Origin of the sequence: Kitasatospora sp. RG8 (assembly GCF_017813315.1) — a bacterium.
Taxonomy (GTDB): Bacteria; Actinomycetota; Actinomycetes; order Streptomycetales; family Streptomycetaceae; genus Kitasatospora.
Genome location: NZ_JAGIYX010000010.1, coordinates 112,184 through 158,955 on the forward strand (window position 1 = coordinate 112,184; position 46,772 = coordinate 158,955).

The 46,772-nt window shown below is 71.3% G+C and carries 46 protein-coding genes and 1 pseudogene (1 of these 47 cut by a window edge); 35 read left to right on the forward strand and 12 right to left on the reverse strand.

The annotated features are described in order from the left end of the window. On the forward strand, positions 1-72 hold the 3' portion of the coding sequence (locus tag J5Y04_RS17550) for a hypothetical protein (protein ID WP_209412972.1). It extends 315 nt beyond the left edge of the window; 72 of the gene's 387 nt are visible here — the last part of the coding sequence; its start codon lies beyond the left edge, outside the window; its stop codon occupies positions 70-72. A gap of 72 nt (positions 73-144) precedes the next feature. Here J5Y04_RS17550 and J5Y04_RS17555 read toward each other — a convergent pair whose 3' ends face one another. Both J5Y04_RS17555 and J5Y04_RS17560 read right to left on the reverse strand, forming a co-directional pair. Then, positions 145-579 (reverse strand): hypothetical protein, encoded by a 435-nt coding sequence (locus tag J5Y04_RS17555; protein WP_209412973.1) that lies wholly within the window; start codon positions 577-579, stop codon positions 145-147. Positions 580-1,078: 499 nt separating this feature from the next. Then, the gene (locus J5Y04_RS17560) at positions 1,079-1,282 is read right to left on the reverse strand and encodes a cold-shock protein (protein ID WP_057227626.1); all 204 of its coding nucleotides are present in this window, start codon (positions 1,280-1,282) and stop codon (positions 1,079-1,081) included. Positions 1,283-1,604: 322 nt separating this feature from the next. On the opposite strand from J5Y04_RS17560, the gene J5Y04_RS17565 reads away from it, so the two are divergent. The 7 genes from J5Y04_RS17565 to J5Y04_RS17595 all read left to right on the forward strand — a co-directional run bounded on the left by J5Y04_RS17565 (position 1,605) and on the right by J5Y04_RS17595 (position 10,618). Then, positions 1,605-2,519 carry a menaquinone biosynthetic enzyme MqnA/MqnD family protein gene (locus J5Y04_RS17565; protein WP_148643284.1) on the forward strand — a complete coding sequence of 305 codons (915 nt, stop codon included), beginning with the start codon at positions 1,605-1,607 and terminating at the stop codon, positions 2,517-2,519. 292 nt (positions 2,520-2,811) lie between these two features. After that, a complete protein-coding gene (locus tag J5Y04_RS17570) occupies positions 2,812-4,647 on the forward strand; it encodes a serine/threonine-protein kinase (protein WP_209412974.1) in 1,836 nt (611 codons plus the stop codon). Positions 4,648-4,910: 263 nt separating this feature from the next. Continuing rightward, complete coding sequence (gene mqnC / locus J5Y04_RS17575) at positions 4,911-6,134, forward strand: cyclic dehypoxanthinyl futalosine synthase (RefSeq protein WP_209412975.1); 1,224 nt, start codon at positions 4,911-4,913, stop codon at positions 6,132-6,134. A gap of 49 nt (positions 6,135-6,183) precedes the next feature. Next, entirely contained in the window at positions 6,184-6,846 is a 663-nt protein-coding gene (locus J5Y04_RS17580; protein WP_209412976.1) for a hypothetical protein, read from the forward strand. A gap of 376 nt (positions 6,847-7,222) precedes the next feature. Further along, a complete protein-coding gene (locus J5Y04_RS17585) occupies positions 7,223-7,810 on the forward strand; it encodes a hypothetical protein (RefSeq protein WP_209412977.1) in 588 nt (195 codons plus the stop codon). A 228-nt stretch (positions 7,811-8,038) separates the two neighbouring features. Further along, positions 8,039-8,737, forward strand: a complete 699-nt coding sequence (locus J5Y04_RS17590) for a demethylmenaquinone methyltransferase (protein ID WP_209412978.1) — start codon at positions 8,039-8,041, stop codon at positions 8,735-8,737. Positions 8,738-9,328: 591 nt separating this feature from the next. Further along, positions 9,329-10,618, forward strand: coding sequence for a geranylgeranyl reductase family protein (locus J5Y04_RS17595; RefSeq protein WP_148644817.1), 1,290 nt, complete (start codon positions 9,329-9,331; stop codon positions 10,616-10,618). A 162-nt stretch (positions 10,619-10,780) separates the two neighbouring features. On the opposite strand, the gene J5Y04_RS17600 is transcribed toward J5Y04_RS17595, so the two are convergent. The 4 genes from J5Y04_RS17600 to J5Y04_RS17615 form a co-directional block, all read right to left on the reverse strand. Then, positions 10,781-11,320 (reverse strand): hypothetical protein, encoded by a 540-nt coding sequence (locus tag J5Y04_RS17600; RefSeq protein ID WP_209412979.1) that lies wholly within the window; start codon positions 11,318-11,320, stop codon positions 10,781-10,783. Positions 11,321-11,576: 256 nt separating this feature from the next. Next, positions 11,577-11,906, reverse strand: a complete 330-nt coding sequence (locus J5Y04_RS17605; protein ID WP_209412980.1) for a MazG-like family protein — start codon at positions 11,904-11,906, stop codon at positions 11,577-11,579. A 72-nt stretch (positions 11,907-11,978) separates the two neighbouring features. Beyond that, a complete protein-coding gene (locus J5Y04_RS17610) occupies positions 11,979-12,698 on the reverse strand; it encodes a peptidylprolyl isomerase (protein ID WP_209412981.1) in 720 nt (239 codons plus the stop codon). Positions 12,699-12,936: 238 nt separating this feature from the next. Further along, positions 12,937-13,554: a TetR/AcrR family transcriptional regulator gene (locus J5Y04_RS17615; protein WP_245204956.1), complete on the reverse strand. Its 618-nt coding sequence runs from the start codon at positions 13,552-13,554 to the stop codon at positions 12,937-12,939. A 112-nt stretch (positions 13,555-13,666) separates the two neighbouring features. On the opposite strand from J5Y04_RS17615, the gene J5Y04_RS17620 reads away from it, so the two are divergent. Together J5Y04_RS17620 and J5Y04_RS17625 are read left to right on the forward strand one after the other, a co-directional pair. Beyond that, positions 13,667-14,329, forward strand: a complete 663-nt coding sequence (locus J5Y04_RS17620) for a CatB-related O-acetyltransferase (protein ID WP_209412983.1) — start codon at positions 13,667-13,669, stop codon at positions 14,327-14,329. Positions 14,330-14,607: 278 nt separating this feature from the next. Then, positions 14,608-15,585 carry a DMT family transporter gene (locus J5Y04_RS17625; RefSeq protein ID WP_209412984.1) on the forward strand — a complete coding sequence of 326 codons (978 nt, stop codon included), beginning with the start codon at positions 14,608-14,610 and terminating at the stop codon, positions 15,583-15,585. A 13-nt stretch (positions 15,586-15,598) separates the two neighbouring features. Here the strand turns inward: J5Y04_RS17625 and J5Y04_RS17630 are convergent, their stop codons facing one another. After that, positions 15,599-16,207 (reverse strand): hypothetical protein, encoded by a 609-nt coding sequence (locus J5Y04_RS17630; RefSeq protein WP_245204957.1) that lies wholly within the window; start codon positions 16,205-16,207, stop codon positions 15,599-15,601. 189 nt (positions 16,208-16,396) lie between these two features. Between J5Y04_RS17630 and J5Y04_RS17635 the strand changes: the two genes are divergently transcribed. The 20 genes and pseudogenes from J5Y04_RS17635 (at position 16,397) to J5Y04_RS17730 (ending at position 41,056) form a co-directional block, all read left to right on the forward strand. Further along, positions 16,397-17,479: a sensor histidine kinase gene (locus J5Y04_RS17635; RefSeq protein WP_209412985.1), complete on the forward strand. Its 1,083-nt coding sequence runs from the start codon at positions 16,397-16,399 to the stop codon at positions 17,477-17,479. Next, the gene (locus J5Y04_RS17640) at positions 17,476-18,189 is read left to right on the forward strand and encodes a response regulator transcription factor (RefSeq protein ID WP_209412986.1); all 714 of its coding nucleotides are present in this window, start codon (positions 17,476-17,478) and stop codon (positions 18,187-18,189) included. The genes J5Y04_RS17635 and J5Y04_RS17640 overlap by 4 nt, the downstream gene beginning before the upstream one ends. A gap of 764 nt (positions 18,190-18,953) precedes the next feature. Beyond that, positions 18,954-19,313: an NADH-quinone oxidoreductase subunit A gene (locus J5Y04_RS17645; RefSeq protein ID WP_014137597.1), complete on the forward strand. Its 360-nt coding sequence runs from the start codon at positions 18,954-18,956 to the stop codon at positions 19,311-19,313. Between the two features lie 116 nt (positions 19,314-19,429). Beyond that, complete coding sequence (locus J5Y04_RS17650) at positions 19,430-19,984, forward strand: NADH-quinone oxidoreductase subunit B family protein (protein WP_148643269.1); 555 nt, start codon at positions 19,430-19,432, stop codon at positions 19,982-19,984. After that, a complete protein-coding gene (locus J5Y04_RS17655) occupies positions 19,981-20,694 on the forward strand; it encodes an NADH-quinone oxidoreductase subunit C (RefSeq protein WP_209412987.1) in 714 nt (237 codons plus the stop codon). The genes J5Y04_RS17650 and J5Y04_RS17655 overlap by 4 nt, the downstream gene beginning before the upstream one ends. After that, positions 20,694-22,076 (forward strand): NADH-quinone oxidoreductase subunit D, encoded by a 1,383-nt coding sequence (locus J5Y04_RS17660; protein ID WP_209412988.1) that lies wholly within the window; start codon positions 20,694-20,696, stop codon positions 22,074-22,076. The genes J5Y04_RS17655 and J5Y04_RS17660 overlap by 1 nt, the downstream gene beginning before the upstream one ends. Then, positions 22,073-22,888 carry an NADH-quinone oxidoreductase subunit NuoE gene (nuoE, locus tag J5Y04_RS17665; RefSeq protein WP_209412989.1) on the forward strand — a complete coding sequence of 272 codons (816 nt, stop codon included), beginning with the start codon at positions 22,073-22,075 and terminating at the stop codon, positions 22,886-22,888. Before J5Y04_RS17660 ends, nuoE begins: the two co-directional genes overlap by 4 nt. Further along, positions 22,888-24,249 (forward strand): NADH-quinone oxidoreductase subunit NuoF, encoded by a 1,362-nt coding sequence (nuoF, locus tag J5Y04_RS17670; RefSeq protein ID WP_209412990.1) that lies wholly within the window; start codon positions 22,888-22,890, stop codon positions 24,247-24,249. Before nuoE ends, nuoF begins: the two co-directional genes overlap by 1 nt. Next, entirely contained in the window at positions 24,246-26,882 is a 2,637-nt protein-coding gene (locus tag J5Y04_RS17675) for an NADH-quinone oxidoreductase subunit G (protein WP_209412991.1), read from the forward strand. The genes nuoF and J5Y04_RS17675 overlap by 4 nt, the downstream gene beginning before the upstream one ends. Beyond that, the gene (gene nuoH, locus J5Y04_RS17680; RefSeq protein ID WP_209412992.1) at positions 26,879-28,210 is read left to right on the forward strand and encodes an NADH-quinone oxidoreductase subunit NuoH; all 1,332 of its coding nucleotides are present in this window, start codon (positions 26,879-26,881) and stop codon (positions 28,208-28,210) included. The genes J5Y04_RS17675 and nuoH overlap by 4 nt, the downstream gene beginning before the upstream one ends. Before the next feature lie 105 nt (positions 28,211-28,315). Further along, positions 28,316-28,828, forward strand: a complete 513-nt coding sequence (nuoI, locus tag J5Y04_RS17685; protein ID WP_245204993.1) for an NADH-quinone oxidoreductase subunit NuoI — start codon at positions 28,316-28,318, stop codon at positions 28,826-28,828. Next, positions 28,825-29,850: an NADH-quinone oxidoreductase subunit J gene (locus tag J5Y04_RS17690; protein ID WP_307853163.1), complete on the forward strand. Its 1,026-nt coding sequence runs from the start codon at positions 28,825-28,827 to the stop codon at positions 29,848-29,850. The genes nuoI and J5Y04_RS17690 overlap by 4 nt, the downstream gene beginning before the upstream one ends. After that, positions 29,847-30,146, forward strand: a complete 300-nt coding sequence (nuoK, locus tag J5Y04_RS17695; RefSeq protein ID WP_209412994.1) for an NADH-quinone oxidoreductase subunit NuoK — start codon at positions 29,847-29,849, stop codon at positions 30,144-30,146. Before J5Y04_RS17690 ends, nuoK begins: the two co-directional genes overlap by 4 nt. 14 nt (positions 30,147-30,160) lie before the next feature. Continuing rightward, positions 30,161-32,056, forward strand: coding sequence for an NADH-quinone oxidoreductase subunit L (gene nuoL, locus J5Y04_RS17700; RefSeq protein ID WP_209412995.1), 1,896 nt, complete (start codon positions 30,161-30,163; stop codon positions 32,054-32,056). A 166-nt stretch (positions 32,057-32,222) separates the two neighbouring features. Next, positions 32,223-33,854, forward strand: coding sequence for an NADH-quinone oxidoreductase subunit M (locus J5Y04_RS17705; protein WP_209412996.1), 1,632 nt, complete (start codon positions 32,223-32,225; stop codon positions 33,852-33,854). Positions 33,855-33,922: 68 nt separating this feature from the next. Next, positions 33,923-35,512 carry an NADH-quinone oxidoreductase subunit NuoN gene (nuoN, locus tag J5Y04_RS17710; protein WP_307853173.1) on the forward strand — a complete coding sequence of 530 codons (1,590 nt, stop codon included), beginning with the start codon at positions 33,923-33,925 and terminating at the stop codon, positions 35,510-35,512. 231 nt (positions 35,513-35,743) lie between these two features. Next, a complete protein-coding gene (locus J5Y04_RS17715) occupies positions 35,744-36,754 on the forward strand; it encodes a polyprenyl synthetase family protein (protein WP_209412998.1) in 1,011 nt (336 codons plus the stop codon). Between the two features lie 118 nt (positions 36,755-36,872). Continuing rightward, the gene (locus J5Y04_RS17720; protein ID WP_209412999.1) at positions 36,873-37,535 is read left to right on the forward strand and encodes a response regulator transcription factor; all 663 of its coding nucleotides are present in this window, start codon (positions 36,873-36,875) and stop codon (positions 37,533-37,535) included. 432 nt (positions 37,536-37,967) lie between these two features. Continuing rightward, a pseudogene (locus J5Y04_RS17725) lies at positions 37,968-39,917 on the forward strand (2-oxoacid:acceptor oxidoreductase subunit alpha); the annotation flags it as partial. A gap of 86 nt (positions 39,918-40,003) precedes the next feature. Then, positions 40,004-41,056 (forward strand): 2-oxoacid:ferredoxin oxidoreductase subunit beta, encoded by a 1,053-nt coding sequence (locus J5Y04_RS17730; RefSeq protein ID WP_209413001.1) that lies wholly within the window; start codon positions 40,004-40,006, stop codon positions 41,054-41,056. A 103-nt stretch (positions 41,057-41,159) separates the two neighbouring features. Here J5Y04_RS17730 and J5Y04_RS17735 read toward each other — a convergent pair whose 3' ends face one another. Further along, positions 41,160-41,540, reverse strand: a complete 381-nt coding sequence (locus J5Y04_RS17735; RefSeq protein WP_209413002.1) for a VOC family protein — start codon at positions 41,538-41,540, stop codon at positions 41,160-41,162. A 312-nt stretch (positions 41,541-41,852) separates the two neighbouring features. On the opposite strand from J5Y04_RS17735, the gene J5Y04_RS17740 reads away from it, so the two are divergent. Next, entirely contained in the window at positions 41,853-42,230 is a 378-nt protein-coding gene (locus J5Y04_RS17740; RefSeq protein ID WP_209413077.1) for a carboxymuconolactone decarboxylase family protein, read from the forward strand. A 111-nt stretch (positions 42,231-42,341) separates the two neighbouring features. Here the strand turns inward: J5Y04_RS17740 and J5Y04_RS17745 are convergent, their stop codons facing one another. After that, complete coding sequence (locus J5Y04_RS17745; RefSeq protein WP_209413003.1) at positions 42,342-43,082, reverse strand: hypothetical protein; 741 nt, start codon at positions 43,080-43,082, stop codon at positions 42,342-42,344. A gap of 324 nt (positions 43,083-43,406) precedes the next feature. On the opposite strand from J5Y04_RS17745, the gene J5Y04_RS17750 reads away from it, so the two are divergent. Further along, positions 43,407-44,225 carry a hypothetical protein gene (locus J5Y04_RS17750; protein WP_209413004.1) on the forward strand — a complete coding sequence of 273 codons (819 nt, stop codon included), beginning with the start codon at positions 43,407-43,409 and terminating at the stop codon, positions 44,223-44,225. A gap of 48 nt (positions 44,226-44,273) precedes the next feature. Here the strand turns inward: J5Y04_RS17750 and J5Y04_RS17755 are convergent, their stop codons facing one another. The 3 genes from J5Y04_RS17755 to J5Y04_RS17765 are packed head-to-tail and all read right to left on the reverse strand — an operon-like array spanning position 44,274 to position 45,609. After that, on the reverse strand, positions 44,274-44,474 hold the full coding sequence (locus tag J5Y04_RS17755; protein WP_209413005.1) for a DUF397 domain-containing protein: 201 nt from the start codon (positions 44,472-44,474) through the stop codon (positions 44,274-44,276). A 33-nt stretch (positions 44,475-44,507) separates the two neighbouring features. Beyond that, positions 44,508-44,708 carry a DUF397 domain-containing protein gene (locus tag J5Y04_RS17760; protein ID WP_209413006.1) on the reverse strand — a complete coding sequence of 67 codons (201 nt, stop codon included), beginning with the start codon at positions 44,706-44,708 and terminating at the stop codon, positions 44,508-44,510. 10 nt (positions 44,709-44,718) lie between these two features. Then, on the reverse strand, positions 44,719-45,609 hold the full coding sequence (locus J5Y04_RS17765; RefSeq protein WP_209413007.1) for a helix-turn-helix transcriptional regulator: 891 nt from the start codon (positions 45,607-45,609) through the stop codon (positions 44,719-44,721). A gap of 262 nt (positions 45,610-45,871) precedes the next feature. Here J5Y04_RS17765 and J5Y04_RS17770 point away from each other — a divergent pair, with 262 nt between their 5' ends. Genes J5Y04_RS17770 through J5Y04_RS17780 form a run of 3 tightly spaced genes read left to right on the forward strand, consistent with a single transcriptional unit; the run spans position 45,872 to position 46,654 of the window. Next, positions 45,872-46,237, forward strand: coding sequence for an ATP-binding protein (locus J5Y04_RS17770; protein WP_307853164.1), 366 nt, complete (start codon positions 45,872-45,874; stop codon positions 46,235-46,237). Between the two features lie 31 nt (positions 46,238-46,268). Further along, on the forward strand, positions 46,269-46,508 hold the full coding sequence (locus J5Y04_RS17775; protein ID WP_209413009.1) for a hypothetical protein: 240 nt from the start codon (positions 46,269-46,271) through the stop codon (positions 46,506-46,508). Next, entirely contained in the window at positions 46,505-46,654 is a 150-nt protein-coding gene (locus tag J5Y04_RS17780; RefSeq protein WP_209413010.1) for a hypothetical protein, read from the forward strand. Before J5Y04_RS17775 ends, J5Y04_RS17780 begins: the two co-directional genes overlap by 4 nt. Positions 46,655-46,772: the final 118 nt, after the last annotated feature.

Below are 46,772 nucleotides of genomic sequence, written 5' to 3' on the forward strand. Positions count from 1 at the left end.
CAGATGATGAACGACAAGCTTGAGGCGCCCCCCAAGGACGACATCGTCCGCAAGCTGGTCGGCATCGCCTAGGTGCGGCCGTCGAGTGCGGCCGTTGGCGCCGGGCGGCGGGTACCGGGGACGGGCGGCCGGGTTGGCCGGTCGCTACGGGCGGTTGAGCAGCTTGATCAACGTGCGCAGTGCCAGGCCGAGGACCTCCGGGGTCCGGCCCTGCGACAGACAGTACTCCGCCGGTTCGACCAGCAGATCGCGCGACTGGGAGACGAGTAGCCGCCTGCCCGCTTCGGAGTCCGTTCTCATCTCCACGGTCAGCGGGAACGACCTTATTCTCTGCGCGGACTGCTCGAAGTACATGCGGCCGGTTTCCTCGCCGAGCCCGGTGTCCCTCACGACCGCGCTGATGCACTCCTGGCCGACCCGGCTGAAGAACTCCCGGCCCCTGGGGCTGTCGACGAACCTGTCGAGCCGGTCGGCGCCGGTGGCCTTGGTGAGGACCGACATGGCGAAGGCCGGAGCGTCGAACAGCCAGCGCTTGAGCCTGTCGACAAGGGCGAGCGTGTTGTGGTCAGGGAAACTCACGGCGCTCAGGGCTCGAAGAGGGCCTTCGATGTCGGAATTCCCCGAGGATTTCTTGATGTCCCACTTGGCGTGCGCCCCCGTCTCGACGGTCGGCTTTACACCGCCCCGTCGGTCGGCCGGCCACGCGCCAGGCCTGGAAGCGCCGTCTCCGGGCGGTCGCAGGGGAGGCGGGGCTTCGGCGGCGGGCTCGGCCGGGAGGTCGCCGGATGGGATCCGGGGCGTCAGATCCGGGGTACGTGGGATCCGCGGTACGTCAGATCCGGGGTACGTGGAATCCGCGGTACGTGGGATCCGGGAGGGCCTGCGGCTGCCGGACCGCGACGAGGGGCCGTGGACGGTGGCGGTGGCAGTGGTGGGCCGACGTCCTCGGCGGGACAAGAGGCAGGGGGCCCGACGGATGGTCGGGCCCCCTTGGGTATTGCTCTTGTGCTCATGGTGACGGCCAGAGTGCCGTCGGCGGACCCGAGGGGTCCCGAGCGATCAGGTCATCAGAGGATGATCAGATAGCGGTGACGTTCTCCGCCTGCGGGCCCTTCGGACCCTGGGTGACGTCGAAGCTGACCGCCTGGTTCTCCTCCAGCGAGCGGAAACCGTTCGCGTTGATGGCGGAGTAGTGGACGAAGACGTCGGGGCCGCCGCCCTCCTGGGCGATGAAGCCGAAGCCCTTCTCAGCGTTGAACCACTTGACGGTTCCCTGAGCCATGCCGTTCTCCTTGCGAGGGACGTATTGGGGGCCACACCGTGTGGCACCCGGTCCGCTGCGCTGATCGCCCTGCCTCCGGACGGGTCCGGAGTTTTTCGATATTGCTGAAAAACTACAAAAAGCCTGCGGTTACATGCTCCGCAGGCTTCAAGTACTGCAAGGGGAATCAAACTGCAACTGACAGCAACGCTAGCATGCGTGCGCTGTCACGACCAGAGGTGACTTGAGGGGTGGATCGGGCGTGTCGTAAGGCCGGTGCGAGGCTTCCCGAACGGCAGGCGTACGGTGCGTGGAGGCGCACGAACAGCAAGGGAGCGGCGCAGTGGCGGTAGCGGATGCGGAGACGCAGGAGCACCGGGAGCACCGGGAGAACACCCCGGTCAGGCCGCGGGTCGGGCATATTCAGTTCCTGAACTGCGTCCCCCTCTACTGGGGCCTGGCCAGAACCGGCAATCTGCTCGATCTGGACCTCACCAAGGACACCCCGGAGAAGCTGAGCGACCAGCTGGTCGGCGGCTCGCTGGACATCGGTCCGATCACCTGCGTGGAGTACCTGCGGCACGCGGACGAACTGCTCGTCCTTCCCGACATCGCGGTCGGCAGCGACGGCCCGGTGATGTCCTGCGTGATCGTCAGCAAGCTGCCGCTGGCCGAGCTGGACGGCCGCAAGGTCGCCCTCGGCTCCACCAGCCGGACCTCGGTGCGGCTGGCGCGGCTGCTCCTGGAGGAGCGCGAGGGGGTGCGGCCGGAGTACTTCAGCTGCCCGCCCGACCTGGACGCCATGCTCGCCGAGGCCGACGCCGCCGTCCTGATCGGCGACCCGGCGCTGCGTGCCTACCTGGGCCAGGCGGCCGCGAAGGGGCTCGCGGTGCACGACCTCGGCGAGATGTGGAAGGAGTGGACCGGCCTGCCCTTCGTCTTCGCCGTCTGGGCCGCCCGCCGCGACTTCGCCGAGCGCCGCCCCGAACTGACGGCGGCGGTGCACCGGGCCTTCCTGGAGTCCCGCGACCTCTCCCTGGTCGAGGCCGGCGAGGTGGCCGAGCACGCGGCCCGCTGGGAGGCGTTCGACGCCGGGGTGCTGGAGCGGTACTTCAGCGAGGCGCTGGACTTCTCACTCGGCGAGCGGCAGCTGGCCGGTGTGGCCGAGTTCGCCCGCCGGGTCGCCCACGACAGCGGCTTCGCCCCGGACGTCGAGGTCCGGCTGCTGGAGCCCGAGCCCGCGGCGGTCGTGGCCTGACCCGGGCCGTGTTGGTCGTGGCCTGCCCCCGGTCCAAGTTGGCTGAGGCCTGACCCCGGGCCGTCTTGGTCGAGGTCTGGCCCCGGCCGCAGCGGTCGTGGCCCGATCCCGATCCCGGCCCCGATCCCGGCCCCGGCCCCGGCCACGGCGGCCGGGGTCAGGCCCCCACCGGACGTGCCACGGGTTGTGGCACGTCGGAGTCTTGCCGCCCGGTAGCGTCTGCACGCGGCATCGGCGGCCGGCGGCGATGCCGGTCGGCCGGTCGGGCCGGCGGGCGAGGGGAGCGTGCGGGATGCAGGCACTGGGGGCGGACGACCCGCGCCAGGTGGGCGGGTACCGGTTGCTGAGGCGGCTCGGCGCGGGCGGGATGGGCCGGGTCTACCTCGGCCGGACGGCCGGCGGGCGCACGGTGGCGGTCAAGGTGGTCCGCGGCGAGCTGGCCGAGGACGCCGAGTTCCGGGCCCGGTTCCGGCAGGAGGTCGCTGCGGCCCGCCGGGTCGGCGGCGCCTGGACCGCGCCCGTGCTGGACGCGGACACCGAGGGCGAACACCCGTGGGTGGCCACCGGGTACGTGGCCGGGCCGGCGCTCGGCGGCGCCGTCCGGGAGTTCGGGCCGCTGTCGGAAGCCGCCACGCGGGCGCTCGGGGTCGGGCTGGCCGAGGCGCTGGAGCACGTGCACGGGCTGGGCCTGGTGCACCGAGACGTCAAACCGTCGAACGTGCTGCTCACCCTGGACGGGCCCCGGCTGATCGACTTCGGCATCGCCCGGGCCTTGGACGCGACCAGTGGGTTCACCCGGTCCGGTTACGTGGTGGGCTCGCCCGGCTTCATGTCGCCGGAACAGGCGAACGGGCTGCCCGCAGGGGCGCCCAGCGACGTGTTCTCGCTCGGTGCGGTCCTCGCCTTCGCGGCCACCGGGGTCCACCCCTTCGGCGAGGGCGTGAGCGTGGCGGTGCTGCTCTACCGGGTGCTCCACGAGGAACCGGACCTCTCCGGGCTGGCCGAACCCCTCCGCTCCGTCGTGCTCGCCTGTCTGGCCAAGGATCCGGCGGCCCGTCCCACCCCGCGGCAGCTGCGGGACCGGCTGGACGCCGACGGCGGGGCCACCGTCCGGCTGGGGCGGGGCGGCTGGCTGCCGCCCGCCCTGGCGGCGGCGGTCGGACGCAGCGCGGTCGGGCTGCTGGACCTGGAGGGGGACCCGGAGGACGGACCCGTTGCGCCGCTCGGCGCTCCGGTCAGCGCTCCGGCCTCGCCGGCCTCGCCGGCCTCGCCGGCCTCCCCGGCCGCTCCCGTCGCTCCGCTCGGTGCTCCGTCCGGTGCTCAGGTCGGCGTTCCGGCGGAGGTGCCGCCGCTGTGGACTCCTACGGTCGGTAGCGGGGTGCCGGTCGGCGGCGCGGCACCGGTCGGGGCCGGAGCACCGGCCGGTACCGGGCGACCGGTCTGGCCGGGGCCCTGGACGGGGCCGTTGCCGCTGCCCGAACAACGGGCGCAGTGGGTGAAGGAGCGGCAGGCGCCGCGCTGGGCGGTCGCGGTCGTGGGGGTGACGGCGGCCGTACTGGTGCTCGTGGCCTTCAAGTTCGGGCTCTTCGACTCGTCGGGGAGTCAGGACCTGGCGACCACGCCCACCACCACGGCCGCCTCCACGCCGGCCGGCACGACCGGCGTCACCCAGCCGCCTCCCGTGACGACCCCGCCCGTGACGGCCCCGCCCGTGACGACCCCGTCAGCGGCCGCCGCGTCCACCGCCGCCAAGCCCGGGGGCCCCAGCGTCGTGCCGGCCGTCTTCCTCGGCACGTGGAGCGGGGAGATGACCAGCGAGAAGGGGCTGCCCGCCGGCACCACCACGCTGGTGATCGGTCCGGCCGCGATCGGACAGGAGAACACCACCAGCCGCAACGCCGTCACCGGACTGCTCTCCGTCTCCTGCGAGGGGGCCTGGACGCTCAACTCGGCGTCGCCGGAGAAGCTGGTGTTCACCTCCCGGCTGGTCCGCTCCTCGATCCCGGGGGCGTGCACCGGCGGGTCCAACGCGGAGACGCTCACCCTCCAGAGCGACGGGACCATCCGCTTCACCTCTGCCGACCCACCGGCCGGGAACCCGGCCGGGACGATGCGGAGGGCGGGCTGAGGGGAAGGCGGGTTGCGTGGACGGCGGGTGGAGCGGCACGCGGGCTGAGGAGAGCGGGGCGGTGTGCCGGGGCGACGGGATACGGGCGGCGGTGTGCCGGTGTGCAGGTGTGCCTGCGCGCCCGGGTGACGGGTCGGCGCGAGCCGGGGCAGCGGGCTGACGCAGCGGCCGGAATGCCCTGGCGTAGGCTGGTTCGGCCGTACCCGGAAGCCTCCGGAAGCACTGGAACACGCAGCAGTACCCGAGAGAGAGAAGGCCGCCAGGTGTCCGAGCTCGCAGCGACCACCCTCGATGCGCCCAGCACCGACCTGCAGGCCGTGCTCGACCGGGCCGCGGCCGGCGGCCGGATCACTCCGGAGGAGGCGCTGGAGCTGTACCGCTCGGCGCCGCTGCACGCGCTCGGTTCCGCCGCCGACACGGTGCGCCGCCGCCGCTACGCCGGCACCGAGCACATCGCGACGTACATCATCGAGCGCAACATCAACTACACGAACGTCTGCGTGACGGCGTGCAAGTTCTGCGCCTTCTACGTTCCGCCGAAGAGCGACAAGGGCTGGTCCCGCGACCTCGACGAGATCCTGCGCCGTTGCGCGGAGACGGTCGAGCTGGGCGGCACCCAGGTCATGTTCCAGGGCGGCCACCACCCGGACTACGGCGTGGAGTACTACGAGCGCGCCTTCGCGGCCATCAAGGCGGACTTCCCGCAGCTGGTGATCCACTCGCTCGGCGCGTCCGAGGTCGAGCACATGTCCCGGATCTCGGGCGTCTCCATCGAGGAGGCCATCACCCGGATCCACAAGGCGGGCCTGGACTCCTTCGCGGGTGCCGGCGCCGAGCTGCTCCCGGAGCGGCCGCGCAAGGCGATCGCGCCGCTCAAGGAGTCCGGCGAGCGCTGGCTGGAGATCATGGAGGTCTCCCACGGCCTGGGCGTGGAGTCCACCTCCACCATGCTGATGGGCACCGGCGAGACCAACGCCGAGCGGATCGAGCACCTGCGGATGATCCGCGACGTGCAGGACCGCACCGGCGGCTTCCGGGCCTTCATCCCGTACACCTACCAGCCGCAGAACAACCACCTGAAGGGCTCGACCCAGGCGACGGTCTTCGAGTACCTGCGGATGATCGCGATCGCGCGGCTCTTCCTCGACAACGTCGCCCACATCCAGGGCTCCTGGCTGACCACCGGCAAGGAGGCCGGCCAGCTGTCGCTGCACTACGGCGCCGACGACCTGGGCTCGGTCATGCTGGAGGAGAACGTGGTCTCGGCGGCCGGCGCCAAGCACCGCTCCAACCTCACCGAGCTGATCCACCTGATCCGCTCCGCCGACCGCGTCCCGGCCCAGCGTTCCACCACGTACGAGCACCTGCGGGTACTGGACGACCCGGCCAACGACCCGGTCGACCCGCGGGTCGCCTCGCACATCGCCTCCACCGCGATCGAGGGCGGCACCGCGCACCCCGAGCTGAAGATCCTCAACAACGGCTGAGGGCTTCCCTCGTCCGTGTTGATCCCGCCGTCATGGTGACCGTGCTGCCGTGTTGACCCTGCACCGGGCGGCCCTCGTGCTGCCCGACCCGGCCGACCCCACCGCCCCGCCGCTCGCCGACGGGGCGGTGCTGGTGCGTGACGGGCGGATCGCCGCCCTCGGCCCGTACCGGGCGCTGGCCGCCGCCCACCCGGGGGCCCGGCTGCGGGACTGGGGCGACGCCCTGCTCACGGCCGGCCTGCGCAACCCGTACGGACACTGGCTGCTGGAGTGCGCGTACCACCCGGACCCGCGCGAGGGGGTCGGGGACGAGCCGGTGCCCGGGGGCCTGGCCGGTACGACGGACGAGGCGCGTTGTGGCGCGAGCGCCCGGCGTGGGCTGCAGCGGATGCTCGGGTTCGGGGTGACCGCGGTGGCCGGACCGTTCGAGCGCGCCTCGGTGCGGACGGCGGTGGCCCGCTCGGGGCTGGCGGCGCTGCCCGGCTCGGCCGGGGACGAGGGCCCGCTGGACCCGCTCGCCGTGCTGCCGCTCGGTGCGGCGGCGCACGGCCGGCTGACGGGTGACGGGCCGGCGGACTTCGCGGTGTTCGCGCTGACTGCGGGGCAGGGCGCGGCGGCGGCCGGTGGGGAGGCGGCCGGTGGGGAGGCGGTGCGCCCCGGTGGGTGCCTGGCCACCGTGCTGGCCGGGCGGCTGGTGTACCGGCGGCGCTGATTGCCGGCGGCGCTGATCGCCGGTAGTGGGGCGGGAGTCGGTGGCTGGTGGGCGGTGGCTGGTGGGCGGGGGTCGGGCGTCGAGTGCCGGGCGGGCGTCGGGTGTCGGTCCAGGGGCGAGTGCCGGTCGAGAGTTGCCCGGCGATCTCCGGCTACCCGCGGGTAGCCGGACTCCCGTGCAGTGCAGGGGACTTCCTTCGTGTGCCGTCGAACTCCGCTTCCGGCTATATCGTCTGATTCACCCTTCGCCGTGACCTGAGGGCCCGCCAGCGGATACGATCCCGGACAGCTCACTCCGTACCCTCACCACACACCGCCCGCCCCCGCGGGTGGCGGGGCCCCGTCCCAGGTCCCGAAGGCAAGCCAGGACAGGAACCATGCGATCCGCGACCGTCCCCCCGCCGCGCTCCCCGCGGTTGGGCCGTGGCTGGTACCTCACCGCCGTGCTCAGCGCCGTGCTGGCCGTCGGCATGTGCCTGCTCGGTTGGCGTCAGGCCGAGCAGGCCGACCGGATCGGCGCCAACCCGGTGAGAGTCGACGGCGTCGTCACCCAGCTGCCCACCGGCGGCGGCTCGTACTCCACCGTCAGCTACCGGGCCGCCGGCCAGTCGCACACCGCGGCCGCACTGCCGTTGGCCGACGGCACCAAGGTCGGCGACGCGGTCTGCCTGGAGCACGCCGCCGACGACCCGGGCGCGGTCCGGATCTGCGGCGACACCTACCCGCAGCCGGTCGGCGTCGGTCTGGCCCGGATCAGCGTGCCGGTGGCCGGGCTGCTCTTCCTGGTCTGCGTGCTGCGGATCCGCCGGCACCGCCGGGCGGTCGCGATCCGGAGCGGTCAGGGACGCTTCGCCACCACCGTGGCGCTCGCCGCGGGCGCGCTGCCGGACGGGATGCCCGCGATAACGCAGGGCAAGCGCTCGCGCCGCAAGCGCCGTGCGAGCGGGCGGCGCGGCCTGCACTGAGGCCTGCGCCGACGCCGTACTGCGGCCTGTGCTGAGGCCTGTACCAACGCCTGCAGCAACGCCTGTACCAACGCCTGTGCCGAGGCTGGCGCCGGGGGCGGGGCCCGCTCCGGGGCTGGGGTCAGAGGTCGGTACCGGGCCGGTGCCGGGGCCGGGCGCCGGGGTCTTGTGCGGCGGGCGGCGTGCCCCCTTGCCCGGGCCGTCGGCGCCAGGGTGAACAATGGGGGCGTGACCCGAGCCTCTCTGGACAAGCAGCCGCACGAAGTCGCCGCCATGTTCGACGACGTCGCGGCCAAGTACGACCGCACCAACGACGTGATCTCCCTCGGTCAGGCGCGCGCCTGGCGCCGGGCGGTGGCCGAGGCGGTGGCCGCAGGACCGGGGGACCTCGTGCTCGACCTCGGTGCCGGCACCGGCACCTCCTCGCTGCCCTTCGTCGAGGCCGGGGCCAAGGTCGTCCCGTGCGACTTCTCGGTGGGCATGCTCTCGGAGGGCAAGCGCCGCCACCCCGAGCTTCCGCTGACCGCGGGGGACGCCACCAGCCTGCCGTTCGCGGACGACACCTTCGACGCGGTGACGATCTCCTTCGCGCTGCGCAACGTCCACGACACCGACGCCGCGCTGAGCGAGATGTTCCGGGTCACCAAGCCCGGCGGCAAGCTGGTGATCTGCGAGTTCTCGACGCCGACCTGGACGCCGTTCCGCACGGTCTACACCGAGTACCTGATGCGCGCGCTGCCGCCGGTCGCCACCGCGGTCAGCAGCAACCCGGACGCGTACGTCTACCTCGCCGAGTCCATCCGCGCCTGGCCCGACCAGCCCGAGCTGGCCGCGAAGCTCCAGGCGGCCGGCTGGTCCAAGGTCGCCTGGCGCAACCTGACCGGCGGGATCGTCGCGCTGCACCGCGCTTACAAGGTCTCCGCGTAGGACCTCTCTGCGCCTTCCGGCGGGCCCTACGCCTCGTGGCGGGCCCGCCGGTCGCGTCTTGCCGGCAGCGTCCTGGTGGGTGGATCGCGCTGGCCGGGGCTCGTCGGGTGGGGTCCGGTGAGGCCGTGTGCGGCCGTCCAGCCTTCGGCACCCGGTCGGGCCCGTCCTGGTGACGGTTGCGGTCCGCCGCGAGGGTCTTGTCCCCGGTCGGGGTGATGGCGAACGTGCGGGCCACCCCGCCGTCCGGGTCCGGATCCGCTGGACCACGCCGGCGCGCAGCATCGCCGCCGCCTGCCGGTTCACGGTGGAGGCGTTCAGTTGGAACGCCTCCACGAGCTGCTGATCCGGTGCTGGGACGGGTGGTGGTTCGGGAGTCGCTTTGGGAGGCGGCTCGCGAGTCAGTTCGGGAGCCGCTCCGGGAGGCGCTTCGGGAGCCGGTTCGGGAGTCGGTTCGGCGTCCGGCTGTTCGTCCGCGGCTGGTGCCGCCGTCGGATCCGGTCCCGAGGACGGCAACTAGACTGCCGGGGACAGCCGCCGTCCCCCAGCCGCAGCTCCAGGAGAGTGCCCACCGTGTCCGAGACCGCAGCCGACCTGACGAAGCCGGACAGCCCCGTGGAGAGCACCGCGGACGTCATCGTGGTCGGCGCAGGCCCGGCCGGCTCCACCACCGCGTACTACCTGGCCCAGGCCGGCCTCGACGTCCTGCTGCTGGAGAAGACCTCGTTCCCGCGTGAGAAGGTCTGCGGCGACGGCCTGACCCCGCGCGCCACCAAGCAGCTGGTCGACATGGGCATCGACGTGTCGGTGGAGAACGGCTGGCTGCACAACAAGGGCCTGCGGATCATCGGCGGCGGTGTCCGGCTCGAACTCGACTGGCCGGAGCTGTCGGCCTTCCCCGACTACGGCCTGGTGCGCAAGCGCGCCGACTTCGACGAGCTGCTCGCCCGTCAGGCCGAGAAGGCGGGCGCGCGGCTGTACGAGCGGTGCAACGTCAGCGGCCCGGTGCTGGACGACCGGACCGGCCGGATCGTCGGCGTCACCGCCCGGCTCGGGGAGGAGAAGCGCGAGGTGACGTTCCGGGCCCCGCTGGTCGTCGCCGCCGACGGCAACTCCACCCGGCTCTCGCTCGCCATGGGCCTGCACCGCCGCGAGGACCGCCCGATGGGCGTCGCCTACCGGACGTACTTCACCTCCCCGCGCCACGACGACGACTACCTCGAGTCCTGGCTGGAGCTGTGGGACACCCGCGGCGGCGAGCGCAAGCTGCTGCCCGGCTACGGCTGGGTCTTCGGCATGGGCGACGGGACCTCCAACGTCGGCCTCGGCATCCTCAACTCCTCGCCCGCCTTCGGCGAGCTGGACTGGCGCGAGGTGCTCAAGGCCTGGTGCGCGAGCATGCCGGAGGAATGGGGCTACACCCCGGAGAACATGACCGACCCGATCCGCGGCGCCGCCCTGCCGATGGCCTTCAACCGGCAGCCGCACTACACCCGCGGCCTGCTGCTCGTCGGCGACGCCGGCGGCATGGTCAACCCGTTCAACGGCGAGGGCATCGCCTACGCGATGGAATCCGGGCAGATCGCCGCCGGCGTCATCGTCCAGGCCAACGCCCGGGTCACCGACGCCGGTCGTGAGCGCGCCCTCCAGGCCTACCCGCGCATCCTCAAGGACGTCTACGGCGGCTACTACACGATGGGCCGCGCCTTCGTGAAGCTCATCGGCAACCCCAAGGTCATGCAGCTCGCCACCCAGCGCGGCCTGACCCACCCGATGCTGATGAAGTTCGTCCTCAAGATGCTCGCCAACCTGACCGACCCGCAGGGTGGCGACGCCATGGACCGCATCATCAACGGCCTCGCCCGGGTCGCCCCGAACGCGTGACGGGTGTCGCGTGATGCGTGTCGCGTGACGGGTGTCGTGTGACCGGTGCCGGTGCCGGTGCCGGTGCTGGTGGTTGTGGCGGGTGGCGGTCGTCGGCTGACGGGTGCCGCTGCCCGCCCCCGGCCCCGGCAGGGGGCGGGGACGGGCCAGGGCGGGGGCGGTTCAGCCGGTCGCGCGCACGTAGATGTCGGCGCCTTGCGGTGAGCCGGCTGCCGCGGTGACGACGAAGATCTGCCGCTTGTCCGTCCCCGTCTGCCGCACCAGAGGAGCCTCGGCCGGCTCCTCCCCGGGAAACGCCGCCCGCAGATCGTCCGGGATCGGCGCCGGGGCGCCGGGCTGCGGCAGGTCGTAGACCCGGAGGAAGTCGTCCACGTTGGAGTCCGGGCCGGCCTGCACCTGGTAGTGGAGGTAGCCCGCCCGCGTTCCGTCGGGCAGTCGGCCGAACACGGCCTCCGCCGGGACGTAGTACCGCCCCTTGCCCGGGTTCTGCCGGTAGTGCAGGGTTGCCAGCTTCTCTGCTCGGTCGGCGTCGGTCTCGGGTGGGTGGACGGTCGCCACCATCACCTGCGCGATCCAGCCGACGGCGACGACGGTGAACGCCAGGCAGATCCCGATCCCCCACACCAGCGCCCGTCGGATCCCGGGCCGCCGCTGCACCCCGGGCACCGCTTCGCCGATCCACCCGCCGGTCTTGGCTGCCATCCGATGCCCCCAGGATTCGTCCGCCACCGACGACCGTAGGGGGCCTGGCCGGGCCGGGGCATCCGTAGAAGTACTCAGATTGCGGGCCGCCGCGCGGTGGCGTTGGGTTGCGAGCTGCCCGCAGCCACGATCGCCGGGGCGCGGGATGTCCGTGACGTTGGCCGGGTGCGAGGCGGGTGTGCAGCAGTCGCCGTGATCGCGGTGATCGCGGTGATCGCCGTGACCGCCGTGACCGTGGTGATCGCCGTGTGCGCGGCTACTCCGGGCGGCGGCTGGCGGTGGAGCGCTGCTCGACGTACGCGAGGCGGTCGGCGAAGACCTGGGCGGCGTCCGGAGTGAGGGTGCGGAGGGCGACGAGGGCGGAGAAGACGACGTCGCAGAGTTCGTGCTGGACGTCCTCCCAGGTGTGGGTGACCCCCTTGCGGGGGTTCTGTCCGGTGGCTCCTACCACCGCGGCGCCGACCTCGCCGACCTCCTCGGACAGCTTGAGGATGCGGAGCAGCCGTTCCTCCTGAGGGGAGAGCCGGCTCTCGTCGTCCAGCCAGGCGACCAGGTGGTCGACGCTCTCCCAGATCCTGCTGTCCATGCGCGCGGCTCCCGTACGGCTCGGTGACGCTGACCACCGTACGGGAGCCTGGCGGTCGCCGGGCGGGCCGGTTCAGCGGGAGCTGATCTTCACGTTGCGGATGTTCACCGGGAGCGTGGGGAACCCGTCGCCCGGATTGTTCTGGTCGTCCTCGCCGCCCGCCGCGATCTTCTGCAGGACGTCGAGGCCCGCGGTGATCCGCCCGAACGGGGTGTAGGCGGGGGAGAGCTTGGTGTCCTTCCAGACGAAGAAGAACTGGCTGCCGTTGGTGTTCGGACCGGCGTTGGCCATGGCCACGGTTCCGGCGGGGTAGGTGGCGCCGGTCAGGTTCTCGTCCGGGAAGGAGTAGCCGGGGCCGCCGCTGCCGGTTCCGGTCGGGTCGCCGCACTGGAGGACGAAGATCCGCTGCGTGGTGAGGCGGTGGCAATGACTGCGGTCGAAGTAGTCGTGCTCGGCGAGGAAGCGGAACGAGAAGGTGGTGCAGGGGGCTTCCGCGGTCAGGGCCTGGAAAGTGATCGCTCCCTGGCTGGTCTTCAGCGTCGCGCTGTAGGGCTTGGCGGCCTTCTTCGCGTCGAAGACCGGGATGCCCTTGAAGTTGTCGGCCGGCACGGCCGGGGTGTACGTGCACGTGGCGGGCGCGGTCGGCGTCTGGGCCGCGCCCGGCGGGGTCTCCGCGGCGGCGGTGCCGGTGGTCGCGACGAGCGGGAGGACGGTGGCGACGGCGAACAACGCCCAGTGCTTGCGCTTCACTTGACGGGCCTTCCGGGGGGTGGTGGACGGCGATGTTGTCATGGCGACATCATCCACGGCGCAAAGTGGTTCCGGTAGACGTCGGGGGCGGGCGGCGCAGAGAGGGAGGTGTGAGCGGGCCGGGGTGGGTGGTGCGGCGAGGGGTGCGTGAGCAGGTCGGGGAGGGTGGCCTCAGCGGTTGGGGGAGCGGTCCGGGGTGGATGAACCGGGGGGGGCGGGCTGGGGTGGATGGACCGGGGGGAGCGGGCCGGGGTGGGTGGTGCGGGGTGAGTGGTGTGGATCAGTCGGCCTCTGTGGCGAACAGGCCTGCGCGGGCGGCGAGGGTGGCGGCGTCGGCTGCTCGCTCGGCGGTGCGGGCGTCCAGTGGCTCGCCGGTGACGAACAGGCGGTAGTAGATCGGCGCGGTGGCGGCCCGGATCACCTCGGCGCCGTCGGTGTCGGCGGGCAGCTCGCCGCGTTCGACGGCGCGTTCGGCCACCGCGGCGGCTTGCCGGTGGCGTGCTGCGAAGAAGGCGCGGAGGGCGGTTGCGCCGACGTCGGAGCGCTGGGCGGCGGTGATCAGTGCGGTCGGGGTCGGGCCGAGTTCGGGGTCGGTGAAGACGGCGTAGACCTCGTGGGCGATGCGGCGGAGGTCGCCGGCGAGGTCGCCGGTGTCGGGGAGTGGCCAGGGCTGGTCGGCGGAGGCGGTCAGTGCGTCCGCGACCAGGCCGTCCACCCCGTTCCAGCGGCGGTACAGGGTGGCCTTGTGGACGCCGGAGCGGGCTGCGACCGCGTCGACGGTCAGGCCGTCGTAACCCTTCTCGGTGACCTCGGCCAGCGTGGCGGCGACGACGTTCTCGCGCACCCGGGTGCTGCGCCCGCCGGGGCGAGGGGTGGGGGTTCGGGCTTCCTCACTCAAAGTCGACTCCAGTCGCATTAAGACTTGCTGTGGCGGTGCCGCCATGCCATTCTCATCTTAATGCGACTCTGGTCGCATTTCGCGATGTTCGTTGAGCTGCCCAAGGAGTTCCATGGCTGCCACCATCCCCGACCACACCGTGCTTCACCCGCTCGCCGGCCACGACCGCGTCGTGCTGCTGCGCCCACTGGTCAGCGACCCGCGCATCCAGGTCGGCGAATACACCTACTTCGACGACCCGGACGGTGCCACTCGGTTCGTGGAGCGCAACGTCCTCTATGCGTACGGGCCCGAGCGGCTGGTGATCGGCAAGTACTGCGCGATCGCCACCGGCACCCGATTCCTGATGGCCGGCGCCGCTCACCCCACCGTCGGAGTCTCCACCTTTCCGTTCACCATGTTCGGCGGCACCTGGACCGAGCGGACGCTGGACATCGTCACGGGCCTCCCGAGCCGGGGTGACACCGTGGTCGGCAACGACGTCTGGTTCGGCTACGGCGCCACCGTCCTGCCCGGTGTCCGGATCGGCGACGGCGCGATCATCGCCGCCGGTTCCGTGGTCACCTCCGATGTCGAGCCGTACACCGTCGTCGGCGGAAACCCCGCCCGCCCGATTCGTCGGCGCTTCGACGATGCGGACGTCGACCGCCTGCTGCGCGCCGCCTGGTGGGACTGGCCGGTCGAACTCGTCACCGAACACGTCCGCGTCATCATGTCCGGCACGCCCGCCGACATCGAGGCCGTCGCCGCAGCCCACGGTCTGCTGGCCGGCTGAGGCCGGACGTTGGGAGGCCGGACGTTGGGAGGTCGGACGTTGGGAGGTCGGACGTTGGGAGGTCGGACGTTGGGAGATCGGGCGATGGGAACGGGATACGCGCGGCGCGGGAGCGCAAGGGTGCGGCGACGGGCGGCGCCCGAAAGCCGTTGATCGCCGGCGGTCGGGTGCGCGAAGATGGCGGGCCTTTGCTGGGGGGCTTGCCCTGGCCCGAGATCCGTCCGATGTCGTACGGGAATCTCCTCGTCGGTTCCGTTCGCTCCGGAGGGTTCCTGTCCATGCGTGGTTCGTCGTCCTTCCTTCGTGATGTGCCCGTACTGCTGGTGGCAGTGGTGTGGGGATCGAGCTTTCTGGCCGTCCAGCAGGTGGCCGAACCGGGGACGGTGGTGGCGATGCTGGTGCTGAGGTTCGGCCTGGTGCTGCCGGTGCTGGGACTGGCGGCATGGCGGGGGCTGCGGGGGATGGGCCGGGCCGAGTGGCTGGGCGGTGCGGTGCTGGGGCTGGTGCTCGGCGGCGTCTTTCTGCTGGAGACCTACGGTGCGGTGCACACCTCGGCCACCAACGCCGGTCTGATCATCAGTCTCACCATGGTGTTCACTCCTCTCGCGGAGAGCGCGCTTGCCCGGACGCCGCTGCCGCGGGCCTTCCTTGCCGCGGCCGGGCTGGCGGTGGCCGGCGTCGCCCTTCTCACCGGGGGCGGTGGGCTGAAGGCGCCCTCGCTGGGCGATCTGCTGGTGCTCGGTGCCGCGGTGGTGCGGACCGTGCACGTACTGGCGATGGCTCGCCTCCGGTCCATCCGGGACACCGACTCGTTGGCCCTCACCTGGGTCCAACTCGCGACCGCGACAGTGGTTTTCGCCGTCGTCGCGCCGTTCGCCGGACCGCTGCCGTGGACGGTCGCCGCCTCGTACGGCCCCGCCCAGTGGGCTTGGCTGCTGCATCTCGCCCTGCTCTGCACGCTGTTCGCCTTCTTCGTGCAGATGTGGGCCGTCCGCACCACCTCACCGTCCAGGGTCAGCCTGCTGCTCGGCACCGAACCGCTCTGGGCCGCCGTCTTCGGCATCACACTCGCCGGCAACCACCTCGGCCCGCTCGCGCTCCTGGGCGGCGCTCTCGTCCTGGTTGCCACCGAATGGGGCCGCCGGACCGCCGTCGCTCCGGCCCGGGATGCGGCCGGGGGCGAAGCGCGGGATGCAGCACGAGCGGCGGTGGCCGAGGAGGAGACGGAGCCGACTTCGGCTTCGGCTGCGGTGTAGCGCGGCGCCTTCGTCATCGGCGGCCCAGCGTGCGGCGGGCGTAGGCGAAGGTGACGAGCGCGAGCAAGGGACCCCAGGCGACCAGCGGCAGGTAGCAGAGGGTCATGACGAGCCCGGCAAAGCCGTGCGGGGCTTCGGGGTCGCTCATGTTGCTGCTCCAGCCGCCGAACAGGGCCGCCATCCCGAGCCAGGTCAGGACCACGGAGCCGAGTATGGCCGGGACGATCGCGGCGAGCGGGCGGATCCTGCGGCCTCCTATCAGCGGGATCCAGCGGGGCACCACCTCGCCCCAGGGGCGGACCAGGCCGACGGTGAGGAAGGCGAGCGACTCGGCCAGGGCACTCAGGACCACCACGTACACGGTGCCCCAGCCGGGGTTGTGCCGGGCGGCCAACTCCGCGGTCTCGCCGCTGAAGCCGACCGGGATGCCGAGACCGAACACGATCCGCCAGAGCCCGGAGGGCACGGTGGTCCAGACGGTGGCCTTGGCGGCCAGTTCGGCCCACCGCGGAACGGGGGCCTTGGTGGTGGCCGGTGCGTGTCCGCCGGCAATGGCGGCGGCGCCGGTCGTGGTCCCGGCCCTGTTCGGACGCGCGGCCGGGGTGCGGGTGACGGTGCTCATGGCCGTGGACTCCCCTCTCGACCGGCCCCTGCGGCCGGTTCGACGGGTCAAGCCTGGCGGTCCGCTGCGGCCTGCGGCAGATGCCGATCGGGCTGTTCTTGCTGCTCAGAGGGTGTGCGCAAATATGCCGATCGGCACAGGCGGCCGGGAGTTGAAGTCCGTAGGCTGACCGCGGGAAAGGAGGCGACGATGAGTCAGATTCTGGCGTTGGCGGTCCCGGCGGTCCTGCTGATCGGTTGGGCGGCACGCGGGCGGTACGGGGTGGTGACCGTGACCGGTGCGGCCGGTGCGGTTTCGGTGGCGACCACGGCGGGTGTCTGGGCCGCCGGCCGGTGGGTCGAGGCGGACCGCTGGCCCGGCTTGGTCGGTCTGCTCGAACTCGCCTCCCTGCTCCTGCTGGTGGTGCTGGCGCTGCGGGCCGAGGACGGGAGGCGGTCGGCGGTGGCGGCCTGGACGGTCGGCGGCGCGGTCGCGCTCTGGCCGTCCCGGTTCGACGTGATCGTCGGCGGCCCGCTGGACGCACTGACCCTCTTCGGGTTCGGTTCGGCCTTCACGCTGCCGGTGGTGCTGGCCGGGCTGTACTTGCGCGGGCTGGACGAGACCAGGCGGCGCTCGGTGGCCGCCGCCCGTCGCGTCCAACGGCTGGAACTCGCCCACGACCTGCACGACTTCGTCGCGCACGATGTCAGCGGCATGGTCGCCCAGGCACAGGCGGGCATCGTGCTGGCCGCCTCCGACCCGGCCCGTGCGGCAGCCCTGTTCGAGCGGATAGAGAAGGCCGGGCTGCAGGCGCTGGCCTCGCTCGACCGGACGGTCCACCTGCTGCGCAGCGAGGAGCCGGACGGACCGGAGCGAGGGCCGCAGCCGGGCCTGGCCGAACTCACCGAACTCACCGATCGGTTCGCGGAGTCCGGTGGTGCCACTGTCCGGCTGGACACCCCGGCGGAACAGGTCGGCGTACCCCGGGAGGTGGCGGCGACGGCCTACCGGATCGTGGTCGAGGCGCTGACGAACGTCAGGCGCCACGCGCCCGCCGCGCGAGCGGTGGACGTCAAGGTACGGCGCGAGGGCCGACGGCTGGAGGTCATGGTGCAGGACGACGGTGGCGGTCCGCAGACGTCCGGACCGCGCCTCGGGGAGGTCCGTCGCGGCGGCAGCGGACTGGCCGGGCTGGCGGCCAGGGTCGAGGCGCTGGGCGGGACGCTCTCCTCCGGGCGGGAGAAGACCGGCGGCTGGCGAGTCACTGCAACGATGCCCTTGGAGGGCCGATGAGCATCCGAGTCCTTCTCGCCGATGACGACGAGGCGATCCGCAGTGCGTACCGGATCATTCTGGACGCACAGCCGGACATCGAGGTGGTGGGTGAGGCCGAGGACGGTGCGGTGGCGGTGGAGGAGGCCCGTCGGCTGCGGCCGGACGTGATCCTCGCGGACATCCGGATGCCCCGGTTGGACGGGCTGGAGCTGACCAGGCAGTTGGGCGGGGAGTTCCGGGTGGTCGTGGTCACCACCTTCGACCTGGACGAGTACGTGCACACGGCGATCTGCGCCGGTGCGGCCGGGTTCCTGCTGAAGCGCTCGGGCCCGGCGCTGCTCGCGGAGGCGGTCCGGGCGGCGGTCGCCGGGGATGCGTTGGTCAGCCCGCAGGTTACCGTCCGCCTGCTGCGGCAGCTGTCGCAGCAGGGGCAGGAGCACGATCGCCAGCGGTCGGGACGTCTGGAGCAGGGGAGCAGGGGCAGGCAGGAGAGGAAGGAGACACAGGGCGGGCAGGACCGGCAGGGCCCCGAGTTCATCGAGGAACTCACTCCGCGAGAGAGGGAGATCGCTCAGCTCGTCGCCGGCGGGGCGACCAACGCGGAGATCGGCGCGCAGTTGTTCATCACTGCCGGGACGGTGAAGAACCACCTGGCCACAGTCCAGCGCAAGATCGGCGCCCGGAACCGCGTTGGCATCGCCGCCTGGGTCTGGGAGGCCGGTTCCTAGCCAAGCCCTGGCCTGACGGCCCCACCACCCACCCCAGCGTTCCACCCACCCCACCGTCCGGCGGCGCATGCCACGGCCGCGGCATGCGTCGCCGTGCCGTCGGGCATCCGGACAGCGAGCCGACGAAGCCGGCAGCCGGCGAGGCACACACCCGGCACTAGGCACCCGGTACCCATCAGCAGGCGCCACCGCACCTCCACCGCCCCCGACCCGGCCCCCACCGCACCCGGTGCGGCACCTCCACCGCCCCCGCATCCGCCTCCGCACCCGCCCCGCCCCCGCCGCGCCACTGCCCCCGCCCCCGCCGCGCCCCCGCCCCCGTCCCGGGGCCCGCTCGCGCGCTTGTGAACGAAGGGTCAAGCGGGCGTTCGGAGGCCCGCCACCCCTGCGAGTGAGGCGCTATAACACGTCAACATTGCGCCCAGAAATTTGCCTTGAGCGGAGCATAGTTGATATAGGAGCGCGGCCCTGACCAGCTGCTTCACGCAGAAATGCGACTGGTTGTGACTGTTTGACTTCTTTGCGTTGACAACTCTGGGCATGTTCACTTTCGCCACCATTCCAGGGGTGGCGTAGATCACAAAGATCGTCGTGAACTGCGTGTCGCAGATCACAAGCCGACGGGCATAGGATGCGCTCGTTCCAGGCTTTGTGAACTGCCTCACATGAGGTGGATCTCGGGAACTGGATCGCGGGTCCACCACAGCGTGACCCGTCGGTTCCGATCTGCAGTCAAGGACGACTGGACGGAGGGAGCGGGGGCTATGAATGCCTACGCGCCGATCCTCGTACTCGGTGCCATCGCGGCGGCGTTCGCGGTCGGCTCGGTCGTGATGGCCTCACTGACCGGCCCGAAGCGATACAACCGGGCCAAGTTGGAGGCGTACGAGTGCGGCATCGAGCCGACCCCGCAGCCCGTGGGCGGCGGTCGGTTCCCGATCAAGTACTACCTGACGGCGATGCTCTTCATCGTCTTCGACATCGAGATCGTCTTCCTCTACCCGTGGGCGGTGAGCTTCGACGCCCTGGGGATCTTCGGGCTGGTCGAGATGCTCCTGTTCATCGCCACCGTCTTCGTCGCCTACGCCTACGTCTGGCGTCGCGGCGGCCTGGAGTGGGACTGAGCGCGGGGCGGCCGCTGACTTTGTGAACGGGCGGACAAGCCCGGCGGGGTGCAGCGACCCGAACGGACGGACGAACCACAGGACTTGAGGGCACCGAGGGCATTGAGAGGGATCTGATGGGAATCGAGGAGAAGCTGCCGAGCGGCTTTCTGCTCACGAGTGTGGAGACGGCCGCGGGCTGGGTGCGCAAGGCGTCGCTCTTCCCGGCCACCTTCGGACTGGCCTGCTGCGCGATCGAGATGATGACCACCGGCGCCGGCCGCTACGACCTGGCCCGGTTCGGCATGGAGGTCTTCCGGGGCTCCCCCCGGCAGGCCGATCTGATGATCGTGGCGGGGCGGGTGAGCCAGAAGATGGCCCCGGTGCTGCGCCAGGTGTACGACCAGATGGCCAACCCGAAGTGGGTCATCTCGATGGGTGTCTGCGCCTCCTCGGGCGGCATGTTCAACAACTACGCGATCGTGCAGGGTGTCGACCACATCGTCCCGGTCGACATCTACCTGCCCGGCTGCCCGCCCCGCCCGGAGATGCTGATGGACGCGATCCTGAAGCTGCACGACAAGATCCAGCACGAGCCGCTGGGCGCGAACCGCCGCCGCGCCGAGGAGCTGGGTGAGGCGCTCGCCCTGAAGGCCACCCCGGTGAGCGAGATGCGGGGGCAGCTGCGATGAACGACCAGGTACCCGAGACCCGGCGCGAGCAGCCGCACCGCGAGATCCCGGTCGAGGTGGTCGGCCGGCGCCAGGGCATGTTCGGCGCCGAGGGCAGCGGTGACACCTCCGGCTTCGGCGGCCTCGCCGCCCCGATCGCCCTGCCGCCCGCGAGCCAACGCCCCTACGGGGGCTGGTTCGACGAGGTCGCGGACGAGCTGGAGGGGGCGCTGGAGGAGCAGGGCCTCGACCCCGCGGAGGTGATCGAGAAGACCGTCGTCGACCGCGCCGAGCTCACCTTCCACGTCGCCCGCGAGCACCTGCTGAAGACCGTCCGCACGCTGCGCGACGACCCCGCGCTCCGCTTCGAGCTCTGTCTCGGCGTGAGCGGCGTCCACTACCCGGGCGACCAGGGTCGTGAGCTGCACGCGGTCTACCACCTGCGCTCGATCACCCATGGCCGGCTGCTCCGGCTGGAGGTGACCGCTCCGGACTCCGACCCGCGGATCCCGTCCGTGGTCAGCGTCTACCCGACCAACGACTGGCACGAGCGCGAGGCCTACGACTTCTTCGGCCTGGTCTTCGAGGGGCACCCCGCGCTCACCCGGATCATGATGCCGGACGACTGGCTGGGCCACCCGCAGCGCAAGGACTACCCGCTCGGCGGCATCCCCGTCGAGTACAAGGGCGCCCAGATCCCGGCACCCGACCAGCGGAGGTCGTACAGCTGATGAGTACTCAGCACTACGAGAAGGCCGAAGAGGCGGCAGCGGCGGCGGCCGAGGAGGCGGCAGCGGCGGAGGCCGCGGCGTCCCGCGAGACCACCGAGGGCCGGGTCTTCACCGTCACCGGCGGCGACTGGGGCGAGGTGGTCGAGGCGGTCGGCCGGGCCGACGACGAGCGCATCATCGTCAACATGGGCCCCCAGCACCCGTCCACCCACGGCGTGCTGCGGTTGATCCTGGAGATCGACGGCGAGACGGTGACGGAGGCGCGCTGCGGCATCGGCTACCTCCACACCGGCATCGAGAAGAACATGGAGTTCCGCAGCTGGGTCCAGGGCACCACCTTCGTGACGCGGATGGACTACCTGACCCCGCTGTTCAACGAGACCGCCTACTGTCTGGCGGTCGAGAAGCTGCTCGGCATCACCGACGACGTCCCGGACCGCGCCAGCGTCATCCGCGTCCTGATGATGGAGCTCAACCGGATCTCCTCCCACCTGGTCTGCCTGGCCACCGGCGGCATGGAGATCGGCTCCACCACCCTGATGATCTACGGGTTCCGCGACCGCGAGCTCATCCTGGACGTCTTCGAGCTGGTCACCGGCCTGCGGATGAACCACGCCTACGTCCGCCCGGGCGGCCTCGCCCAGGACCTCCCGCCCGGCGCGGTCGACCAGATCCGCGAGGCGGTCAGGACGCTCCGCTCGCGGATGCACGAGTACGACAAGCTGGCCACCGGCAACCCGGTGTTCAAGGCCCGCCTGGTCGACGTCGGCTTCCTCGACCTGCCCGGCTGCCTGGCCCTCGGTGCCACCGGCCCGATCCTGCGCGCCACCGGCCTGCCGCACGACCTGCGCAAGACCGATCCGTACTGCGGCTACGAGGACTACGACTTCGAGGTCGCGATCGCCGAGAGCGCCGACTCCTACGGCCGCTTCCTGATCCGGCTGGAGGAGATGCGGCAGTCGCTGAGGATCGTCGAGCAGTGCCTGGACCGGCTGCGTCCGGGCCCGGTCATGGTGGCCGACAAGAAGATCGCCTGGCCCGCCCAACTGGCCGTCGGCCCGGACGGGATGGGCAACTCCCTCGACCACATCCGCAAGATCATGGGCACCTCGATGGAGGCGCTGATCCACCACTTCAAGCTGGTCACCGAGGGCTTCCGGGTCCCGGTCGGCCAGGCGTACGCGGCGGTCGAGTCGCCCAAGGGCGAGCTGGGCGTGCACGTGGTCAGCGACGGCGGGACGCGCCCGTACCGGGTCCACTTCAGGGACCCGTCGTTCACCAATCTGCAGACGATGGCGGCGATGTGCGAGGGCGGCCAGGTCGCCGACGTGATCGTCGCGGTGGCCGGGATCGACCCGGTGATGGGAGGCGTGGACCGGTGAGCAACGTGGAACTCGGACTGCCGGCACTGCCGGCCAGGCCGTACCCCGAGGAGGTGCGCGCGCGCCTCGCCGCCGACGCCGCGGAGCTGATCGGCCGCTACCCGGTGGCCCGGTCCGCCCTGCTCCCGCTGCTGCACCTCGTGCAGGCGGAGGAGGGCTTCGTCAGCGCGACCGGCATCCGGTTCTGCGCCGAGCAGCTGGACCTCACCACCGCCGAGGTGACCGCCGTCGCGACCTTCTACACCATGTACCGGCGCCGGCCGGCCGGGAAGTACCACGTCGGGGTCTGCACCAACACCCTCTGCGCGGTGCTCGGCGGCGACCAGATCTTCGACGAGCTCCAGCAGCACCTCGGCATCCGCAACAACGAGACCACCGAGGACGGCGAGATCTCGATCGAGCACATCGAGTGCAACGCCGCCTGCGACTACGCCCCCGTGGTGATGGTCAACTGGGAGTTCTTCGACAACCAGACTCCGGAGAGCGCCCGGCAGCTGGTCGACGACCTGCGCGCGGGCGAGGAGGTCCGGCCCACCCGTGGCGCCCGGCTCTGCAGCTTCAAGGAGTCCGCCCGGATCCTGGCCGGCTTCGCCGACGAGCGCGCCGGCGTCGTGGACGAGTCCGGGGCGGGCGGCGCGCCGTCGCTGGCCGGGCTGCGCCTGGCCAAGGGCGAGGCTCTGCCCGGCACCGCCGGCACCAAGGTCGTCTCCCCCCGCCACGAGGGCACCCGCAGCGACGGTACCCACCGCGACGGCACCCGCAGCGAGGGCACCCACCGCGACGGAACCGGCCACGAAGGGACCGAAGCGTGATGACGTCCGCCGAGCCGGCCGAGAAGCTGCTCACCCCCGTGCTCTCCGCGTCCTGGGACGACAGCCGCCCCTGGACGCTCGCCACCTACCGCCGTCACGCCGGCTACGAGGGCCTGAAGGCCGCCCTCGCGATGCCTCCGGACGACGTGATCGCCCTGGTCAAGGACTCCGGCCTGCGCGGCCGCGGCGGCGCCGGTTTCCCCACCGGCATGAAGTGGCAGTTCATCCCGCAGAACGACGGCAAGCCGCACTACCTGGTGGTGAACGCGGACGAGTCCGAGCCGGGCACCTGCAAGGACATCCCGCTGCTCTTCGCCAACCCGCACTCGCTGATCGAGGGCATGATCATCGCGTCCTACGCGATCCGCTGCGACCACGCCTTCGTCTACCTGCGCGGCGAGGTCGTCCCGGTGCTCCGCCGCCTCCAGGCCGCCGTCGCCGAGGCGTACGAGGCCGGGCTGCTCGGCAAGGACATCCTGGGCTCCGGCATCAACCTCGACATCACCGTGCACGCCGGCGCCGGCGCGTACATCTGCGGCGAGGAGACCGCCCTGCTGGACTCGCTGGAGGGGCGCCGCGGCCAGCCCCGGCTGCGCCCGCCGTTCCCGGCCATCGCCGGCCTCTACGCCTGTCCGACGGTGGTCAACAACGTCGAGTCGATCGCCTCGGTGCCGCCGATCCTGGCCAAGGGCAAGGAGTGGTTCAAGGGCCTGGGCACCGAGAAGTCCCCGGGCTTCACGCTCTACTCGCTCTCCGGCCACGTCACCAACCCCGGCCAGTACGAGGCCCCGCTCGGCATCACCCTGCGCCAGCTGCTGGACATCAGCGGGGGCGTCCGGGCCGGGCACCGGCTCAAGTTCTGGACGCCGGGCGGCTCGTCCACCCCGATGTTCACCGACGAGCACCTCGACGTCCCGCTCGACTACGAGGGGGTCGGCGCGGCCGGCTCGATGCTCGGCACCAAGGCGCTGCAGATCTTCGACGAGACCACCTGCGTCGTCCGGGCCGTGACCCGCTGGACGGAGTTCTACGCCCACGAGTCCTGCGGCAAGTGCACGCCGTGCCGCGAGGGCACCTACTGGCTGGTCCAGCTGCTCAAGCGGATCGAGTCCGGGGAGGGCGTCGACGGCGACCTGGAGAAGCTGCTCGACATCGCCGACAACATCAACGGCAAGTCCTTCTGCGCCCTGGGCGACGGCGCGGCCAGCCCGATCGTCTCCTCGCTCCAGTACTTCCGGGCCGAGTACGAGCAGCACCTCGCCGAGCGCCGCTGCCCGTTCGACCCGGCCGCCTCCACCGTCTGGGCCGACGGCCCCCGCCCCGGCCACCAGTCCGCCACCGAAAGGGAGGTGCACGCGTGACGATCACAGAGCCATCCACCTCCACGGGCGACACGGGCGACAAGCCCGCGGTCGAGCTGGTCACGCTCACCATCGACGGCGTCGAAGTGCAGGTCCCCAAGGGGACGTTGGTGATCAGGGCCGCCGAGCAGATCGGCACCCAGATCCCGCGCTTCTGCGACCACCCGCTGCTCGATCCGGCCGGCGCCTGCCGGCAGTGCATCGTCGAGATCGAGGGCCAGCGAAAGCCGGTCGCCTCCTGCACCATCCCGGTGGCCGAGGGCATGGTGGTCCGTACGCAGGTCAGCTCGCCGGTGGCCGAGAAGGCGCAGCGCGGCGTGATGGAGCTGCTGCTGATCAACCACCCGCTGGACTGCCCGGTCTGCGACAAGGGCGGCGAGTGCCCGCTGCAGAACCAGGCGATGTCGACCGGCGACACCGACTCCCGCTTCGAGGGGATGAAGCGCACCTACGAGAAGCCGATCCCGCTCAGCACCCAGGTGCTGCTGGACCGCGAGCGCTGCGTGCTCTGCGCCCGCTGCACCCGCTTCTCGCAGCAGATCGCCGGGGACCCGTTCATCGACCTGGTCGAGCGCGGCGCCCTCCAGCAGGTCGGCACCGGCGACGCCGAGCCGCTCGACTCCTACTTCTCCGGCAACACCATCCAGATCTGCCCGGTCGGCGCTCTCACCTCGGCGGCTTATCGTTTCCGCTCCCGCCCGTTCGACCTGGTCTCCTCGCCGAGCGTCTGCGAGCACTGCTCCTCCGGCTGCGCCCAGCGCACCGACCACCGGCGCGGCAAGGTGCTGCGCCGGCTGGCGGGGGAGGACCCGGCGGTCAACGAGGAGTGGAACTGCGACAAGGGCCGGTTCGCCTTCCGCTACGCCCAGCAGCGCGACCGGCTCACCACCCCGCTCGTCCGCGACGCCGGCACCGGTGAACTGGCCCCGGCCTCCTGGCCGGAGGCGCTGGCCAGGGCGGCCGAGGGTCTGCGCGGCGCCCGGGCCGGTGTGCTCACGGGCGGCCGGGTCACCGTCGAGGACGCCTACGCCTACGCCAAGTTCGCCCGGGTGGTGCTCGGCACCAACGACGTGGACTTCCGCGCCCGCCCGCACAGCGGCGAGGAGGCGGACTTCCTGGCCGCCGTCGTGGCCGGCCGCGGCACCGACCTCGACGGGAGCGGCGTCACCTACGAGGAGCTGGAGGGCGCTCCGGCCGTCCTGCTCGCGGGCTTCGAGCCCGAGGAGGAGTCGCCGATCGTCTTCCTGAGGCTGCGCAAGGCGACGCGCGCCGGCGGCCTCAAGGTGTTCTCGATCGCCGCCTTCGGCTCCCGGGGCCTGACCAAGCTGCGCGGCGCGCTGCTGCCCGCCGCCCCCGGCACCGAGGCCGAGTGGCTGGCCGCGCTCGCCGCCGACGAGCCGCTGAACGACGACGCCGGCCGCGCCGGGGGGCTGCTGCGCACCCCCGGCGCCGTCATCCTGGTCGGCGAGCGGCTGGCCGCCACCCCCGGCGCACTGACCGCCGCCCTGCGACTGTCCCACGCCACCGGCGCCCGGCTCGCCTGGGTGCCGCGCCGGGCCGGTGAGCGCGGCGCGGTCGAGGCCGGCGCACTGCCGGGGCTGCTGCCCGGCGGCCGTCCGGTATCGGCGCCGGCCGCGCGCGCCGAGGCCGCCGCCGCCTGGGGGGTGGCCGAACTCCCGGCCCGGCCCGGCCGGGACACCGAGGACATCCTCGGCGCGGCCGTCGGCGGCGAACTCGGCGCGCTGCTCGTCGGCGGTGTCGACCCGGACGACCTGCCGGACCCGGCGCTCGCCGAGCAGGCGCTGGCCGCCGTGCCGTTCGTGGTCTCGCTGGAGCTGCGACCGTCCGCCGTCACCGCGCACGCCGACGTGGTGCTGCCGGTCGCCGCGGTGGCCGAGAAGTCCGGCACCTTCCTGGACTGGGAGGGCCGGGTGCGGATGTTCGAGGCCGCACTCAAGCCCGACCAGCAGATGGGCCGTCACCTCCACTCGGACGCCCGGGTGCTGAACATGCTGGCCGACGCGCTGGGCCACCGGCTCGGCCTGCCCGACGTCCGGGCCGCCCGGCTGGAGCTGGACCGGTTCGCGCCGTGGGCGGGGGACCGGGCCACCGACCCGGCCACCCACCCGGGACTGCTGCCCCGGCCGGCCACCGGCCAGGCGGTGCTCGCGGGTTGGCGGCAGCTGTTGGACAACGGCACGCTCCAGCAGGGGGACCAGCACCTCGCGGGGACGAGGCACCGGGCGGTCGCCCGGATCTCGCCGGTCACCGCGGAGGAGATCGGCGTGACGGAGGGGCCGTCCGCCGCCCTGCGGCTGACCGGTCCGGCCGGGTCGCTGACGCTGCCGCTGGAGATCACCAAGGACATCCCGGACCGCACGGTCTGGATCCCGCTCAACTCGACCCCGGGCGGCGCCCATCGCGCCCTCGGCACCACCGTGGGCCACCTGGTCACCATCGCGGCCGCCACCATCGCGGCCGACACCGGGACCCCGGGCGGCGCGACCCCCGACACCGGGACCCCGGGCGGCGCGACCCCCGGCACCGCGACCCCCGGCACCGCGACCCCCGGCATCGCGACCCCCGGCACCCCCGGCACTGAGGCCGACCCGACCCCGGAGGAGGAGCTGTGAACCTCGCCGCGTACGAGACCCTGGGCTTCTTCGGCCGCGACCCCTGGTGGCTGGTGCTGCTGAAGGCGGTCTTCTGCTTCGCCTTCCTGGTCGGCACGGTGCTGATCGCGATCGTCTGGGAGCGCAAGGTCGTGGCCTGGATGCAGCTGCGCATCGGCCCCAACCGGCACGGCCCCTGGGGCATGCTGCAGTCGCTCGCGGACGGCGTGAAGCTGGCGCTCAAGGAAGACCTGGTGGTCACGAGCGCCGACAAGGCGGTCTACATCCTGGCCCCGATCGTCTGCGCCATCCCCGCGTTCATGGCCTTCGCGGTGATCCCGTTCGGCCCGGCCGGTGACGAGGTGTCGATCTTCGGCACCCGGACGCCGCTCCAGCTGACCGACTTCCCGGTGGCGCTGCTCTACATCCTGGCGACGGCCTCGGTCGGCATCTACGGCATCGTGCTGGCCGGCTGGTCGTCCGGTTCGACGTACCCGCTGCTCGGCGGGATCCGTTCGTCCGCGCAGATGATCAGCTACGAGATCGCGATGGGCCTGTCCTTCGCGGCGGTGTTCATCTACTCGGGGTCGATGTCCACCTCGGAGATCGTCGCCTCGCAGCAGCCGACCTGGTTCGCGGTCCTGCTGCCGGTCTCCTTCATCGTCTACATCATCGCGATGGTCGGGGAGACCAACCGGGCGCCGTTCGACCTCCCGGAGGCCGAGGGCGAGCTGGTCGGCGGCTTCAACACCGAGTACTCCTCGCTGAAGTTCGCGATGTTCATGCTGGCCGAGTACGTCAACATGGTCACCGTCTCGGCGGTCGCGTCCACCCTCTTCCTGGGCGGCTGGCGCGCTCCCTGGCCGGTCTCCACCTTCTGGGAGGGGGCCAACCACGGCTGGTGGCCGATGCTGTGGATCATCCTCAAGATCCAGCTGCTGCTCTTCTTCTTCATCTGGCTGCGCGGCACCCTGCCCCGGCTCCGCTACGACCAGTTCATGAAGCTGGGCTGGAAGGTGCTGATCCCGGTCTCGCTGGTCTGGCTGGTCATGGTCTCCAGCGTCCGGGCGCTGCGGAACGAGGGCTACGACTTCGGCGAGGTGGTGCTGTACGTCGGCGCCCCGGCCGGCGCGATCCTGCTGCTCGCCCTGGCGCGGGACGTCGTGAAGCGCAAGCCCGAGCCGGAGGAGGCGGCCCCGTCCGCGGGGAAGTTCGACCCGATGGCGGGCGGGTACCCGGTGCCGCCGTTGCCCGGCCAGAAGCTCCAGCCGGTCCCGCGCCGGCGCAGCCGCGCCCCGAAGCAACTCCAGGACGCCCTCAACGGGGCCGACCATTCCGAAGGGAGCTGAACCGAGATGTCGTCCGACCAGAACGGCAGCGGCGACCGGCCAGACCGGCCCGACAAGCCTTCCGTCCTCGGGCCGGCCGCCGGCTTCGGCGTGACCTTCAAGGCCATGTTCAAGAAGCGGCTCACCGAGCAGTACCCGGAGCAGAAGAAGCCCACCGCTCCGCGCTTCCACGGCCGCCACCAGCTGAACCGGCACCCGGACGGCCTGGAGAAGTGCGTCGGCTGCGAGCTCTGCGCGTGGGCCTGCCCGGCCGACGCGATCTACGTCGAGGGCGCGGACAACCGCGAGGAGGAGCGCTACTCGCCCGGTGAGCGGTACGGCGCGGTCTACCAGATCAACTACGCCCGCTGCATCCTCTGCGGCCTCTGCATCGAGGCCTGTCCGACCCGCGCGCTCACCATGACCAACGAGTACGAGCTCGCGGACTCCTCCCGCCGGGACCTCATCTTCACCAAGGAGCAGCTGCTGGTCGGCCTCTCCGAGGGGATGGTCGACACCCCGCACGCGATCTTCCCCGGCGCCGACGAGGGCGCCTACTACCGGGGCGAGATCACCGCGGCGGCGCCGGGGACGGTTCCGCAGGAGCGCACCGACCGGGAGAAGGAGGCCCAGCAGTGACCGCCTCCTCCACGCTGAACCTCGCCGCCGTGACGGGCGCGACCTCCACCGGTGAGGCCGTCCAGTTCTGGGTGCTCGCGGTGATCGCCGTCGGCGGCGCGCTGGGCATGCTGCTGATGAAGAAGGCCGTGCACAGCGCGCTCTGCCTGGCGGCCACCATGCTCGCCCTGGCGGTCTGTTACATGGCCCAGGGCGCGGTGTTCCTGGGCGTGGTGCAGATCGTCGTCTACACCGGCGCGATCATGATGCTCTTCCTCTTCGTGGTCATGCTGGTCGGTGTCACCAGCGCCGACTCGTTGAAGGAGCAGCTCAAGGGCCAGCGGTTCGCCGCGGTGCTCTGCGGGCTGGGCTTCGGCGTGCTGCTGATCGCGGGCATCGCCAACGCCAAGCTGGACACCTTCACCGGCCTCGCCGAGGCCAACGCCGAGGGCAACGTCCAGGGCCTGGCCCGGCTGATCTTCACCAAGTACGTCTGGGCCTTCGAGGTCACCGGCGCGCTGCTGATCACGGCCGCGATCGGCGCCATGGTGCTGACCCACCGCGAGCACGTGAAGGCCCCGAAGACCCAGCGCGAGCTGGCGGCCCGGCGGATCCTGGACAACACCCAGGTCCCGCCGCTGCCCGCGCCCGGCGTCTACGCCCGGCACAACGCGGTGGACGTCCCCGGCCTGCTGCCGGACGGCACGGCCGCCGAGGACTCGGTGATGGGGACGCTGCGCGAGCGCGGCCAGATCCGCGACGTCAGCCAGGAGATGCTCCGGCGGATGGCCGAGCTGGAGTCGACCACCGCCGACTGGCTGGGCCGCGCGCCGTCCGAGCGCCCGTCGGTGACCGGCCCGCGCAACGGCCCGGGCAACGGCCCGGCCAACGGTTCCGGCAAGGGCTTGGGCAAGGGCCCGCGCAACGGCCCGGGCAACGGTTCGGGCAAGGGCTCGGGCAACGGCCCGCACAAGGAGCTGGAACCGGCGGGTACCAACAACCACACCGCGTCGAACGGCCACGACGAGGAGGGCGCGGAGTGAATCCGGTCAACTACCTCTATCTCTCCGCCCTGTTGTTCACCATCGGCGCCTCCGGCGTGCTGATCCGACGCAACGCGATCGTCCTGTTCATGTGCGTCGAGCTGATGCTCAACGCCTCGAACCTGGCCCTGGTCACCTTCTCCCGGCTGCACGGCAACCTGGACGGCCAGATCATCGCGTTCTTCACCATGGTGGTCGCGGCGGCCGAGGTCGTGGTCGGCCTCGCCATCATCGTCTCCATCTTCCGGACCAGGCACTCCGCTTCGGTCGACGACAGCAATCTGATGAAGCTGTAGGCGGAGGGCCTTCGGTGAACTCTCTCATTCCGCTGCTCGTGGCGGCTCCGCTGGCCGGTGCTGCCCTGCTGCTGCTCGGCGGCCGGTTCTTCGACCGCTTCGGTCACTGGCTCGCCACCGCGCTGGCCGCGCTCTCCTTCGGCTTCGGGCTCGCCCTGTTCTCGGACATGCTGGGCCGCCCCGCCGAGGAACGCGCCGTCACCAAATTCCTGTACACCTGGATCCCGGTGAACGGCTTCCAGGCCGACGTCTCGTTCCTGCTCGACCAGCTCTCGATCACCTTCGTCCTGCTGATCACCGGCGTGGGCACGCTGATCCACCTCTACTCGGTGGGGTACATGGCGCACGACGAGCGCCGGCGCCGCTTCTTCGGGTACCTGAACCTGTTCCTGGCGGCCATGGTGCTGCTGGTGATCGCCGACAACTACCTCCTGCTGTACGTCGGCTGGGAGGGCGTGGGCCTCGCCTCGTACCTGCTGATCGGCTTCTGGCAGCACAAGCCGAGCGCCGCGACGGCCGCCAAGAAGGCGTTCATCGTCAACCGCGTCGGTGACATGGGCCTCTCCATCGCGATCATGCTGATGTTCGCGGAGTTCGGGTCCTTCGCCTTCGGGCCGGTCTTCCAGGACGCCGGCCAGGCCAGTGAGGGCAAGCTGACGGCGATCGGCCTGATGCTGCTGCTGGCGGCCTGCGGCAAGTCCGCCCAGGTGCCGCTGCAGTCCTGGCTCGGGGACGCCATGGAGGGCCCGACCCCGGTCTCGGCCCTGATTCACGCGGCCACCATGGTGACCGCCGGCGTCTACCTGATCGTCCGCTCCGGTGCGATCTTCAACCTGGCGCCGGACGCCCAGACCGCCGTGGTGGCGGTCGGCGCGGTCACGCTGCTCTTCGGTGCGATCATCGGTTGCGCCAAGGACGACATCAAGAAGGCGCTGGCCGGGTCGACCATGTCGCAGATCGGCTACATGATCCTGGCGGCCGGCCTCGGTCCGATCGGCTACGCCTTCGCGATCATGCACCTGGTCACGCACGGCTTCTTCAAGGCCGGGCTGTTCCTCGGCGCGGGGTCGGTCATGCACGGCATGAACGACGAGGTGAACATGCGTCACTACGGTGGCCTGCGCAAGTACATGCCGGTCACCTTCGTCACCTTCGGCCTCGCCTACCTGGCCATCATCGGCTTCCCCGGCCTGTCCGGCTTCTTCTCCAAGGACAAGATCATCGAGGCGGCCTTCGCCAAGGGCGGCACCGAGGGCTGGATCCTCGGGCTCTGCACCCTCGTCGGTGCGGCCGTCACCGCGTTCTACATGACCCGGGTGATGATCCTGACCTTCTTCGGGGAGAAGCGCTGGCAGCCCGACACCGAGGGGCACGACCCGCACCCGCACGAGTCGCCGGGCACCATGACGACCCCGATGATCGTGCTGGCCTTCGGCTCGGTCTTCGCGGGCGGGCTGTTCGTCCTGAACAGCTCCTTCCTCGACTGGCTGGAGCCGGTCACCGGCCACGAGGAGGGTCACTCGCCGCTCTCCGCACTGACGGTCACCGTGCTCGCCACGGTCTGCATGGTGGTCGGCGTCGTGGTCTCGTACCTGATGTACGGGCGCTCCGCCGTCCCCGTGGTGCCGCCGGTCGGCTCCGCGCTCACCCGGGCCGCCCGCCGTGACCTGCTCCAGGACGACTTCAACCACGCCGTCCTGGTCCGGCCCGGTTCGGCGCTCACCGCGGCCCTGGTCTATTTCGACAGCCGCGGCCTGGACGGCTTCGTCAACGGCCTGGCCGCCGCCATCGGCGGCATCTCCAGCCGGCTGCGGCGGATCCAGAACGGCTACGTCCGCTCGTACGCGCTCTCCATGTTCGGCGGCACGCTGGTGCTGGTCGCCACGACTCTCCTGATGAGGTCCGTTTGATGAATAGGCCCGAAAACCGTTGGGGGGTACGGCCCGTGAGTGAGCGGCGGGGGCACCCCCGGCCGACGGCCGGGGGAGGACGAGGCACCGACCGGCGCGGGTGGGCGGACGCCCCCGCCGGGCGTCGGGGGTCCCCCCGGCCGGCGGCTGGGGCAGGGGTGGCGGCATGAGCTACCTGCTGTCCGTCACCTGCGCCGTCCCGGCGGCCGGCGCGGTGCTCACCGCCGCGCTGCCCGCCGGGTCCACCGAGGCCCGGCGGCGGACCACCAAGGCCGTCGCGCTCGGCGTCTCGGCCGTCACCCTGGCCCTGGCCGCCGCCGTGGCCGTGCGGTTCGAGCCGGGCGGGGCGCGCTACCAGCTGACCGAGTCCTACAGCTGGATCCGCTCCTTCGGCATCGACTTCTCGCTCGGCGTGGACGGCATCGGCACCGTGCTGGCACTGCTCACCGCGGTGCTGGTCCCGATCGTGATGCTGGCCTCCTGGCACGACGCCGACCCGGGGCCCGCCGCGCCGGACGGCACCTTCGAGAACCGCAGGCGCACCCAGGGCTTCTTCGCCCTGATCCTGGCGGTCGAGGCGATGGTGATCGTCTCCTTCTACGCCACAGACGTCTTCGTCTTCTACGTCTTCTTCGAAGCCATGCTGATCCCGATGTACTTCCTGATCGGCGGCTTCGGCGACAGGGCGGGCGGCCCCGAGTCGGCACGCCAGCGCTCGTACGCCGCGGTGAAGTTCCTGCTCTACAACCTGCTCGGCGGCCTGGTCATGCTGGCCGCCGTGATCGGCCTGTACGTGATCGCGCAGGACCAGGGCTTCGCGACCTTCGACCTGCCGACGCTGACCGGTGCGATCGCCGACGGCCGGCTGGTGCTCAGCGGCACCGCCGAGAAGGCGCTGTTCCTCGGCTTCTTCTTCGCCTTCGCGGTGAAGGCCCCGCTCTGGCCGCTGCACACCTGGCTGCCGAACGCGATGGGGGAGTCCACCGCCGGAACGGCCGTGCTGATCACCGCGGTGGTCGACAAGGTCGGCACCTTCGCGATGCTCCGCTACTGCCTCGGCCTCTTCCCGGACGCCTCGAAGACCTTCGCCCCGGCGATCCTGGTCCTCTCGGTGATCGGGATCATCTACGGCGCGCTGCTCGCCATCGGCCAGAAGGACATCAAGCGGCTGGTCGCCTACGCCTCCATCTCGCACTTCGGCTTCATCATCATGGGCATCTTCGCGCTGACCAGCCAGGGCCAGAGCGGCGCCACCCTCTACATGGTGAACCACGGCATCTCCACCGCCGCGTGGATGCTGGTGGCCGGCTTCCTGATCTCCCGCCGCGGCTCCCGCCTGATCGCCGACTACGGCGGCGTGCAGAAGGTCGCCCCGGTGCTCGCCGGGACGTTCCTGATCGGCGGACTGGCCACCCTCTCGCTGCCCGGCCTGGCGCCGTTCGTCAGCGAGTTCCTCGTCCTGGTCGGCACCTTCACCCGGTACCCGGCGATCGGCATCGTCGCCACCTTCGGCATCGTGCTCGCCGCGCTCTACGCCCTGCTGCTCTACCAGCGCACCATGACCGGCCCGGTCAAGGACGGGGTGCGCAGCATGTCCGACCTCAAGGTGCGCGAGCTCGCGGTCGTCGCCCCGCTGGTGGCGCTGACCGTCCTGCTCGGCGTCTACCCGAAGCCGCTCACCGACATCGTCAACCCGGCGGTGGACGCGACCCTCTCGCAGGTCCACCAGTCCGACCCGGCACCGGCCCACCCGGTCGCCGCCCACGGAGACGCCACCTCAGGAGGTGAGCACAAGTGAGCACCACCGGATGGCTCGCCGCCGCCGGCGGCAACAGCCTCGCCGCCGCCGGGGGCAACACCCAGAGCATCCCGGCGCCGCACATCGAGTACGGGCTGCTCTCCCCGATGCTGGTGGTGTTCGCCACCGCCGTGGCGGGCGTCCTGCTGGAGGCCTTCGTCCCGCGCCGGCACCGGCACCGGGCGCAGGTCTGGCTGGCCCTGCTCGGCCTGGCCGGCGCGTTCACCGCCGTGGTGGTGCTCGCCTCCCAGGGCTACGGCTCCACCAAGGTCGACCTGCTGGCGATGGGCGCGATCGCGCTGGACGGCCCGGCGCTCTTCCTGCAGGGCGTGATCCTGCTGGCCGCCGTGGTCGCGGTGCTCACCTACGCCGAGCGCAGGCTGGAGCCCAAGGCCGGCGGCGAGCCGGCCGACGCCTTCGCGGCGCAGGCCGCCGCCACCCCGGGCGGCGAGCAGGAGCGCGCCGCGGTCCGGGCGGGCTTCGGCACCAGCGAGGTCTTCCCGCTGACCATGTTCGCGGTCGGCGGCATGCTGCTCTTCCCCGCGGCCAACGACCTGCTGACCATGTTCGTGGCGCTGGAGGTCTTCTCCCTCCCGCTCTACCTGCTCTGCGCGCTGGCCCGCCGGCGCCGGCTGCTCTCCCAGGAGGCGGCGGTCAAGTACTTCCTGCTCGGCGCCTTCGCCTCGGCGTTCTTCCTCTTCGGAACCGCCCTGTTGTACGGGTACGCGGGCAGCGTGCGGCTCGGCGACATCGCGGACGTCATCTCCGGCAAGGCGCTGGCCACCCCGGCCCTGCTCTCCACCACCCAGAACGACGCGCTGCTGCTGGTGGGCCTGGCGATGCTCGCGGTCGGCCTGCTCTTCAAGGTCGGCGCGGTGCCGTTCCACTCCTGGACCCCGGACGTCTACCAGGGCGCGCCGACCCCGGTCACCGGTTTCATGGCGGCCGCGACCAAGGTGGCCGCGTTCGGCGCCTTCCTCCGGCTGTTCTACGTGGCCTTCCCGGGCCTGCGGCTGGACTGGCGGCCGGTGCTCTGGGGCGTGGCGATCCTGACCATGGTGGTCGGCGCGATCCTGGCCGTCACCCAGCAGGACGTGAAGCGGCTGCTCGCCTACTCCTCCATCGCGCACGCCGGTTTCATCCTGACCGGTGTGATCGCCACCAACAAGCAGGGCCTCAGCTCGGTGCTGTTCTACCTGCTGGCGTACTCCTTCGTGACGCTCGGCGCCTTCGCCGTGGTCACCCTGGTGCGCGACTCCAAGGGCGAGGCCACCCACCTGTCCAGCTGGGCCGGGCTGGGCCGGCGCTCGCCGCTGGTCGCGGCGGTCTTCGCGCTCTTCCTGCTGGCCTTCGCGGGGATCCCGCTCACCTCGGGCTTCACCGGGAAGTTCGCGGTCTTCCAGGCCGCGGCGGCGGGCGGGGCGACCCCGCTGGTGATCGTCGGTGTGCTCAGCTCGGCGGTGGCCGCGTTCTTCTACATCAGGGTGATCGTGCTGATGTTCTTCTCCGACCCGCAGCCGGGCGGCCCGACCGTGGCCATCCCGAGCGCCTTCACGGCCACGGCGATCGGCTTCGGAGTCCTCGTCACCCTCGGCCTCGGCCTGCTTCCGCAGTACTTCCTGGACCTGGCGTCGAAGGCCTCGCTCTTCGTCCGCTGAGCCCCGGGCCGGCCACCCGCCGGCGCTCCGCCGTCCGGGCCGCGCGCGCATCCGCGCGGCCCGGACGCGCCGCTCCCGGACCGGCTCCGACCAGCGCGTCCGGCCCGACCATGACAGGATCCGCACGCCCGTGCAGTGATCCACTCGCGACCGGATACCCTGCCTGTATGGCCAGCGGCGGCACTCAGGGACCAGGCCGCTAGATCGACCAGGGACAGAGGAGTGGTCTTCGTGACCGTCGTGGGACCCTTTGGGCTCAGCGTGCAGGACCGCGATCTGACCCGTGACGTCCAGGCCGGGATGGACGCGGTGGAGGCCGCGCTCATCGAGGCCGTGAAGAGCGACGTCCCGTTCGTGACCGTCACCGCCAGCCACCTGATGGAAGCGGGCGGCAAGCGCTTCCGCCCCCTGCTGGTGATGCTCGCCGCCCAGTTCGGTGACGCCAACGCCCCCGGTGTGGTGCCGGCCGCCGTCGTCGTCGAGCTGACCCACCTCGCGACGCTCTACCACGACGACGTGATGGACGAGGCCCCCGTGCGCCGCGGCGCCCCCAGCGCCAACTCGCGCTGGGACAACTCGGTCGCCATCCTCACCGGCGACTTCCTCTTCTCCCGTGCCTCCCAGGTGCTCGCCGACCTCGGCCCGGAGGCCGTCCGCGTGCAGGCCGACGCCTTCGAGCGGCTGGTCACCGGCCAGATCCTGGAGACGGCCGGTCCCGGCCCGGACGACGACCCGCTGCACCACTACCTCGACGTGCTCGCCGGCAAGACCGGTTCGCTGATCGCCGTCTCCTGCCGGATAGGAGCACTGCTGGCCGGCGCCGAGCCCTGGATCACGGACATCCTCAGCGCGTACGGCGAGCGCATCGGCATCGCGTTCCAGCTGGCCGACGACGTGCTCGACATCGCCAGTGACGGCCACGAGTCCGGCAAGACCCCCGGCACCGACCTGCGCGAGGGCGTGGCGACCCTGCCCACCCTGCTGCTGCGGCAGATGCCGGTGGACGAGTCGGACCCGGCCGACCTGCGGCTGCGCGAGCTGATCGACTCCGACCTCGGCGACGACGAGCTGCACTCCGAGGCGCTGCGGCTGCTGCGCCGCCACCCGGCGCTGGAGCACGCCCGCCGGGAGACGCTGCGGCACGCCGAGGAGGCCCGCGCGCTGCTCGGCCCGCTGCCGGAGGGCGCGGCCAAGGCGGCGCTCCAGGGACTCTGCGACGCGGTGGCCATCCGCACGATGTGAGGCGCCGGCCCGGACGAGTCCGGGCCCCGGTGTGATTTTGTCGCCCGGTGGTGGTGCGAGTAGGGAAGACTGGCCGTCGTCAGCTCAGCCCGCAGCACCGCCCGACCGGAAGGCCCCCATGCTTCGCGTCGTCATCGCCGAGGACTCCGTACTGCTGCGGGAGGGCCTGACCAGGCTGCTCACCGACCGGGGTCTGGAGGTCGTGGCAGGTGTCGGGGACGGCGAGGCGCTGCTGAAGGCCGTCCACGACCTGGCCGAGGGCGGCGCGCTGCCCGACGTGGTGGTCGCCGATGTCCGGATGCCCCCCACCCACACCGACGAGGGCGTCCGTGCCTGCGTCACGCTCCGCGGCCTCTACCCGGACCTGGGCGTCCTGGTGCTGTCGCAGTACGTGGAGGAGCGGTACGCCTCCGAGCTGCTGGCCGGTTCCACCCGGGGCGTGGGCTACCTGTTGAAGGACCGGGTGGCCGAGGTGCGCGAGTTCGTGGACGCGGTGGTCCGGGTCGCCGGCGGCGGCACCGCGCTGGACCCGGAGGTCGTGCAGCAGCTGCTCAGCCGCAGCCGCAAGGGCGACGTGCTGGCCGGGCTGACCCCGCGCGAGCGCGAGGTGCTCGGGCTGATGGCCGAGGGCCGGACCAACACGGCGGTGGCCAAGCAGCTGGTGGTCTCGGACGGTGCGGTGGAGAAGCACGTCAGCAACATCTTCCTCAAGCTGGGCCTGACCCAGAGCTCCGAGGACCACCGCCGGGTGCTGGCGGTGCTCACTTACCTGAACTCGTAGTGCGCACCCGAACACGTGTGACCCGAACACGTGTGACCCGAACACGTGGGACCCGAACACGTGTGACCCGAACACGTGGGACCCGAACACGTGGGACCCGAACACGTGGGACCCGAACACGTGGGACCCGAACATGTGGGATCCGGAGGAACGGGAACCGGGTGAGTTGGTGGCGCCCGCCCACGGGCCCGGTATGAGACCGAGGTCCCGGGGCGTTGTACGGGGTGTGGCCGTGATTTCCCGACCGGGTGCGGTGGTGATTTCCGGCCCGGTGCGGTGGTGATTTCCGACCCGATGTGGCGGTGATTTCCCGCCGCATCGGGGAGTTCCGTCCAAGGCAATCCTTACCCGCATAGGATGCGAGAGGTGCACCAGGCGGACGGGGCACACGGCTCACGCCCGCGGCTGGTGCCCACGAGGAGGTCCGCGGCAGTGACCAGTCAGGTCGATCAGTCAGAAGCAGTGGACGGCTCGGACGGCGAAGAGGGCCGCTCCGGGGCGGGCGAGGACCGCTCCGGTGCCGCCGTGCCGCCGAGTCCGCAGCCCAGGCGCGCCAAGCCGATTCGCAGACTGGACCGGGTGATCATCCGGTTCGCCGGGGACTCCGGCGACGGTATGCAGCTCACCGGTGACCGCTTCACCTCGGAGACGGCGTCCTTCGGCAACGACCTCTCCACCCTGCCCAACTTCCCGGCCGAGATCCGGGCCCCTGCCGGAACGCTGCCGGGCGTCTCGTCCTTCCAGCTGCACTTCGCCGACCACGACATCCTGACCCCGGGGGACGCGCCCAACGTCCTGGTGGCGATGAACCCGGCCGCCCTCAAGGCGAACCTGCCGGACCTGCCGCGGGGCGCGGAGATCATCGTCAACACCGACGAGTTCACCAAGCGGGCCCTGGCCAAGGTGGGCTACCCGGCAGACCCGCTGGCCGACGGCTCGCTGGAGGCCTTCCACCTGCACAAGGTGCCGCTGACGACGCTGACCCTCGAAGCGCTCAAGGACAGCGGCCTGGCCCGCAAGGACGCCGAGCGGGCGAAGAACATGTTCGCCCTGGGGCTGCTCTCCTGGATGTACCACCGGCCCACCCGCGGCACCGAGACCTTCCTGCGCAGCAAGTTCGCGAAGAAGCCGCAGATCGCCGAGGCCAACATCAGCGCCTTCCGGGCGGGCTGGAACTTCGGCGAGACGACGGAGTCCTTCGCGGTCTCCTACGAGGTGCCGCCGGCCAAGCTGCCACCGGGCCGCTACCGCAACATCTCGGGGAACCTGGCCCTCTCCTACGGCCTGATCGCCGCCGCCGAGCGCTCCGGGCTGCCGCTCTACCTCGGCTCGTACCCGATCACCCCGGCCTCGGACATCCTGCACGAGCTGAGCAAGCACAAGAACTTCGGGGTCCGCACCTTCCAGGCCGAGGACGAGATCGCCGGCATCGGCGCGGCGCTCGGCGCGGCCTTCGGCGGCGCGCTCGGCGTGACCACCACCTCGGGCCCGGGCGTGGCGCTCAAGAGCGAGACCATCGGTCTGGCCGTCTCGCTCGAACTGCCGCTGCTGGTGGTCGACATCCAGCGCGGCGGGCCGTCCACCGGCCTGCCGACCAAGACCGAGCAGGCGGACCTCCTGCAGGCGATGTTCGGGCGCAACGGCGAGGCGCCGGTGCCGATCGTGGCCCCGGCCACTCCGGCCGAGTGCTTCGACGCGGCGCTGGAGGCGGCACGGATCGCGGTGACCTACCGGACGCCGGTGTTCCTGCTCTCGGACGGCTACCTGGCCAACGGCTCCGAGCCGTGGCGGATCCCCGAGGTCGGCGAACTGCCCGCGATCGAGCCGGACTTCGCCACCGGCCCGAACCGGGAGGACGGCGCGTTCTGGCCCTACCTGCGCGACCCGCAGACGCTGGCCCGCCCCTGGGCGGTGCCCGGCACCCCGGGCCTGGAGCACCGGATCGGCGGCATCGAGAAGCAGGACGGCACCGGCAACATCTCGTACGACCCGGCCAACCACGACTTCATGGTCCGCACCCGGCAGGCCAAGGTGGACGGGATTACCGTTCCTGCTATCGATGTTGACGACCCGTCCGGCGATGCGCGGGTGCTGGTGCTCGGCTGGGGTTCGACCTACGGGCCGATCACCGCGGCCGTCCGCAGGGTCCGCGCGGACGGCGGCCGCGTCGCCCAGGCCCACCTGCGGAACCTGAACCCCTTCCCGGCCAATCTCGGCTCGGTGTTGAAGGGTTATGACAAGGTTATCGTCCCCGAGATGAACCTCGGACAGCTGGCGCTGCTGCTGCGCGCCAAGTACCTGGTGGATGCGCAGTCCTACAACCAGGTACGCGGACTTCCTTTCAAGGCGGCCCAGTTGGCGGATGTTCTGTGGGCGGCGGTCGGCAGCCTGGAAGAGTCGCCGCACGAGTCGCCGCACGAATCGGCGGGCGAGCCGGCGGCCGTGTCGGCGGGCGAGGAGGACAACCGATGAGCGAGCAGTTCCCCTCGTTGAAGCTGGTCCCGAAGAGCGAGGCGCCGCAGAGCGCCAAGGACTTCAAGACGGACCAGGAGGTGCGCTGGTGCCCGGGGTGCGGTGACTACGCGATCCTGGCGGCCGTGCAGTCCTTCATGCCGGAGCTGGGGATCAAGCGGGAGAACACCGTCTTCGTCTCCGGGATCGGCTGTTCCTCACGCTTCCCGTACTACATGAACACCTACGGCGTTCACTCGATCCACGGCCGCGCGCCGGCCATCGCCACCGGGCTCGCGTCGTCCCGGCAGGACCTGAGCGTGTGGGTGGTGACGGGTGACGGCGATGCGCTCTCGATCGGCGGCAACCACCTGATCCACGCGCTGCGGCGGAACGTCAACCTGAAGATCCTGCTGTTCAACAACCGGATCTACGGCCTCACCAAGGGCCAGTACTCGCCGACCAGCGAGGTCGGCAAGATCACCAAGTCGACGCCGATGGGCTCGCTGGACGCCCCGTTCAACCCGCTCTCGCTGGCGATCGGCGCGGAGGCGTCGTTCGTCGCGCGGACGATCGACTCCGACCGCCAGCACCTCCAGTCGGTGCTGCGGGCGGCGGCCGAGCACGAGGGCACGGCGCTGGTGGAGATCTACCAGAACTGCAACATCTTCAACGACGGCGCCTTCGAGGTGCTGAAGGAGCCGGGAACCCGGGACGAGGCGCTGATCCGCCTGGAGCACGGACAGCCGATCCGGTTCGGCGCGGACCGCGCCCAGGGCGTCTTCCGCGGTCCGGACGGCGAGCTGTTCGTCGACGCCGTCACCGCCGGGAACGAGGCGTCGGTGGTCGTCCACGACGCCCACGCCGCGGGTCCGGCCGGGGCGTTCGCCCTCTCGCGGATCGCCGACACGGACACGCTGCACCACACTCCGATCGGTGTGCTGCGGAGCGTGAAGCGGCCGGTGTACGACGAGCTGATGGCTGCCCAGCTGGCCGCGGCGGCCGATCAGCGCGGCCGGGGCGAGCTGGCCGCGCTGCTGGCCGGGAACGACACCTGGACCGTCGACTGAGGTCGGTTGCACGGTGACGGCGCCCCCCGGCCTCGGCCGGGGGGCGCCGTCGTTCCTGCCGGCGGTTACTGCTGTCGTTCCTACCGCCGGTTCCTGTCGGCGGTTACTGCTGGACCCACTCGACCAGCTGGATCACGACCCCGTTCGGGTCGGTGACCTGGAACAGCTTCTCGCCCCACGGCTCCTCCAGCAGGGGCATGGTGATCTCCACGCCCTCGCTGCGGAGGCGGGCCTCCTCGTCCTCCAGGCCGGTGACGTTGAAGGCGAGGATCAGCCCGGCGGCGTGCTGGTCGCGGAACCCTGCCGGCAGCACCTCGTTGCCGCGCCGCAGGTAGATCACGTTCATCCCGGAGTCCTCCCGTCCGAGCGAGACGAATCCGTCGGCGGCCATCTGCTCGGTGAACCCGAAGTGCGTCTGCAGGAAGGCCGAGGAGGCGGCCTCGTCCTCGACGGTGAGCGAAACGGCGGCGGCGGTGATCTGCATGGATGAGTGCCCTCTCGTCGGCGAATATCCCGTACGCAGTACACTATACATAGTACGGAGAATCGTGCAAGGGGGGGTGGGCGGGCGTGGCGGGGCGTGCGTCCCGGAGCACACCCAAGACGCTTGCGTTAGAGCGGACTCAAACTTCTACTGTCCCTGTTGTGGCCGGCGGAGAGACCCTCCCCGCGGCCGGAGGACTCGACCGTCCACGACGAACAGCCGCCCCCGGGCGGCGGAAACGGACCACCTGTGAACAGCACCGCCGTCGCCCCCGCCCCCGCCGCGACCCGCCAGGAGCGCTTCGACCACGGGATGGAGGTCCTCACCCGCATCGACGGGGAGGGCGGCCAGAGGGTCATCGACGCGCTGGCGGACGTCTCGCCGGAGCTGGGCCACCAGGTCGTCGCCTGGGCGTTCGGCGACATCTACGACCGGCCCGGCCTGGCCCCCCGTGACCGGCAGCTGGTCACCCTCGGCATGCTCACCGCCCTCGGCGGCTGCGAGCCGCAGCTGGACGTGCACATCAACGCGGCCCTCAACGTCGGCCTCAGCCCCGAGGAGATCGTCGAGGCGCTGCTGCACTCGGCCGTCTACTGCGGCATGCCGCGCGCCCTCAACGCCACGTTCGTGGCGAAGAAGGTCTTTGCCGAGCGCGGCCTGTCGCCGGTGGGTGCCGCGGCGCAGGGCTGAGCGGACGGCCGGTGGACGGTCGGGCAACCGGATGGAAGCGGACGGGAGCGGACGGAAGCGGGCGTGGAACCGGGGGTTTCACCGGCTCCACGCCCGCTCGGGATCCGGACGTCACTTCCAGGAGATGGCGCCCTTGCCGAGGGTGTACGGGGAGCCCCAGTACTCGGCGCCCGTGACCTTGGTGGCGGTCGGGGCGAGCGCGACCGCGCAGGCCTGGGCGGTCTTGCCGTTGGTGAAGCCCTTCGGCAGCGAGGAGCTCGGGCACTTGGCGAAGCTGCCGATGATCATCAGCTCCTGGGCCTCGCTGCCGTCCGGCAGGAGGCCCTTGATGTGGTCCACGCTGGTGTAGGCCAGGTCGGTGGTCCCGGTGTTGGTGATCGTGTAGTGCACGTAGTACGGGACGAGGCCCTTCACCTTGTCGCCCAGCTTGAGCGCGTCGAGGTCGGCCGGGTCGCCCGTCTCGATCGAGCTGACGGACAGGGCGATGACGCCCTTGGTGCTGCCCGAGGTGAACTGCACCTGGGCGGGCTGGCCGATCTTGAAGGTCTGGCCGGGAGCCGCGTCCGTGCCGCCGCCGGTGGCGGGTGCGGGAGCACTGGCCGAGGTGCCGGTCGAGGCGCTGGCGGACGGGCTCGCGGCGGCCGGGGCGGTCGGTGAGGTGGCCGGCGTGGTCGGTGAGGTGGCCGGCGTGGTCGGGGCGGCTGCCGAGGTCGTCGGGGCGGCGGCCGGCGGCGGGGTGTTCTTCGCCGAGTCCGACGAGTTGTCGTCGTTGCAGGCGGTGAGGGTCAGTGCGCCGACGGCTGCCAGTCCGACGAGTGCCCGCATGCTTCTACCGGTGCTGAGGCGGTTCATGGGAAGTCCCCCCGTGTTCCGCACCGCCAAGTAGCGGTGCTGGTACCTCTGTTGATAGCGCGGGGGCGGGGGAGCGCACCATGGCCTTGGCGGGTTTTTGACCCGAGTGTGACGTGACCGCGTCGGGGCTGTTGACGAGCCGGTACGGCCGTGGTGTTTGCCGGGGCGGCCGGGGCGCGCACCTGCGGCGCAGCGTTCCGGGCGGTCCCGGGTCCGTTGAGGCGGCGTCTCGGAGCATCTCGGGCCGCTGCTTCGGGCGCGGCCGTCGCTACGGTGGTGGCCATGAGTGCGGGGGAGAACTCGGTCCGGGCCGGGATACGGCGGGTGCTGCTGACGTTGCTGGGCCTGGTTGCGGCGGCGGCGGTGGTCGTCGTCGCAGGGCTCGCCTGGGCGATCCACGACCTGACCGCCATTCCCAAGGCGCCGGACGCGGCAGGGCTGGCCCGGTCCGCCGAGACGCGTGAGGCGCGCGAAAGGGCGGTGGCGTTCGCCGACGAGCAGACGGCACGGCTACGGGTGGCGGCGCCCTGGGCGGAGGTCCTCGACAGCTCGGTCGCCGACCGCTGCCATGCCGAGGCCCGCAGCGAGTCCTTCGGCGGGAAGCGGGCGTGGTCGGGGGTGACCTGCGAGCGGACGACGGTGCTGTACGCGGCGTTCGACGGCGAGATCGAACCGCGGCTCGCGGACCTGGACGGGGCACTGGCCGGGGGCGGGTGGAAGCCGCGCTCGGACGGCAAGACGCTGCTGCAGCAGCTGCGGCACGTGCACAGCCCGGGTTCCGACGCCACGGCCGAGCAGACGGCGGAGGCGCTGGCCCGGCCGAACGCGGTCAGCGTCGATCACGTGCCGGGCGATGGGCGGAAGCGGATCGCCCTGACCGTGGCAGTCATGGACGGCAAGGGATTTCCGTCAGTGAACGGGAGTTGGGACGACCGGCCTTCACTGAGCGGTCCGGACGCGAAGCCGTATCTGGACCGGGAGTCCGAGCGCGTGGTGTATTTCGACTGGCGGAGAGTGGACGCCGAGGGGCTCAAGGCCAAGGCGTATGCGGGACACCGGTATCTGATGGCGATCGGCGTCAGCCAGGTCTACGCCAGCGGCTGCCCGGGCGCCGAGTGCAACGGCGTCGGTCCTGACTGGTAGGGGCGATGGCTGCCGTGGTGGCGGCGGCCATCGCCCGGGCCGGGGAGGTCAGACGAGGTGGTCGAACTCGCCGGCCTTGGCCCCGAGGATGAAGGCGCGGAGCTTGGCGGTGGTGGTGGTGACGATGACGTCCGGGTCGTCGGACTCGCGGAGGTGGCGGGCATCGCCGGTTCCAGGGGCCACTTCGAGGCAATTGTCGGCGCCGTCCGCATCGCTGTATGACGACTTCTGCCAGCTCAGCTGTTGCATGGGTAGCTCCTTGGAGGCGAGGGCCACGGCCGCTTAGGCGAGGTGATCGAAGTCGCCAGCCTTGGCGCCGAGGATGAAGGCGCGGAGCCTGGCGGCGGTGGTGGTGACGATGACGTCCGGGTCGTCGGACTCACGGAGGTGGCGGATGTCGCCGGTTCCAGGGGCCACTTCGAGGCAGTTGTTGGAGCCTTCTCCCTCGCTGTATGACGACTTCTGCCAGGAGAGATAGGACATGAGACGCCCTTCAGTTCGGGAGTAGATAGAGGAGGTGTTGGATCAGTCCGAGCGAGCTGCGGAAGGGTAGGTCACGCAGAGACCTGCTCGTGTCGATGGCCGGCAGCGAGACATCGCTCAGCTGCTCAAACTTCAGGCGATACGCCGCGATGTCGGCCTGATCGCCAAGGTGCTCGGCACGCTTGGGGCCATCGAGAACGACTGTCGACAGTGCGGCGCAACCGGGGTCGCAGAACAGGAACGAATAGGATAGCGGAGCGTGCTTCGGTGCGGTGAACGGAAGAATCTGGATGGTGACGTTAGGGAGTTCTGCCATGTCAAGCAGGTGAAGTAGCTGAGCTCGCATGACATCCTCGCCCGGGAATCGCATGCGCAACGCTGCTTCGTGAATAACGAAGTGAAACTGCCTGTCCTTGTCATCGATCAGAATCCGCTGCCGATCCACACGGAACTGAACGGACGTCGCGACATCCCACTTGCCGCTGTGGTAGCTGTCCGCATAGATCGCTTCTGCGTATGCGGGCAGTTGAAAGACTCCAGGGATGTAGAGCGCGTCGTAGCCTTCCAGGCGGACGGCTCGGCCCTCGGCCTCGGCCAGATCGAGGGCGAGCGCGGGAACCTTGCCCTTGTATGTCGTCCACCAGCCTTTGCCGTCACTGCTGCCCAGATCTTGCAGAAGCTCGACGTAGGTAGCATCCGTGCACCCGTAGGCCGCAAGTAGCGTGACGAGCCGATCCGGATCGAGCCCGGTGCGGGCGGCCTCGATGTGGCTGAGTTGCGGGCCGCCCATGCCGACGAGGGCGCCGGCATCCTTCACGGCCAGCCCGGCAGACTCACGCAGTCTCCTCAGCTCAGCGCCGAACCGCTTCTGCCGTTCGCTGATTTGAGTCCTGAGTGCCAAGGGTCTTCCTTCCGTGTCGGAGCAGTTTCCCGCTTCGAGCGCGCCGGGCGCCACTCACAAGAGTGAGGTTACTCGGCCTCAGGGGCCATCTTCCGCGATTGTGTTGCACGCGTGGAACCTGTGGCCTTACTCTCAGTGTTGCACCGATCACACGACTGAGCGTCAGTAATGCCCTGTCCGGGCGCCGCAGAGCAGCCATGTGCGGCCTGGCTCACGGTCACGTCTCCGCCGCGAACTCCCTCTCCTTCTTCGGAGGTTCTTCGTGCGTGCCTTCAACCCTCCCGACTGGTCCGCCGCCCGTGACGAGCTGCGTGACGTCCTCAACGCCTCCGGCTGGCCGGACGACGTCATCCACGACGCCGAGCTCGCCCTTCATGAGCTCTTCGTGAATGCGTGGAAGCACGCCGGCAGCCAGGCGCCCCTCGTGGTGGTCGTCCTCCTGAACCGGACGCTCCGCGTCTCGGTCAGCGACGACAGCCCCGACCTCCCCGAAAGGCGTGCCTCCGCCGACCCCTACGAGCTCTCCGGGCGCGGCCTCCACCTCGTCCGCTCGCTCACCCACCGCTTCGGGACCGACCCGCGCAAGCGCGGCAAGAGCGTCTGGTTCGAGTTGGACGCCGCCGCGTGAACCACCCCCTCCTCTCCCTGCGGGGTGAACCGTGGGAGTCCTGATCCCGCTCGTCACCGGCTCCACCCAGGTCGAGCGAACGACCGTCCCCTACCTCATCGTTGAGGCCGTTCCCGACGCGACCGTGCAGCTCCGCCTCGCCGTCGACCTGGACATCCACGCCGGCCCGGGCGAACAGCTCGCCTTCCCCCTCACCCGCGACCAGGCCTACGAGCTCCTCCATGGCCTCGCCGCCCACCTCGGCCACCGCGTCATCGGGATCCGCCGATGAGATCCGGCACTGCCGAGTTCCTGATCGGCGCCGCCTTCGCCGTCCTGCTCGCACTCGCGATCGCCACCGTCGTCCTGGGCGTCATCACCGCTCTCAATGTTGCAAAGCCCGAGGACGACGCGCCCACCGGGCGTACGCCGAACTAGGGCGTTTCTTTCCGATCATCGGATCGTTGGTCTGGTCGTGCCGTTGACTGACGCGCAGTGGGCGCGGATAGAGCCGTTGTTGCCAGACCGGACACCGAGGCGGGGTGGGCGGTGGCGT

Coding starts and splice junctions, on each gene's coding strand:
- J5Y04_RS17560 (WP_057227626.1), bottom strand. CDS start 1,282: ATGGCTCAGGGAACCGTCAAGTGGTTCAACGCTGAGAAGGGCTTCGGC.
- J5Y04_RS17570 (WP_209412974.1), top strand. CDS start 2,812: ATGCAGGCACTGGGGGCGGACGACCCGCGCCAGGTGGGCGGGTACCGG.
- J5Y04_RS17585 (WP_209412977.1), top strand. CDS start 7,223: ATGCGATCCGCGACCGTCCCCCCGCCGCGCTCCCCGCGGTTGGGCCGT.
- J5Y04_RS17600 (WP_209412979.1), bottom strand. CDS start 11,320: ATGGCAGCCAAGACCGGCGGGTGGATCGGCGAAGCGGTGCCCGGGGTG.
- J5Y04_RS17605 (WP_209412980.1), bottom strand. CDS start 11,906: ATGGACAGCAGGATCTGGGAGAGCGTCGACCACCTGGTCGCCTGGCTG.
- J5Y04_RS17610 (WP_209412981.1), bottom strand. CDS start 12,698: ATGACAACATCGCCGTCCACCACCCCCCGGAAGGCCCGTCAAGTGAAG.
- J5Y04_RS17620 (WP_209412983.1), top strand. CDS start 13,667: ATGGCTGCCACCATCCCCGACCACACCGTGCTTCACCCGCTCGCCGGC.
- J5Y04_RS17625 (WP_209412984.1), top strand. CDS start 14,608: ATGCGTGGTTCGTCGTCCTTCCTTCGTGATGTGCCCGTACTGCTGGTG.
- J5Y04_RS17630 (WP_245204957.1), bottom strand. CDS start 16,207: ATGAGCACCGTCACCCGCACCCCGGCCGCGCGTCCGAACAGGGCCGGG.
- J5Y04_RS17635 (WP_209412985.1), top strand. CDS start 16,397: ATGAGTCAGATTCTGGCGTTGGCGGTCCCGGCGGTCCTGCTGATCGGT.
- J5Y04_RS17640 (WP_209412986.1), top strand. CDS start 17,476: ATGAGCATCCGAGTCCTTCTCGCCGATGACGACGAGGCGATCCGCAGT.
- J5Y04_RS17645 (WP_014137597.1), top strand. CDS start 18,954: ATGAATGCCTACGCGCCGATCCTCGTACTCGGTGCCATCGCGGCGGCG.
- J5Y04_RS17650 (WP_148643269.1), top strand. CDS start 19,430: ATGGGAATCGAGGAGAAGCTGCCGAGCGGCTTTCTGCTCACGAGTGTG.
- J5Y04_RS17655 (WP_209412987.1), top strand. CDS start 19,981: ATGAACGACCAGGTACCCGAGACCCGGCGCGAGCAGCCGCACCGCGAG.
- J5Y04_RS17660 (WP_209412988.1), top strand. CDS start 20,694: ATGAGTACTCAGCACTACGAGAAGGCCGAAGAGGCGGCAGCGGCGGCG.
- nuoF (WP_209412990.1), top strand. CDS start 22,888: ATGACGTCCGCCGAGCCGGCCGAGAAGCTGCTCACCCCCGTGCTCTCC.
- nuoI (WP_245204993.1), top strand. CDS start 28,316: ATGTTCAAGAAGCGGCTCACCGAGCAGTACCCGGAGCAGAAGAAGCCC.
- J5Y04_RS17705 (WP_209412996.1), top strand. CDS start 32,223: ATGAGCTACCTGCTGTCCGTCACCTGCGCCGTCCCGGCGGCCGGCGCG.
- J5Y04_RS17720 (WP_209412999.1), top strand. CDS start 36,873: ATGCTTCGCGTCGTCATCGCCGAGGACTCCGTACTGCTGCGGGAGGGC.
- J5Y04_RS17730 (WP_209413001.1), top strand. CDS start 40,004: ATGAGCGAGCAGTTCCCCTCGTTGAAGCTGGTCCCGAAGAGCGAGGCG.
- J5Y04_RS17735 (WP_209413002.1), bottom strand. CDS start 41,540: ATGCAGATCACCGCCGCCGCCGTTTCGCTCACCGTCGAGGACGAGGCC.
- J5Y04_RS17740 (WP_209413077.1), top strand. CDS start 41,853: ATGGAGGTCCTCACCCGCATCGACGGGGAGGGCGGCCAGAGGGTCATC.
- J5Y04_RS17745 (WP_209413003.1), bottom strand. CDS start 43,082: ATGAACCGCCTCAGCACCGGTAGAAGCATGCGGGCACTCGTCGGACTG.
- J5Y04_RS17755 (WP_209413005.1), bottom strand. CDS start 44,474: ATGCAACAGCTGAGCTGGCAGAAGTCGTCATACAGCGATGCGGACGGC.
- J5Y04_RS17760 (WP_209413006.1), bottom strand. CDS start 44,708: ATGTCCTATCTCTCCTGGCAGAAGTCGTCATACAGCGAGGGAGAAGGC.
- J5Y04_RS17780 (WP_209413010.1), top strand. CDS start 46,505: ATGAGATCCGGCACTGCCGAGTTCCTGATCGGCGCCGCCTTCGCCGTC.